Raw genomic sequence first — 57,671 nt, 5'->3', positions numbered from 1 at the left:
TTTCTCGAGCGCCTGAAGTCGCTGGCCAAAGGCGAGATGTCCATCATCGTCTCGACCCACCGGCCTTCGTTGTTGTCGCTGGTCGACCGCATCCTGGTGTTCGACTCCGGCAAGATCGTCGCCGACGGTCCGACCGCGCAGATCCTCACCATGCTGCGTCCGCAGCAGCCCGCGGCGGCGCCGGCCGCGAGCCACGCGGTGAAGCCGGTCCAGGGGACGCGGTGACATGGCGCTCAGCGATTTCGCGTTCTCCAACGACATCAGGGCTGCCGTCGAGCTGCGCACGCCGAAGACGGCGCGGATGCTGCTGCTGGCCTCGCTCGGCCTGTTCTTCACCTTCCTGATCTGGGCGCATTTCGCCGTGCTCGATGAGGTCAAGCGCGGCAATGGCAAGGTCGTGCCGTCGCGCCAGACCCAGGTGGTTCAATCGCTGGAAGGCGGCATCATCGCCGATCTCCTGGTGCAGGAAGGCGCGATCGTCGAAAAGGATCAGCCCCTGGCGCGGATCGAGGACACCAATTTTGCGTCGCAGTTCGGCGAGATCCGCGAGCGCCGCGGCGCGATGGCGGCGCGGGTGATCCGGCTGGCGGCGGAAACCGAGGGCCGCAGCCCGGTCGAGTTTCCCGAGGAGCTCGTCGCGGACGCCCCGCGCGCGGTGCAGACCGAGCGCGCCGTGTTCGACGCCCATGCGCGCAAGCTCGCGCAGGACATCGACGTCGTGCAGCAGCAGGAGCAGCAGAAGAGCAAGGAGATCGACGAGCTCAGGGCCACCGAGAAGCGCTTCTCGGAGACGTTGGCACTGCTCAATCGCGAATTGGGGCTGACCCGCAAGCTGTTCGACCAGAAGGTGGTGCCGGAGATCGAGATGCTCCGCGCCGACCGCCAGGCCACCGACATGCGGGGGCAGCTCGCGGTGGTGCAGGCGAGCATCGTGAAGACCGAGGCCGCCGTGCAGGAGGCGCGCGCTCGCCGGCTCAACATCGTCACGGCGTTTCGCGCCCAGGCCGAGGACGATCTCGCCAAGTCGCGCGGCGATCTCGCCGTGCTCGACGAGAACATCAAGTCGGCCCAGGACCGGGTGCGGCGGACCGAACTGCGCTCGCCCGTGCGCGGCATCGTCAACAGGCTCAACGTCACCACCATCGGCGCCGTGGTCGCGCCAGGCGCCAGCCTGATGGAGATCACGCCGCTCGATGACACGCTGCTGGTCGAAGGCCGCATCCGTCCGCAGGACATCGCCTTCATCCGTCCCAACCACGAGGCGGTGGTCAAGCTCAGCGCCTATGATTCCTCAGTGTACGGCTCCTTGCACGGGCGCGTCGAGCGCATCAGCGCCGATACCATCACCGACGAGAAAGGCGACAAGAACGAGCGTGGCGAGACCTTCTATCGGGTGATGGTGCGCACCGAGAAGAACCACCTCGGCACCGCCCAGCAGCCGCTTCCGATCATCCCGGGCATGGTCGCGACCGTCGAGATCCTGACGGGCAAGAAATCGGTGCTGGACTATCTGGTCAAGCCTGCTCGCATGCTGCGCGACGAGGCGCTGCGGGAGCGCTGACCGCAGGCGCGGGCAGCTCGTGTGAGTGCAGCGATACCCGGTTCTCCGCGAAAAATATGTGAGATCCCAGAAGTCGCTGCGCTGATCCGCAGCTGAGCGAGCCGGCCTGCGTTACCAAATTCTGAATCGTTCAAATGCGACGCGATTTGGTCGGCCGCGATTAGTCGCGTTCGCAGCTTGGCCGCGAACATCACCGCGGTTTAACCGGCCCGAAGCCGCGCCGGCCCTATCCCTGATCCGATAACAACCGGGACAGGGATCGACGCGATGACGTCGGCCGATGCCCCGGAGCATACAGGGCGTCACTGATGTTGCGGATCGATCGGCCGCGGGTTCGCCCGCGCGCGCTGGGGCTTGCGCTTGTGTTGTCGGTCGTGGCCGGTTGTGCCGGCGCTGCGTTTGCCGAGACTTCAAATCGTAGATCTCTGCAGGGCACTGCGGATAGCGCGCTGCCGGTGCCGCCGCCCGTCCGTTTCTTCACCATCAATGCCGTGCTCGCCAAGCACGACGGCCTGCGTCGCGCGGCCTCCGGGCCTGTGGAAGTGGCATCGACCGACCCGGCCGGGCGCGCCGGATCAGTCAGCGACGCCCCGCAGGGGCCGGCGGTCGCTAATCCCAGCGACGAGCCGTTCGGCCTGATGACGTTCCGCGCACCCGAAGGCGTGCTGTGGGTGAAATGGCGCGGCATCCAGGCTGCGATGGCGAGCGAGCGGATGTCGACCGACCGCTGCAACGGCGATGACGCGCGCTGCTCGGCGTCGGAGCGCTTCTTCGTCGCGCTGATGCGGTCGGCCGCTGCCGCCAGCGAAGGTCGTGCACGCGCGGAAATCATCAATCGCGGCGTCAACCAGGCGGTGCGCTACGTCAGCGACGATCAGCAACACGGCCTGCCGGACGTCTGGAGTTCGCCACTGCAGACCTTGCGCAGCGGCCTCGGTGACTGCGAGGACTACGCGATCGCGAAATACGCGTTGTTGCTGGCGGCGGGAACGCCGGAATCCGACCTCAAGCTGCTGCTGGTCCGGGACCTCGCCGTAAGGCAGGATCACGCCGTCGTCGCAGTCCGGCTCGAGGGCAAGTGGTTCGTGCTCGACAATCGGCGGGCCGCTCTGATGGAGGGACGAGATCTGCAGTCCTTGATGCCGCTGTTTGCAATCGATCACCGCGGCGTCAGCCTGTTCGCGGCGCCCTATGCCGAGCGGCCGCACCACGAAAGCGAGAGCGACGTCACGCCGGCGGCCGAAGCCGACATCGGCGGCGGCCGTGATCCGGGCCGGCCGTTGCTGCTCTGAATGTCGCAGCCGAACGACTTGTAGCCGGCGCCGTTTGCGGTCTTAATGCACGCTGGGAAGCTGGCGAGCAGGGGGCCGCGGTGAATATCAAGCAAGTCATGGTTTGCGGGGCAGTGGTCCTGTCGGCGATCGGTGGGATGATCGGCATCGCGCGGGCCGACGCCGTGGTGCTGCCGGGCGCGGCGTTTGCGATCGCCTGCGAGAATGGCGGCAGTTACGTGCTGCGCTCTCGTCCCGTGCTCGCGCCGGGCGAGATCGTCACCGCGCAGCTCTACCTCCATCCTCGCCACGCGATTCCGGTCCGTCTCGTTCCGATGGGCGACGGCTATCGCTACGCAGGCCGCGGCGTGTGGCTCGATGGTATCGGTGACCAGGCGCTGTTGTATTTGCGCAAATATGAACCGGTCGCCTGCGTGGTCAGCCGCATCTGAGGCATTCTGCCGCTGCACAACCTCTTTCAAGAATAGGCTCCGCCTTTCGCAAATAATTCGCGAGAGGCGGAGTTCCATTTCGGCCATTTCATGGCGCTCAGCTCATATTCACGACAGCGTGCGTGGTGTTCCGCAAGTATTGCGCGCGGAACAACTGCGGATCAGTAGTAATTCTCCAGGCCAAAACCCGATTTAATCTTGTCTTTCCGGCTGCGCCATGCGTGGCGCGGAAGCATAGGCGCGGACTAATTTACCTTCATAAATGCCGCTGCACTTGACTGCATTTACCCAAAGTCCCTAAAGTCTGATTAACAAGAACCGGTAATATTGACCCGTATTCTCGTTTAATAATAGTTTAACGATAGAAATGGGAGTGCCACCAAAGCGCCCCATATTTGGAGGTTTTGGCGCATGAATGCTCCTGTCCTGCTGGCCCAGTTGACCGGCACGTCCTCGCAGCCATCCAGCGCCTCTGCAAAGCACCTCAAGATCGGCAAACCGCCGGGCAACCAAGCCATTACGGTTCACCTCGACGGTCAGAGCCAGATCGATTTCAGCGACATCGCCAGCGAGCGGCTGACCTTCGTCAAGATCGGCAACCGCCTCATCATCCTGTTCGACAATCAGTCGACGGTGTCCATCGACCCGGTTTTCGATACCAACGGCGCCCCGCTGAAGGACGTCAGCTTCGAGGTCGGCCCCGACCGAATCATCAATGGCGATCAGTTCGCCGAGCTGTTTCCCATCACCACTGACCAGTCGGTGCTGCCCGCCGCGGGAACGCCCGGTGCGCCGGGCGTGCCTGCCGGAGCGAACTTCGGGACGTTCAAGATCGATGCGCTGATCGGCGGCACGCCGCTTGGGCTGCTGGGAGCCGAGGACACCACCACCAAATTCGGCGACAATCCGGTCACGCCGAATCCGACGCCGATTGCCGGCGTCGCCGACAGCGTGGTGCTCAATGAGGACGGCCTGTCCGAAGGCCGGCCCGGCGGCAGCGGCGACATCGGCGGCGTGGCGACGAGCTTTACCGGTTCGCTGAACGTCGACTTCGGCACCGACGTGATCGGCCGCGCCTTTGCGTTTGCGGCGTCACAGCCTGGTCTTGCCGGGCTGACGTCCGGCGGCCAGGAGGTGCATTTTGCGATCACCACCGTCAACGGCCAGCCGGAGCTGATCGGCTATATCGGCAGTGATCCCTCGATCGTCGCCAACCAGGTCTTCACCGTCACGCTCGACGCCAACGCGACGATCGCGGGGACCTATACGGTCACGCTGCTGCAGCCGCTCGATCATCCGGTCTTCGGCACCGAAGACACGCTGAACCTCACCATCAACGTCATCGCCATCGACGGCAGCGGCGACACCGCGCCGGTGACGATCGTGATCGGCGTCAACGACGATTCGCCGGTCGCCGGCACCGTCGAGGCGATCAATGTCGCCGAGCACACCGGCGGCGGCAGCGAAGGCGGCGGCGAGAGCGAGCTCGTCGCCAAGGTCGTGGGCGGCGACGGCTTCGAGCCGACCACCGCGAGCGTGGATCTCCACATCGGCTGGGGCGCCGACAACGGCAACAGCAAGGTCGATGGCGGCTCCAACGGGACCGTGGTCGACGGCGACCGCTCGCTGGTGTTCGACGCGTCCGAGATCGCGATCTTGCAGGCGCTGGGCCTGACCTCGAACGGCGAGGCCATCTCCTACACGCTGTCGGCTAACGGCACCGAGATCATCGCGACCGCAGGTGAGGGTGAGGGCGCGCGCAACATCTTCACCGTGTCGCTGTCCGACACCGGCTCCGGCAGCGCCACCTTCACCCTGTCCGACAATATCGACCACAACGGCGCCAACGACGCGTCGCTGCCGCTGACCTTCAAGGTGGTCGCGACCGACGCCGACGGCGACCCCGTCAACAGCGCCTTCACCGTCAATGTCGCCGATGACGGCCCGAGCTTCGGCGAGAAGCCGAGCTATTCGGTGGTCGACGAAGACGGTCTCGGCAATGCCGGCAACAGCTACGCCGATGGCAGCGACGCCTATGGCGAAGACCTGACGGTCACCGATACGCTCGGAATCCGCTGGGGCTCCGACGACGCCAACAACAATGTCGACGGCGGCATCAACGCAACGCCGGTCAACGGCGACCGCGCCGTCACCTTCGCCGCAAACGTGGTGGCCTCGCTCGAGGCGCAGGATCTGACCTCCGACGGCTTTGCCCTGCGCTACGAAGTGTCGGGGAACGGCACCGTGCTGACCGCCTATCGCTATGATGCCGCGCACGAGACCTATGTCGATGCCAACGGCAAGCCGCTGGAAGGCGAGGGGCTGTCGGGCGCCGTGGTGTTCACGGTGTCGCTGTCCGACCAGGGCCGTGGCTCCTATACCTTCGCGCTGTCGGGCAACCTGGATCACCCGGTGCACGGCACCGAGGATGACGTCACCCTCAACATCGGTTTCGTCGCCACCGATTCCGATGGCGATGCGATCACCGACACCTTCACGGTGAAGGTCAATGACGACGCCCCGAGCTTCGGCGAGAAGCCGAGCTATTCGGTGGTCGACGAGGACGGCCTCGGCAACGCCGGCAACAGCTACAAGGATGACGGCGACGCCTATGGCGAAGACCTGAAGGTCACCGATACGCTCGGCATTCGCTGGGGCGCCGACAGCGCCAACAGCCATGTCGATGGCGGCATCGATGGCACGCCGGTCAACGGCGACCGCGCCGTGACCTTCGCGGCCGACGTGGTCGCGACGCTCGACGCCCGGAATCTCACCTCGAACGGCTTCGGTCTCGCCTACGTCGTGTCCGACAACGGAACGCTGCTCACGGCCTATCGCTACGACGCCGAGCATGAGACCTATGTCGGCGCCGACGGCAAGCCGACGGACTCGGCCGGCGCGACGGTGTTCACGGTGTCGCTGTCCGATCAGGACCGCGGCTCATACACGTTCGAGCTGAAGGGCAATCTCGATCACCCGGTGCACGGCACCGAGGACGACGTCACGCTCAACATCGGCTTCGTCGCCACGGATTCCGACGGTGACGCGGTGACCGACAGCTTCACCCTGAAAGTCAACGACGACGCGCCGGAGTTCGGCGATGCGCCGAGCGCCGGTGTGGTCGACGAGGACGGTCTCGGCAATGCCGGCGACAGCTACGTGGAAGGCAGCGACGTCGCCGGCGCCGATCTGACGGTGACCAAGACGCTCGCCATCCTGTGGGGCGCCGATAGCGCCAACAGCCATGTCGACGGCGGCATTGATGGCGCGTCGGTCAAGGGCGATCGCGCCGTCACTTTCGCCGCGGACACGGTTCCCTCGCTCGAGGAGCTGGGGCTGACGTCGAACGGGATTGCGCTGAGCTATCAGGTCTCCGAGAACGGCACGCTGCTGACCGCCTATCGCTACGATGCCGCCCACGAGACCTATGTCGACGCGAACGGCAAGCCGACGGAGGACCTCGCCAGCGCCACGGTGTTCACCGTCTCGCTGTCGGATCTGGACAACGGCTCCTACACCTTCAACCTTACCGGCAATCTCGACCATTCGGTCCACGGCAGCGAGGATAATCAAGGGCTGTATTTCGGCTTCGTTGCCACCGATTCCGACGGCGACGCAATCCACGGCAGCTTCAATGTCGAGGTCAATGACGACGCCCCGGTGTTTGGCGAGCGCGTCAGCTACTCCGTGGTCGACGAGGATGGTCTCGGCAATCCCGGCAATTCCTACGCGGATGGCAACGACGCTGCGGGCGCCAATCTGACGGTGACCGACTTCCTCGGCATCCGTTGGGGCGCCGACAGCGCCAACAGCCATGTCGACGGCGGCATCAACGGTGCGCCGGTCAACGGCGACCGCGCCGTCACCTTCGCCGTCGACGTGGTCTCTACGCTTACCGCCCAGCATCTGACGTCGAACGGCGTCGCGCTGACCTACACCGTGTCCGCCGGCGGCACGATGCTGACCGCCTACCGCTACGATGAAGCGCATCACACCTACGTCGACGGCGAGGGCCATGCCACCGGTGATCCGGCCACGGCTGCGGTGTTCACGGTGTCGCTGTCCGACCAGGGGCAGGGGTCCTACAGCTTCACGCTGATCGACAACATCGATCATCCGGCCCACAACACCGAGGACGACGTCACGCTCACCCTCGGCTTCGTCGCCACGGATTCGGATGGCGATGCGGTCTCCGACACCTTCAAGGTCAAGATCAACGACGACGCGCCAGTGCTGAACCGGGAGATGGCCACCGGCGTGGTCGATGAGGACGGGCTAGCCACCGGGCTCGCCGGCGGACCTGGCGACGTCCCCGGCCAGAACACGGTCGCAACGGGCGATCTCGGCATCTCCTGGGGCAGCGACAGCGCCAACAATCTCGGCAATGTCGGGATCACCGGTGCGTCACCGGTGAACGGCGACCGCGCCGTCACCTTCGCATCCGACGCCACTACCACGCTCGCCGCGCAGCACCTGACCTCGAACGGCGTCGCGTTGACCTACGGCGTCAGCGAAGGCGGCACGTTGATCACGGCCTACCGCTTCGACGGACAGCACTACATCGACGGCAACGGCAACTGGACCGGCAACAAGGCCAATGCCGCCGTGTTCACGGTGAAGCTGTCCGACCTCGATTCCGGATCCTACAGCTTCACGCTGCTCGACAATCTCGATCACCCGGTGCCCAACACCGAGGACAGCATCGCCCTGACGCTGAAATACGTCGCCACCGATTCCGACGGCGATCAGGTCAGCGGCACGTTCAAGGTCAGCGTCAACGACGACAGCCCGGAGGCGCATACCGGGGCGGCCAAGAGCATCAGCGAAGCCGGTCTCAACGCCGGTGGCGGCGATTGCGGCCCCGATTTCGGCGGTCACGATTTCGGCGGCCACGATGGCGGCAGCCGCGATCCTCAGGTGACCGGCGCGCTCAACATCAAATGGGGTGCCGACAACAACGACAGCGGCGCCGCCGATCGCTCGGTCCGCTTCGCCAACACGTCCAACGCTGCCGCCGATGTCCATGTGACCAACGGCAGCGATGTCGGCCTCAGCGGCCTGACCTCGGACGGTCAGCAGGTGAAATACGCCTTCGATCATGGCGTGCTGGTCGGCTACACCGGCAACAGCCTCAATTTCGGGCAGCGCGTGTTCGAAGTCTCGCTCGATGACGACGGTACCGGCACCTACACCTTCAAGCTGCTCGGCAATCTCGATCATCCGGCCGGGCAGGGCAGCAACGTCGTCAAGCTGACGTTCGACTACACCGCGACCGATTCCGACGGCGATTCGAGCAGCAGCACGTTCACCGTCACCGTGATCGACGACGTCCCGACGATCGGGCACGCCGAGAGCGAGACCGTCAGCGAAGCCAACCTTCCGACCGATCTCTACGACGTCCTGTTCCCGGATTCGCCGTACTCCACCGTGCAGACCGGCCGCCTCGCGATTTCCTGGGGCGCCGACGACAACGATTCCGGCGCGACCAACAACCGCTCGGTGGCGTTCTTCGACACGACCGCCCCGGACGGGCTGACGTCGAACGGCTATGCGATCAGTTACGTGGTCTCGTCCGACGGCACCACGCTGAGCGCGGTCACCACCGATCATCGCACCGTTTTCACCGTCACGCTGAGCGATGACGGCGACGGCAGCTACAAGTTCACGCTGCTCGACAACCTCGACCATGGCAAGTCGGGCACCGACAGCCTGGCGCTGAGCTTCGGCTTCAAGGCCACCGATTCCGACGGCGACAGCGCCACGAGCAGCTTCACGGTGGCGGTGACGGACGACGTGCCGACCGTCGGCTGCGCCGAGGACGAGACCGTCAGCGAGGCCAGCCTGCCGACCGACGGCTACGACACCAGCCATCCAGACGCGTCGAACTCGACGGTCCAGACCGGCAGCCTCGACATTTCCTGGGGGGCCGACGACAACAATACGGGCGTGGGGCACAACCGCGCGGTGGCCTTCACCACTGCCGCCGGCGCCACGGGCCTGACCTCCGACGGCTCGGCGATCAGCTACACGATCTCCAGCGACGGCACCTTGCTGACGGCCGTCACCGCGGATCACCGCACCGTCTTCACCATCCAGTTGTCCGACAGCGGCGATGGCAGCTACAAGTTCACGCTGTACGACAACATCGACCACCCGGCGTCCGGCCAGAACGACGATAGCCTGCCGCTGACGTTCGGCTTCAAGGCCACGGATTCCGACGGCGACAGCGTCACCAGCAGCTTCAAGGTCACGGTGCTCGACACCGCGCCGGTGGCGGCGGCCGGCGATGCCAGGACCGTCGACGAGGACGATCTGCCGGGCGGCACGGATGTCTCCAAGGCGCCGACCGCGGTCAGCGGCGACCTCAACATCAGCTGGGGCTCCGACGACAGCAACAAGACCTCGGGCGGCGGGCTCGGCGACCGCTCGGTCACCTTCCGCTACACGAGCGCGGGCGCGAATGTCGACGCCGAGGACAGTTCGGGCCGCAATCTGACGCTGACGTCGGATGGCCAGACGGTGAAGTACACCTTCGAGAACGGCGTGCTCGTCGGCTACACCGGCGGCGATCTCGCCCACGGCGCCCGCGTGTTCGAAGTGTCGCTGAGCGACCAGAACGACGGCTCCTACAACTTCAAGCTGCTCGGCACTCTGGACCATCCCGCCGGCAGCGGCGAGAACATCGTCAAGCTGTCGTTCAGCTTCACGGCGACCGATGGCGACGGCGACACGTCCAGCAACAGCTTCACCGTCTCGGTCAAGGACGACGTGCCGGTGCTCGGTTCGCCGACCGCCGCGACGCTGACCGAGAACGCCACCGGCTCTGCTGGCGCGGAGGTGTTTCAGACCCAGACCGCGGCCGATGTCGCGCTCAACATCAATTGGGGTGCCGACGACAGCAATTCGGGCGCGGCCAATCGCAGCGTCGCATTCGATAGCGCGATCCATACCGGCGACGTGGTCAAGACCACCGGCGCAGGCAGTCCGACGCTGACGTCGAACGGCACGGCGGTGCAGTTCATCCGCGTGTCGGACACCGAGATCTGGGGCGTCGCCAACGACAATGGCGGCCAGCTCACGACGAATGACCGCAAGGTGTTCCACATCACGCTGTCCGACGATGGCTCCGGCAGCTACACCTTCGAGCTCCTGGACAATGTCGATCACGTCGGCTCGGGCCAGACCAATGCACTGTCGCTGAAGCTCGGCTTCACCGCGACCGATGCCGATGGCGATACCGCCTCCGGCGGCAACTTCACCGTCACCATCAATGACGACAACGGCCGGCCCGCGATCGGCACGTCTGATGCCGGGACCGTCGACGAGGATGGGCTTTCCGGCGGCAACACCGGAGCGGCCACCGGCGACGTCGCCGGTGCCAATGTCACGGCCAACGGCTCGCTGGCGATCTCCTGGGGCGCCGACGACAACAACAGCGGCGGCGTGAACCGCGCGGTCGCGTTCAGCGGCATCATCAACGGCCAGAACGCCACTTCGGACGCGGGCTCGCTGACGGTCGGGGGCGTCCAGGTCAAGCTCTGGGTCGTCGGCAATACGGTCTATGGCTACACCGGCAGCAATCCTACCAACGGCAACCCGCCGTCGGTGGCCAGCCAGGTGTTCAAGGTCTCGCTCGATGATTCCGGTGCAGGCAGCTACAGCTTCACGCTGCTGAAGCACGTCGATCATCCGGCCGGCCAGAACGAGAACGACGTCAAGCTGACCTTCGGCTTCACCGCCACCGATGCGGATGGCGACAGCGCCAGCTCGTCATTCGCGGTGACGATCGACGACGATACCCCCGTTGCGACCGCGACGGTGTTGAGAGCCGCGGTCTACGAGAGCGAGCTGCCGAACGGAACGGTGGTGACCGCCACCGGCAACCATGGCGGCGACCTCAATGGCGACGGCAACGGCAACGATTCCTACTTCACCGGCAATCTGAGCTCGCTGGTGTCGTTCGGCGCCGACAAGCCCGGCACCTATACGGTCGAGAAGACCAACCTCGCGCCCGAGCTGCTGTCGCTGACGTCGGGCGGCGTGGCGCTGACCTACAGCATGGGGGTCGACAACACGCTGATCGCCAAGGCTGGCAGCGTCACGATCTTCGAATTCCAGGTCGATGCCAACACCGGCCAGTATTCGTTCCGTCTGAAGGGCGCGCTGGACCACGTCGGCACCGGCCATGACAACACGCTGACGCTCGACCTGTCGACGGCGGTGACCGCCACCGATTCCGACGGCGATTCCGTTGCGCTGCACGATCAGATCATCATCACCGTCAACGATGACAGCCCGCAGTCGCAGGACGTCGACACCGTCGCGATCTCGGAGGCAGCCGGCAGCGTCTCGACCGGCGCGGTCGATCTGCGCATCACCTATGGGGCCGATGGCGACAGCCCCGGGCCGTCGGTGACGTTCTTCGGCGCGTCGCCGGTGCGCGTCTACGATGCAGCCGACCACCAGCTCTCCGGACTGACATCGCTCGGCTTCGGCCTGACCTACGTGATGTCGGCGGATCACACGACGCTGACCGCCTATCGCATGAGCGGTGGCAGCTACATCGGCCAGAATGGTCTGGTGACGGGCAACGCGGCTGATGCGGCCGTGTTCACGGTGACGCTGTCGGAGACCGGCACCGGCTCCTACAACTTCACCTCGCTGCAGCCGCTCGATCATCCCGCGCCGATCGGGACCTCGAGCGCCGCCGACCAGTATCTCGACCTCAATTTCGCCTTCGCGGTCGAGGACCGCGATCACGACGTCTTCACCAACAATTTCACCGTCCGGGTCGATGCCGCCGGCACCGTGACCACGACGCGTTATGACGCGCCGAATTCGCCGGTGTTCGTCAATCTCGGCGACAGCGCGGCGACGGTCGTCGGCGAGACCGTCGGGGCTCACAGCGTGACCGACCGCGCCGCGGTGACCGACAAGGTGGTCGGCACCGACAAGCTCGGCAGCGTGACCGAGGCCCACGGCTCAAATGGCGACGACATTCTGGTCGGCGGCAACGGCGTGGGCGGCGATGCCCTGTTTGGCGGCGCCGGCAACGACATCATCATCGGCGGAGGAGGTGGCGACCGGCTGTTCGGCGGCGCTGGCAACGACACCTTCCTCTACACGGTGGGCGATGGCAGCGACGTCATCGACGGCGGCTCGGAGTCTGGCACGACCTTTCCGAACTACGACGTGCTCGCGATCACGGGCGATGGAAATGCGCGCAATTTCACCATCGGTAAGACCTCGACCGGTACCGAGATCAATCCGACGCTGAACGATCCGTCCGCCAGCAACGCCACCGACATTCTGGTGCGCTATGACGGTTCGAACGGCGCGACGATCCGCGCCGACGAGATCGAGCGCATCACCATCGCCGGCGGCACCGCCAGCGACACGGTGACGATCACCGATATCAGCGGCACGGCGATCGCGCCGTCGACCATCGTGTTCAACGGCGGCTCCGGCAACGACACGCTGGATCTCGTCCGGTTTGCCGGCAACACCAGCGTTGTGTCCGACGGCGGCTCTGACACCGACACGGTGAAGTTCGGTTTCAAGTTCGCCGAGGCGACCTACACCAAGGTGTTCGCGACGGACGGCGTGACGCTGATCGGCGTGCAGGTCACCCACAACGGCCTGACCGATACGTTCACGAATTACGAGAGCTTTGCCTTCACCGACGGCACCCGTTCGCTCGCGGGCGTCTTCAACACGCCGCCGGTGGCTCATGACGACGCGGTCCAGGCGAGTGAGGATAGCCCGCTCACCGTCAACGCGCTGCTCAGCCTGCTCAACAACGACACCGACGTCGACAACAACACCTTAACCGTCACCGGCGTGTCGAACGCGACGCACGGCACCGTTTCGCTCTCCAACGGCAATCCGGTGTTCACGCCGGACAAGAACTTCTCGGGCGTCGCCGGCTTCGATTACACGGTCAGCGACGGCGATGGCGGGACCGCGACCGCGCATGTCACGGTCGACGTCGCACCGAAGGCGGACGCGCTGACGCTGGGCTTCGTGGATCTCGGCCCGGCCTCGGGTGCCGAGGACACCACGATCAACCTGAAGCTCATCAGTGCCGCCGTCACCGATACCGACGGCTCCGAAAGCCTGCGGCTGCTGCTTTCGGGCTATCCGGCCGGTGCGACCTTCTCGGTCGGCCATGCCGGAACCGGCGCTGACGCCGGCAAGTGGGTGATCGATAGCGCCGCCGCGATCGCCGCGTTCGACAGCCACCCGCTGCAGATCACGCCGCCCGCGAACTACAACGGCACGTTCTCGTTGTCGGTGGTCGCGGAGGTCACCGACCAGGCTACGTTGTCGGACGGCAACGTCCACACCGACGTCGTCAACACCGCACTGCAGACGATCGATGTCACGGTGACCCCGGTCAACGACGCGCCGCAGATCCATGCGCCGACGCAGGTGACGACGAACGAGGATACGCCATTCGCCTTCACCGGCGCGAACGCGTTCTCCTTCTCCGATGCGGACGGCGATGTCGTCGAGTCCGTGAGGTTCGACATCTCCGGCGGCACGTTCGCGATCCCGTCTCTCGGCGTCTACAACGCCAGCCAGACGCTCGCGATGAGCGGGTTCAAGATCGGCGATCTGAACGCCATTCTGGCGTCGGCGGTGTTCACGCCATCAGCCGATAACGATGCGACGGGATCGGTCACGATCACCATCAACGACAACGGCAATGTCGGCGGTGGCAATCTGAGCGCGACGCAGACGATCACGATCAACATCAACCCGATCGAGGATGCTCCCACGGCCGTGGATGACACGGCCAGTGTGAACGAGGACACGACGTTGACCGTGTCCGATCCGACGCAGGGCGTTCTGCACAACGACCGCGACCCGGACACCGGCGACACGCTGAGCGTGGTGGCGGGCGACTTCACGACGGCCAAGGGCGGCACGATTCACTTCAATGCCGACGGCACCTATGTCTACAAGCCCAAGGCCGACTTCTATGGCGCGGATACCGTGGATTACACGGTGCGTGATGCGGCCGGACAGACGGACATCGGCACGCTGACGATCAACGCGGTGCCGGTCAACGATGCACCGGAGATCCATGCCCCGACGCACGTGACCGCCGATGAAGGCGCGTCGTTCGCTTTCACCGGCGCGAACGCGATCACCTTCTCCGACGCGGACGGCAATGTCGTCGAGTCCGTGAGGTTCGACATCTCCGGCGGCACGCTGTCCATTCCGTTGCTCGGCGTCTTCAACGCCGAGCAGACGCTCGCGATGAGCGGGTTCAAGATCAACGATCTGAATACCTATCTGGCATCGGCGGTGTTCACGCCGAACAGCGACCAGCCGGGGTCGGTCACGATCACCATCAACGACAACGGCAATGTTGGCGGCGGCAATCTGAGTGCCACCCAGACGGTCAGCGTCGAGGTCATCCCCGCCAACCACCCGCCGGTGGCGAACTCCGACACCCATGCGGTGCTCGAGGATGACACGCTCAACATCTCAGTTGCGAATGGCGTCATCCGCGGCTCGACCGGCGGCTCGGTGGCCGACAGCGACGTCGACAACCCCGTCAGCTCGCTCGTCGTGTCCGGCGTCGTGGCCGGCACCGGCAGCGTGACGCAGGGGGCGGGCGTCGGCACCTCGATCGAGGGCGCCTACGGCCATCTGACGCTGAATTCGGACGGCTCCTACACCTATGTCGCCGACAAGGCCGATGCGCTGGCGGCGGGCGTGCCCGCGGTGGACACCTTCACCTATACCGACAAGGATCCGTCGGGCGCGGTGTCGAACACGGCGACGCTCAAGATCACGGTCACCGGCGTCAACGACGCGGCCGTGATCAGCGGCGACGCCACCGGCACCATCGCCGAGGAGGGCGGCATCTCCAACAGCCAGAGCAGCCCGCTCTATGGCATCGCCCGCGGCGACCTCAATGCGACCGACGTCGACGGGCACAACGATGTGTGGCAGGCGACGTCCTCGAACACGGCCAACGGCTACGGCTGGTACGACATCGGCAGCGATGGCAGGTGGACCTACGGCATCTATAACAACGACCCGAGAATCCAGGCGCTGAAGGAAGGTGAGACCACGCTGACCGACAGCTTCACGGTCTACACGGAGGACGGCACCGCCAAGACGGTGACGATCCAGATCCTCGGCAACAATGATGCGCCGGTCCTGCAGAACGCGCTGACCGACCGCAGCTCGGCGGAAGATCAGCCGTTCAGCTTCACCATCCCGTCGAACACGTTTGCCGATGTCGATGGCCGCTTCGATGGCACCGCGAACCTGCTGACGCTGTCGGCGAACCTCAGCGACGGCAGCAACCTGCCGGCGTGGTTGCACTTCGACGCCACGACCGGCACCTTCAGCGGCACCCCGCCGGCCAATTTCGTAGGCACGGTCAACGTCACGGTCTACGCCAGCGACGGCGAATATGCCGTCTCGGACGCCTTCACGCTGACCATCACGCCGGTCAATGACGGCGCTGCGAGCGTGACGGTGTCGGGCACGGCGACGCAGGGCCAGACGCTGACCGCCAATCTCGGCAGCGATCCGGATGGCGCCGCGTCGAACGTCGTCTATCACTGGCTGCGGGACGGCGCCGTCATCAACGGCGCAACCGGCTCGACCTATACGCTGGGGTCCAACGACGTCGGCCACAAGATCTCGGCCAACGTTACCTATACCGACGGCCAGGGCTTTGCCGAGAACGTGACCAGCGGCCAGACCGGCTCGGTCACGGCGCCGAACCACGCGCCGACCTTCGGAGCCGGAACGACCGCGGCAAGCGTCACCGAGGACGCCTCCTATGCGGCGCCGAGCGGCAACCTGATCCAGAACGGCTCGTTCGGCTACTACAACGGCAACTTCTACACGCTGGATGCGTGGACGGTCGGGGGCGCCCATGCCGTCACCGTCGTGGGCGGCCGCACGGATGGCGGCTCGGCCGACTTCTACGGCGCATCGAGCTCGATGAGCCAGACCATCAGCACCGTCGTCGGCGTGACCTATACCGTCGACTTCTACGTGATGACCTACGGTACGGCCGTGACATCATCCGTTGATGGAACACCCCTTCTGACGACGAGCGCCTGGAACTTTGGCTGGACGGAGCAGACCTACCAGTTCACCGCGACCTCGACGTCGACGACGATCAAGTTCGCGAGCGCAGGTGGTGCCGTCATCGACGACATCTCGGTGCAACCCAGCACGGTCGTGACACCGGGCGTGGAGCGGGCGTCCGGCGCGATCGCCTTCACCGACGTAGACGGCGATGCCCAGACCGTGACCTACACGACACCGGCCGGCAGCAACTACTACGGCTCGTTCAACGCCACGGTCGACAATACCGGCCACAAGGTGAACTGGACGTTCACCGTCAACGACGCCGACATCCAGTCGCTGCGCGCCAGCGACCATATCGATCAGACCTACACGGTGAAGATCGACGACGGTCACGGCGGGACGACGACGCAGACCGTCACCGTCACGGTGAACGGCGTCAACGATGCGGCGTCGATCGCGGGCACGGCAAGCGGGACGGTCAAGGAGGACGGCACGCTGACGGCCGGCGGGACCCTGACGGTTACCGACGTCGATAGCGGGGAAGCCCAGTTCCAGACGCCCGCTTCACTGGCGGGGACGTATGGCACCTTCACCTTCAACGCGGTGACCGGGGCCTGGGGCTATACGCTGAACAATTCGGCGGCCAACGTCCAGGCGCTCAACAATGGCGACGTCAAGCACGACACGCTGACCGTGAAGTCGGTCGACGGCACGGCCAGCCAGGTCATCGACGTGACCATCAACGGCACGAACGAGCCGGCGCCGCTGGCCGTCGTGGACACCACGAGCGCCGACGGACGCTATGCGCTGTCGCAGAACACCGACTCGCCGAACGTGATCAGCCTGAATGCGGCAACGCTGTTCTCAGGCGGAACGGGGACGGTCACCTACACCTACAGCCTCGTCTACAGCTCGACCGGCGACGACAGCTGGATCCATCGGACCGGAAACCAGTTCACCGGCGATCCGAACAACAGCGATGCGGGCCTGTACGTTTACAAGGTGACGGCCACCGATTCGGTGTCGTCTGTGTCGACCTATCTCGCCTTCAACGCGCTCGACAATGGTGCGCTCAATCTCACCATCAACTCGCTGTCGGACAAGTCGTGGGTGGTCGGCTCGGCGCCGTGGCTGTCCGGCTACAGTGCCAACGACGGCGACGCGATCACCGCCACGGTCGACAACACGCTCGAGGCCAATGCCAACAACGGCTACGACGTGATGATCGGGTCGAGCGGCGGCAACAACTTCAACGGCGGCGCCGACGATGACGGCATCTACGGCCTCGGCGGCAACGACACGCTGCTCGGCGGCTCCGGCAACGACTATATCAACGGCGGCGCCGGCAACGACTCCATCCGGGGCGGCAGCGGCAACGACGTCACCATCGGCGGCTCCGGCAACGACACCTTCTATTGGGGCGTCAACGACGGCGTCGACACCGTCGACGGCGGCATCGGCACCGACACGTTCGTCATCGAGGGGACGTCGTCGCAGGATCTGATCTACGTCACGGTTGCCGGCGGCGTGATCACCGACGTCAACGGGACCAAGCTCAGCAATATCGAGGCCGTGACCGCCGATCTCGGCAGCAGCAGCAGCGATACGCTGACTTACATCACCAGCGAGGACGTGACGGTCAATCTCGGCGCCGGCACGGCCATCGGCTTCGGCTCGATCGCCAATATCGAGCGCGTGACCGGTGGCTCGGGCGACGACATCCTGATCGGCAGCAGTGCTGCCAACACGATCAATGGCGGCGACGGCGACGACATCATCCGCGGCGGCGGCGGCAACGACACCATCGATGGCGGGGCAGGGATCGACCTGCTCGACTTCTCGGATGCCACGGCCGGTTTTACGTTGACGCTGACTCAAAGCTCGACCGCCACGAATGTGTCCATTCCTGGTCTCGGCACGGACAGCTACAAGAATATGGAAGGCGTGATCGGTTCGAACTACAATGATACGATCAATGGGTCGGGCAGCGCTGACGTTCTCATCGGCGGCGCCGGCTCCGACCAGCTCACGGGCAACGGCGGGTCCGACACGTTCAAGTGGAACGCCGGCGATCTCGCCGGCGGCGGGCTCGACACCATCCTGGATTTCCAGACCGGGACCTCCGGCGACGTCATCGACCTCTCGGGCCTCTTGGCCAGCGTGTCCGGCAACCATGCCGACGCGGTGCGCTTCGTCGACAGCGGCGGGCACACCAGCCTGGCCTCGGCCAACGGCAGTGGCGTTCTGAACAACGGCGACCTGACGCTGCAGATCAACGCCGGCTCCGGCTGGACCAACGTCGCGACGATCAAGGACACCGGCGGCAACCTCACGGCCGGCGACGACGTGATCAAGATGATCATCGACAACAGCCACGCCCAGACGCAGGTCCACGTCTGACCCGGCCGGCTTGGGACAAGCAGAAGCAAAGGGCCGCCCATGAGGTGGCCCTTTTCTCAGGGAGGCGGCGTCGCCGATGCGCTGCGGCTCAGATCTTCTGCCCCGCCGGCCCGACGCCGACGTTGATCATGATCCGCTGCACTTCGGTGCGGCCCTGCGGGAACTTGACCTCGAGCGTCACCGTGTCGGTGCCGGCGAAGTCGGCCCTCGACTGATAGAAGGCGATGGAGCCCGGCACCTCCAGGGCGAGGCACTGCTTGTAGTTGGTCGCGCTGACCTTGCCGCGCTTGATCGTGACGGTGCCGTTGCCCGGCGCCGTCAGCAGACGGATGGAGGGAAGGGGGCCGGACGAGCAGTCGGGCTGGACGTTGAGATAGATCCCGACCTGGATCGGCTTGCCGGCGACGCCCTTGGCGTTGCGTTCGACCGTGGTCTGAGCGGGACCGGGCGCGGGAGCAGGCGTCTGGGCTTGCGCCGCGGCTGCGGTGGCTGCCGCCAGCAGCGCCGAGACGGCTATTCCCGCGAACGCTGCCCGCCATTCTCCTCGCAACAGGTTCATCACCGTCCTCAGCCCCGCATGGTCCCTCAGCGCCGCCAGATTGCCGTATTCGAGCTGATCGTTCAACGGATTGCCGAACTTGCGGCCGACTTCAGCAAACTTCCTTCACGTCCGCCACGGCATCGCCGGCGCGGTGTCATCGGATGGGTCCGATGACGTCATGACTGTTTCCTGCTGTTGCCATTCGTGTCTGCGCAACTCGTCCGCCTCGAGGAATGCGCGGAGTGGACGACATTGGAACGCAGTCATCGGGCTGACATCGATGCCCTTCGGGCGATCGCTGTCGTCATCGTCATTCTCTTCCATCTGAAGATCACGGGTTTCGAGGCCGGCTATGCCGGCGTCGACATCTTCTTCGTCATCTCCGGCTATCTCATCACCGGGCAGATCCTGCGCGACGTCGCCGCGCAGCGGTTCTCGCTGTCGGAGTTCTATCTGCGCAGGGCACGGCGCATCCTGCCGGCGCTGGTCACGACGACAGCGGCGACGTTCGCGGTCGGCTGGCTGTTCCTGTCGCCGGAGGCCCTGCGCCAGCTCGCCAAGGAGGCGACCCACGGGCTGCTCTCCATCGCCAACATCCAATATTGGCGCGAGGCCAGCGCCTATTTCGCGCCGAGCGCGGATCAGTTGCCGCTGCTGCATTTGTGGTCGCTGTCGGCGGAGGTTCAATTCTACGCGCTGGCGCCGCTGCTCCTGATGTGGGCCGGTACGCGTCGGCATGTGTTCCGTGCCATTGCGGCGATCGGGTTGTTGTCCTTTGCCGCGGCCGCACTCTGGTTGCCGCGCGATCCAGAGGCGGTGTTCTTCCTGACGCCGTTCCGGGTGTTCGAATTCGCGCTCGGCGCGCTCGCCATTCCGCTCGAGGCCCGCCTGGCAGCGTCGCCGCGCGCACGCTCTCTCGCCGCCGCCTGCGGCGACGTTCTGTTGTTCGGCAGCCTTCTCCTCATCGGCAGCCATCAGTCCCAGGCAGGCGTCGCCGCGCTGCTGCCCTGCATCGCCACAGCCGTCATCATCGCGGCCAATGCCCCGACGTCGCTGGTGATGGCTCGCCCGGTTCGCGCCGTCGGCGCTGCGTCCTATTCGCTCTATCTCGTGCACTGGCCCGTGATCTTCTTCGTCCGCTTCATCTTCGGCGATGCGGCGCAGACCGCGGCGGGACTGGCGGCGCAGCTCGCGCTGATGGCGGTGCTGACCACGCTGATGTTCGTCATCGTCGAGCGGCCGCTGCGGCGGCTGCCGTGGCCGAGGGTCGCGCAGGTGGCGAGCTTTGCGACCGTGCTCATCGTGGGTGCCGCGCTCACCCATGTGACGTTCCGCGCCAACGGCGTCGTGTCGCGACTGCCCGACGACCAGCTCGCGCTGTTCCAGCTGCAGGGCTTCGGCCTCAACAAATGCGGCCGCACCTTCGGCCGTCTCTGCGCGTTCGGCGATCTCGACGGCACGCGCGGCGTCGAGCTGCTCGGCGATTCCTACGTCCAGCAATATGTCGCCGCGCTCGATGCGACGCTGAAGGCGCGCGGCATGATCGGGCACGTCTCCACCATGAGCGGATGTCCCACGCTCGCGGGGCTCACCGCGGAGGGACCTCGGGCCCAGGTGTGCGCAGAGTTGCGCGACAGCGAGCTGCCGCGGATCCGGCAGTCGCAGGCCGATTTCGTGGTGATCGGGCAGGCGTGGCAGCATTATCTCGATCTCGGCGATGGGCCGGCAGCGCAGGCCCGCAACGCCGCGGTCGCCGCTCATCTTGCCGAGACGATCCGTCTGCTCGACCGGCCGGGCCGGCATTTCCTCGTCGTCGGCGGCCAGGTCCGTCCGGTGAATTGCGCCTTCGATCAGCTACGCATGCTGCCGGGGCCGCGCTGGCATGCGCCCGCCAAGCCGTGCGATGCCGTGCCGAAGGGCGAGGCGGTGGCGACCAACCGCATCATCGATGCCGTCCTGTCGGAGGCGATCAGGCCGTTGGCCAAGGTGACGCTGCTCAGGCCCTCGGAGGTCTATTGCGACCAGGATTGCCCGGTCGTGGAGGGTGGCGTGTGGCTGTTCCAGGATGCCGGCCATTTCACCGTGGCAGGGGCCCAGCGCATGGGCGAGCGCGCCGCGCCGGTGTTCGCGAGGTTCTTGTCGGACGATTAGGTGGCGCTATTCGCTCTTGGGCGCGAAGGGCGCGAGTGTGGGCGAGGCCGCGACGATGCGCGCGGCGGCAAGCTCGGACCCTTGTGCGGTGAAATGGCCGTCGTCCCAGGCAAGCGGTGCGCCGCTGGATGTCTGCAGAACGCAATCCTTGCCGGGGCAGAGAAGAGTGAGCAGCGACACGTAGTCGGTCTGCGGGAAATCCTTTAGCAGGGCTTGCAGAAAGCCGTCGATGCCGCTGAACGTATCCAACATGTGCCCGTCCGGGGAGATGCCGAAGCGTGATGCCGCGATGAGGAGATCCGGCAGTGGACGATCGAATTGCGGGCTCGGCCCGATCACCACCACGCGGCTGCCGGCCCGCGTGATCGCGTTGATCGTGGCGAGCAGGTTCTCGCGTGCGGTGGGCGCCATGGCCGTGCGCGTCCAGTTGCCAGACAGGATCACGATGTCGGGCGCGAGAGCGCGCACCAGTCCGGGCAGCCGGCCATTGAAGTCGGCGCAGGCGGCCGATTGTCCCGGCTCGTCGTGGGGAATGCATTGCGCTAGCGTCGCGCGCAACAGCGTAGCTTGAGGTAGCGCGCGCCTCAGGCCGTGAGCGAGGTGTGCGGCATGGCTGTCGCCCCACAGCAGGATGTTGGGGCGCGTCCCTTCGACGAGGCAGGCAGGCTGCAACATGTCGAACGTCTGGCCCGGGTAGAGGAAGCAGGTCCCCTCCTCATAGACGGTCTTGTGGTCGTAGCTCAGGAAGTCGACCAAGGCCCGCTGCTGCGGCGAGAAGCGCGCGGGGAAACCCGCGGACCAGATCATGATCGCGCAGGCCCCGATCGCGGTCGCGCCGATCGCCATGAGCGCACGTGCGGTGACCGGCCATGCGGCACGTCGGGCGGGCTGCTCGATCAGATAGAAGCTCGTCAGCGCCAGCGTTGCGCAGGCGCCGAGCAGCGCGAGCTTGTCCATGATCGAGCTCGGCGGGCCCCAGATGGCGGCCGCGAACGAGACCACTGGCCAGTGCCAGAGATAGAGCGAGTAGGACCACAGCCCGACCATGATCATCGGCTTGAAGGCCGTCAGCACGGCCTTGCTCGGGGTGGGATTGGCCCAGATCACCGCGGCCGCTCCGAGGCAGGGCAGCAGCGCGGCGACGCCGGGATAGGGCGTGCGCGGCGAGAACACGTTGGCGGAGGCGCCGAGCGCGATCCATCCCAGCGCGGCCACCGCGATCCTCATCCACTGTCCGCGGAGCGCCGGAACGGACTCGACGGCAAGCAGTGCTCCAAGCGCGAGCTGCCAGGCGCGCGCCGGCAGCAGATAGAACGCGGCCGCCGGCTGGATCCGGGTCTGGACCACGCAGAGCAGGAGCGAGACCGCGCAGACGGCGCCGAGGCTCGCCAGCATCAGCGAGCGACGGAGCGCAAAGACGGCCAGCGCCAGCGCCGGAAACAGCAGATAATACTGCTCCTCGACGCCGAGCGACCAGGTGTGGAGCAGCGGCTTGGTGATGGCCGCGGCGTCAAAATAGCCCTGTTGCAACCAGAACAGGATGTTGGAGCAGAAGGTCAGGACGGCCAGCGCCTGATGGGCGGTTGACACCGTCTCGCGCGGCAGCTGGATCAGGCTCGCACCGAGCAGTGTGGCGCAGACCATCGCGAACGCCGCGGGCAGGATGCGCCGGGCGCGGCGCCGGTAGAAGGCAGCGAACGAGAATGTGCCGGCCTGCGCCTCGGCATGAATGATCCGCGTGATGAGGAAGCCCGAGATGACGAAGAACACGTCAACGCCGACATAGCCGCTGCGGAACGGCGAGATGTCGTAATGGAACGCGATCACCGACGTGACCGCGAAGGCACGTAGGCAGTCGATGTCGGGACGATAGTCAGTCGAACTCAAGATGGCCGTCCGCAGGCTCGTATGCGCTGCCGTCGTGAATGGCCGAGCCGCGGCGCGTGCGACGGACCCTGGCACGCTCCAATTGCAACTGCAATGCGGGACGCCAAACACTGTCCGGTCGTGCAAACAGGACACAATGCCATCGAATTGACATCGCAGCGGGAATCCGCGGCTTGCCTTCACAGACTTGCCTCAATGGCGTGATGGCCTTGTCGGAGTTCATGCGTCGAGCGAGCGTGTCATGCGTACATTGGGGCGGAAGGCCGGCCGGGCCGGATTGTTGTGCGGCGTTGTTCTATTTCAGATTGCAGTTGGCGTTTCGCTTGCGCGAAGCGCCGAGCCGGGCGGCTCCTCACCATCCGCAGGCGAGGTGGCCAAGGATCAGGGCAAGGACAGCGGGCCGTTCGGCGGATGCGAGCCGATCGGGTTGACGGCGTCGGGCGAGCTGGTGTTCCCGCTGGAATGCAAGAAGCTGATCAAGAAGCCGGCCGAGGCGCCCGTTGCCGAGGACAAGATCCCTGCAGACGACAAGACCGCGTCGGTCAATCCCGGGCCGTCCGTTCCGAGCCAGGCTGCCAGCGCCGACATTTCGGCCAGTGCCGAGGTCAAGCCTGTCGCGGCTGCGGAGGCGGCTGCGACGACATCCGCCGCCTCGGCTGAGCCGAAGCAGGCCGCAGTTACGGACAAGCAGGATGCGGCTCCGAAGGCCGCCGCAGCAGAGCCAGTCGCCGGCAAGCCGTCCCTGACCAAGCCGTCCGTGAAATCGCCGTCGACGGCGGCAGCAGCGACCAAGCCGTCCTCTGCCAAGCCGTCCTCTGCCAAGACGGCCGCGGCCAATCCGCCCGCGACGACGCCATCCCCAGCCAGGGCCTCATCGGGCAAGCCGTCATCCGGCAAGGCGGCCCAGGCGCAGGCCGTTGTGGTCGCCGTCAGGGATGCAGCGGTCAAGGATGGCGGCAGGACATCGCGCATGGTCGCCAGCCGGCCGATGATCGTGATGGCGAGGCCTGCGGCCGCAACCCCGACCGCGGCCCGGCTGCATCCGGAGGACAAGCCCCGGCTGCGCACAGCGGGTGTGCCGGCCTGCGTCCAGTTCCGCAGCTACAACCCGGCGACGCGCAGCTATCGCGGCTTCGATGGCCACATCTATGCGTGCCGGTGAGGGCTGACGCTCGATCGCCGATTGTGGTCTGGAGGGTGGCGAGTGAAGTGACCGCTGCCGCCCAAGGGCGGCAGCGAGGTCGGGCGGTGCGGCGCCGGAGCTGCTATAGAACGTGAGGCTTCATCTCCGTTCCCCGCCGCGGTCGCTTCCGATTCGACATGACAGAGCCTCAGTCCCACCTGTTCGAGATGCGCCGGCTGGAATCGCTGTCCAACACCATCTTCGGTGTGGCGATGACGCTTCTCGCCTACGACCTGCCGAAGCCCAATTTCGCGCATATGCCCGGCTGGATCGACCTGGCGCATACCTATTCCGGCCGTCTCGCCGGGCTGGTCCTCAGCTTCATCATCGCCGGCGTGTTCTGGATCAGCCACCACCGGCGGCTGGCCCGGCAGCCGTTTGCGGGCCGGCCCGTGGTCATCCTGAATCTGTTCTTCCTGTTGTCGATCGTGCTGCTGCCGGTGACCAACGGGCTCTACGGCGGCTACAGGCTGAGCAGCGCGGTGGCCGTCCTCTATGGCCTGCATCTGACGATCATTGCGTCGCTGAACGCCGCGCTGTGGTGGCTCGCGCTTCCAAGCGGCCGCCATGCCGAGATCGCCGGCGCGATCTTTCCCGTCATCGTGTTCGTGCCGGGCATCGTGATCGCAGCGCTTGCACCGGAGTACGTGCAGTATTTCTGGATGCTCGGCTTCGGCGGCTTCCTGGCGCGGCGGTTCGTCCGCAGTGAGCCGGCGCCCCCGGCACCGTCCGCCGGGGAACGGGCGGAGGTGCCATAAAAAACGCGGCGAGCCGTGAGACCCGCCGCGCTTCCGTTCTTGAACTCGCTGGTCCAGGGCCGAGACCGCCCCATTGCCAAGCCGCGATGGCGCAATCCGCTGACGAATCACGCCCTTAAACGTCGCTCATGAAGAGCCGCTCAGCGGGCGATCCCAGCGAGGTGACAGCGCTTGGTGAAAGACACTGGATCACCTCCTTTCGTTGTTGATGGTCACGCCAATATAGGACGGTCCGGCCGGCGAGGGTAGGGGGCAGATTACGGAACCGGGCCGCCGCCGGCGTGCCGCGGTCTCGGTGTCGCGCGCTGCCATCGCTTCGGGCCGTTCCATCAGGCCAGATCCGGGACCCATCCGCTTCGAAACCCCGCCCCGAAGAGGTTGAGACCCGCCGCGGACCATGTTAGGGAACGCCGAGATGCGGGTGTAGCTCAATGGTAGAGCAGCAGCCTTCCAAGCTGAATACGAGGGTTCGATTCCCTTCACCCGCTCCAGTATTTTCAGCCACTTAGCCAAAGGTAGGTTCTCTTTGGTGGCAAGTATGGTGGCAACCATTTTACCTGACGATTCATTTTCAAATAGAACACTGATCCATGAGAATCATGCTGGACAGTAATGTGCATGATCTGGTTGCGGCCGATCAGGTTGTGATCGGAGCGATTCAGGAGCGCATCGCGGACGGTCAATTGACGCTCGTTAGCACCCACGTTCAGCGCGATGAGCTGTCGCTGGCTCCAGAGCCGAAGCGCGCTGCTTTGTTGGAGATATACGGACTGGCTGGGAAGGTATCGACAACCGGCGCAATTTGGGACGTTTCAGAGTGGGATGAATGCAGTTGGGGCCGCAATGCAGTCAACGCCTCAATCGTCGCGCACATGGCAGGAAATACGAAGCACGCGGAAGACGCGCTGATAGCTGCAACGGCTGCGGACGAGTCTGATGTTTTGGTAACAAACGAAACCCGGCTCGCCGCAAGAATTCATCGCGCCGGGTTTTCGGTCAAGGTTTGGTCGTGGAGTGAATTCGTCGGGTGGTTGACTGTTTGCCGGCCCGAACTGTGACCTCTTACTTGTTAGCCGTCACCACCGCTGCGTCAACGCCAGCCAGCATGACGCCGCACTAGATTTGGCCTGGTCGCTACGAACTCCACGTCAGCCCTTTAGCTGGTAGCCAACCTTCCCAATCCGGAGGCAGTTGGGAATAGCTCGCTTGTCTTCTGTAGCTCCCAACGACGGGTATCAGGTTGTCGCAGGAGCAGAACTTGTCGACGACAGCTTCCTTGATGGCATGAGCGGCTCTCTTTCCCAGTCTGGCTTCTTCGCTGCGGAACCTTGTCCAAAGCAAGACTTCGATGAACTCATGGACGAGAACGCTGTTGAAATCCAATCCCTTCATTTCCGGATAGCTTACGACCAACCGCGGCGCCATCGATGCGCCATTGTGCGACCCGCCCGGACCAAACTTGGTGACATGGACGCGCACGACCTTTGGCAACTGTCGCGTAAGCTGCGCAACGAAATCGGAAGCAAATCGATCCTCCACCCGCCGCCATGGCTGCACGACGCGCTCCAAACTGGCGCCCGGCAAGTCGTGACGCACGATCGCGTCGCGCAGTCTCTCATCTGAAAACTGAGCTATACCTTGCTCGATCTCCGCTTTGAGTGCATCTGGCCAGGTCACATCATATTTCTCGGTTCGAAAGAATTCGAGATTTCCAAGTTGGAAGCGGACGTGTGAGGCCTCGTCTTCGATCGTTGAAGAAAAGCGGAACTCCATGATGGCTACCTTCGTGAAACGCCAGTTGAACGACCGTCGACCGGAGCCGACGTGCCCCGATGCAAGGGTTCAATTCCCTTTATTTCAAATATTTCCAGCTCCGAGAAGCCGTTGCAGCGTCGGTCACATTGGCCGAATCGCCTAGTCGCAAGAGACGCGGTTGCCCATCCGTCGGCACGTCCTGCCGTCGCTGAAATAGGTCGTGTTTCCGATCGTATGCGCCGACGTGCCGTCGCTGTAGTAGGTGTGGTTGCCGATCTGCTGCGAGCTACTGCCGTCGTTGTTGTAGGTGAAGCGCCCGATCTGCTGTGACGAGGAGCCGTCGTTCCAATAGGTGTTGTTGCCGATCCGCTGCCCCGAGGTCCCGTCGTCGCACAGGATCTGGTTGCCGATGAACCGGCAGGTCTCGGCCTGGGCCGCTGTCGCCGCCCACAGGCCGAACGCGATCGCGAGAACGTTGCGCATGAGGTCGATTCCCGAGGTTGCAACATCCAATCGCAACCCACGTGCGAGCGCAACGGAAAACGATCCGCGGTGATCTGCGCGGATCAACGTCCGGCGCCGCGCGTCCTGGTCTTGCCGGCGGCTCCGCCGACCCGGAACGCCCGCATCTGGCCACTCAGGAAGCGCAGCAGGTGACCGGCGGCATGCGGCAGCTCGCGGCCGCGCCGGGTGATGACGCAGGCTTCGCTCGAGGCCAGCAGGCGGTTGTCGACCGGCACGGCAGCGAGTGAGCCGTCGGCAAGATCGGCGGCGATCGAGAAGGCGGGCAAGAGCGTCAGGCCGAGGCCGCTCTTGACGAAGTGGCGGAGCACGTTGATCGAGCTGGTGGTCAGCTTCGGCGACAGAGCGATACGTTCGGCGGCCTCCGCCATCGCCACGATCTGGCGCGTGCCGTAGCTCGGATGCATCAGTCCGAGCGGGTGGTCGGCGAGCTCGCGCAGGCGCAAGGGACGGCCGAGCCGCGCCAGCGCGTGATCCGGCGGCATGATCGCGCACAGCGGCTGCCGGCTCGCGGTGGCGATCCGGATGCGGGGATCGGCGCCCGGATTGAACACCAGCCCGATGTGATGGCGATCCTCGGCAACGGCATTGACGACCTCGTTGGTGCCGGCGAGATCGAACGCCATGGTGAGGTCGGGATGGCGCTGCCAGAACCGGCCGAGCGGGCCGGACATCAGGTCGCTGACGAAACCCTCACCGAGCACGATGTCGACATGGCCGCGCTTGAGGCCCTGCAGTTCGCGCAACTTCGCGACGGTGTCGGCCTGGTCGGCCTGCCATTGTCGGAAGCGCTCGACCAGCAGCGCGCCGGCCTCGGTGGCGCGGATGCCGCGGCTGAGCCGCTCGAGCAGGGTCAGGCCGAGCTCCTTCTCCAGCAGTGCGATCTGCCGGCTGATCACCGACGCGTTGACGTCGAGCGCTTCCGCGGCGGCGCGTACCGAGCCGAGGCGGATCGCCTCGTGCAGATAGTGCAGGCGGTGGTGATCGAGCAGGGCGGACATGGCTTCGGAAACTGTTGACCTCAGGGCAACACTAGCGGCGGAGGGCGCTGATGTCTGCTCCGGATTGGTGCGGCTACGCTGCCGAGGCAAATCCTGGCAGGAGGCCACGTGACGGCGATCGGCATCATCGGACTTGGCAAGATGGGGCGCGGCATGGCGCTGACGCTGAAGGGCGCCGGCTTTGCCGTCACCGGCTATGACGCGCTCGCCGCGACGCGCGCGGCGCTGGCGGCCGAGGGCATCGCGATTGCCGACGGCATTGGCGGCGTGATCGCCGCCGCCGACATCGTCATCCTGTCGCTGCCGACCGCCGGCATCGTCGCCGATGTCGTGGAGGGCGCCGGCGGCATCCTCGCGCAGGCCAGGGCCGGTGTCATCATCGTCGACACCTCGACCTCGCATCCCGAGACCTCGCGCCGGCTCGCAGCCCTTCTCAAGGCGCGCGGCATGGGCTTCGTCGATGCGCCCGTCAGCGGCGGACCGAAGGGCGCGGCGAGCGGCACGATGACCATGGTGATCGGCGCCGACGACGCGGATCTGGCGCGTGTGATGCCGGTGCTGGATCGCATGAGCGCCAAGCGCGTCCATGTCGGCGGCGTCGGCGCCGGCAACGTCGCCAAGATCGTCAACAATCTCCTCTGCGCCGCGCACCTGCTCACCGCCGCGGAGGCGCTGCGCATCGCCGATGCGGCGGGCGTCGATGCCGAGCGGCTGCTGGAAGGTCTGAATGCCGGCTCGGGCCGCTCCGGCGTCACGCTCGTCAACGTGCCCAATTGGATTCTCAACGGCGCCTTCGATTCCGGCTTCACCATGCAGCTGATGCGCAAGGACGTCAGGCTCGCGGCGCAGCTCATCGGTGAGCTCGGACTGTCGCTGCCGATGGCCGCCGACACCGCGCGCATCTGGGCGGACAGCGCCGCCAGCATTGCCGACACTGATGATTTCAACCGCATCGTCGAGCTGCGGCTCGGTTCGATGGCGAAGCCGTGAGCCTGCCGCCATGACCCATTTCATCGATCCCCGCCTGCGCGCCGCGACGCTGCCGTTCTGGCCTGACTTGGAGGCCGTCGGCTCCCATGTCGGCGGTGACCTCATCGTCGGCGATGGCGCGACAGTCTCGGTGAATGATCCCGCCACCGGCAGATTGCTGTTCAGCTACGCCGATGCCGGCGCCGACGTGGCGGCCAAGGCAGCGGCAGCTGCTGTGGCGGGGCAGGCGGAGTGGGCGAATCTGACCGCCGCGGGCCGCGGCCGCGTGATGCAGGCGGTGGCACGGGCGATCCTCGCCGCGGCCGAGCCGCTGGCGCATTTGGAATCGCTGTCCGCCGGCAAGCCGATCCGCGACACCAGGGGCGAGGTCGCCAAGGTCGCGGAGATGTTCGAGTACTATGCCGGCTGGGCCGACAAATTCCACGGCGACGTCATCCCGGTGCCTTCAGGCCATCTCAACTACACGCGTCGCGAACCGATGGGCGTGGTGCTGCAGATCACGCCGTGGAACGCGCCAATCTTCACCGCGGGCTGGCAGATCGCGCCCGCCATCAGCATGGGCAATGCGGTGCTGCTGAAGCCGTCGGAGCTGACGCCGCTGACGTCGCTGGCGCTGGCAAGCATCGCCGAACGCGCGGGCCTGCCGAAGGGCGTCGTCAACGTGCTCGCGGGTTTCGGCCACACCACGGGGCAGGCCGCGCTGGGCCAGCCTGCGGTCAGGAAGGTCGTGTTCGTCGGTTCGGTACCGATCGGGCGGCTGATCGGCGAGGCTGCGGCGCGCAGGCTGTTGCCGTCGGTGCTCGAGCTCGGCGGCAAGTCCGCCAACATCGTGTTCGCCGATGCCGATCTCGAACGCGCCGCCGTCGGCGCGCAGGCCGCGATCTTCGGCGGCGCCGGACAGAGCTGCGTCGCCGGCTCCAGGCTGCTGGTGCAGGGCGCGGTCTATGACCGCTTCGTCGATCTGGTCGCGAAAGGCGCGGCGAAGATCAGATGCGGCGATCCGCTGTCGGCGGACACCGAGATCGGTCCGATCAACAACGCCAAGCAATATGATCACGTGCTGTCGATGATCCGTGAAGGCGCGGCGGAGGGGGCCGAGGTCGTCGCTGGCGCAACTGGCGTGGCGCAGGACGGCGGATATTTCGTCAAGCCGACCGTGCTCAAGAACGTCACCAACGCCATGGGCATCGCGCGCAAGGAGGTGTTCGGTCCGGTCGTCGCCGCGATCCGCTTCGACACCGAGGCGGAGGCGATCGCGATCGCCAATGATAGCGAGTTCGGCCTCGCGGGCGCGGTGTGGACCAGGGATGTCGCGCGCGCGCATCGCGTCGCAGCACAGGTCAAGGCCGGGACGTTCTGGATCAACGCCTACAAGACCATCAACGTCGCCTCGCCGTTCGGCGGCTACAACAACAGCGGCCATGGCCGCTCCTCCGGCGTCGAGGCGCTCTACGAATACACGCAGGTGAAGAGCGTGTGGGTCGAGACCGCGGCCGAGCCGGCCGTGGCGTTCGGCTACGCGCCGGGCTTGCGCGATTGAGCCGGCATGGCATGATCGGTGCAAGAGCTGCGCGCCACGGAACGATCACTTAGTTCCGAAATAAGGAACGGAAACATGCCGCGCTTCGTCAACGTTGCCATTGGTCAGCTCGGCCCGATTGCCAAGAACGAAACACGCACCGCGGTGGTTGCGCGACTGATGGCGTTGATGCGGCAGGCGCACGCCAATGGCTGCGACCTGATCGTCTATCCCGAGCTGGCGCTGACGACGTTCTTCCCGCGCTGGTACATGGCCGATCAGGCCGAGATCGACCTCTATTTCGAGCGCGAGATGCCGGGGCCGGAGACGCAGGCCTTGTTCGCGCTCGCAAAGGATCTGCGCATCGGCTTCTGCCTGGGTTACGCCGAGCTGACGGTCGAAGACGACATCGTGCACCGCTACAACACGGCCATTCTCGTCGACAAGACCGGCGCGATCGTCTCGAAATACCGCAAGGTGCATCTGCCGGGACATGCCGAGCACGAGCCGTGGCGCAAGTTCCAACATCTGGAAAAGCGGTATTTCGAGCCGGGCAAAAGTTTCGGCGTCGCCAGCGCCTTTGGCGGCGTCATCGGCATGGCGATCTGCAACGACCGCCGCTGGCCCGAGACCTATCGCGTGATGGGGCTGCAGGGCGTCGAGATGGTGCTGATCGGCTACAACACGCCGGTGCACAATCCGCCCGCACCGGAGCATGACGACCTTTCGCTGTTCCACAACCGCCTGGTGATGCAGTCCGGTGCCTATCAGAACGGCACCTGGGTGATCGGCGTCGCCAAGGGCGGCATCGAGGAGGGCATCGACCACATCGCCGGCAGCTGCATCATCGCACCCTCGGGCGAGATCGTGGCGGCCTGCGCCACCAAGGGCGACGAGATCGCGCTGGCGCGCTGTGACCTCGATTTGTGCAGATCCTATAAGCAGACGATCTTCAATTTCGACGTCCACCGCCAGCCGCAAGCCTATGGCATGATCGTCGAACGCAAGGGCGAGCGGCTGATGGCGGATGGCTCGCCGGTGCGCAAGCCGTGATGCGGCCAGCTGGCACACTGCGTAGGGTGGGCAAAGGCGCAGCCGTGCTGTTTCCAAATGTGAGACCGCAATGGCGCCGTGTGCACCGTCTTGCGGCGGAGTGTGCGGCGCGATGGTGGGCACGGCGCCACGGTGACCTCGGACGTGGAGGGATTATCGCATCGCCTTTGCCCACCCTACGGCACCTGCGCCCTTGCGCCTCATGCCTCATTTGCGTTCAAATGAATCCCCTTCGCGCGCATGGCATGGGCCTTGCTTACAATTTCGGCAATTGAACTCAGGCAAGTTGCATCAGGAGAGAACATGGATCGCAGAACGGTATTGAAGGGATTGGCGGGCGCGAGTGGCCTGGCGCTGACGGGGTTCGCGGCGCCGGCGATCGCGCAAGGCGCGTCCGCACGGACGCTGCGTTTCGTGCCGCAGGCCAATCTCGCCAATTTCGATCCGATCTGGGGCACGCAATATGTCGTGCGCAACGCGGCCGCGATGGTGTGGGATACGCTGTACGGCATCGACGACCAGTTCGTGCCGCAGCGCCAGATGGTGGAATCCGAGCAGGTGTCCGACGACGGCCTGACCTGGACCTTCAAGCTGCGTCCCGGCCTGAAATTCCACGACGGCGAGCCGGTGCTCGCCAAGGACGTCGTCGCCAGCCTCACGCGCTGGTCGGCGCGCGATCCGATGGGTCTGATGCTGAAGGCGCTGCAGAACGAACTCACGGCCGTCGACGACAAGACCTTCAAATGGGTGTTGAAGCAGCCCTATCCGAAGATGCTGTTCGCGCTCGGCAAGGGCAATGCGCCCTGCGCCTTCATCATGCCCGAGCGCATTGCGCAGACCGACCCGTTCAAGCAGATGGCGGAATATGTCGGCTCTGGCCCGTTCAAGTTCGTCAAGGGCGAGTGGGTGCCGGGCGCCAAGGCCGTGTTCGAGAAGTTCACCGACTACGTGCCGCGCCAGGAGAAGCCGGTGTGGCTCGCCGGCGGCAAGCAGGTGCTGGTCGATCGCGTCGAATGGGTGATCATGCCGGATCCCGCGACCGCGGCCGCCGCGTTGCAGAACGGCGAGGTCGACTGGTGGGAGAACCCGATCACCGATCTCGTGCCGGTGCTGAAGGGCAACAAGAACATCGGCGTCGACATCGGCGATCCCCTGGGCAATGTCGGCTCGTTCCGCATGAACCACCTGCATGCGCCGTTCAACAACGTGAAGGCGCGCCAGGCGATCCTGATGGCGATGAGCCAGGAAGATTATATGCGCGCGCTGGTCGGCGACGACAACGCGCTGTGGAAGCCGCTGCCCGGCTTCTTCACGCCGGACACGCCGCTCTATACCGAGGCGGGCGGCGACATCCTCAAAGGCAAACGCGATTTCGCGGCGGCCAAGAAGCTGCTCGAGGAGGCCGGCTACAAGGGTGAGCCGATCACCTGCGTCGTCGCGCAGGACCAGCCGATCACCAAGGCGTTCGGCGACGTTACCGCTGATCTCCTGAAGAAGCTCGGCATGACCGTCGACTTCGTCGCCACCGATTGGGGCACCGTCGGCGCCCGCCGCGCGCAGAAGACGCCGCCTTCGCAAGGCGGCTGGCACATGTTCCACACCTGGCACGCAGGCGCCGACTGCATCAACCCGGCCGCCTACACCGCGCTGCGCGCCAATGGCGACAAGGCCTGGTTCGGCTGGCCGACCAGCGAGCCCGTGGAAAAGGAGATCACCAACTGGTTCGCCGCCAAGTCGCTCGACGAGGAGAAGGCGGTTGCCGCGCGCATCAACAAGGCCGCGCTCGACGACGTCGTGTTCGCGCCGACCGGCTTCTTCCTCGGCTACACCGCGTGGCGCAAGAACGTCTCCGGCGTGACCAAGGGGCCGATCCCGCTGTTCTGGGGCGTGTCGAAGACGGCGTAAAGCGAAAGACGTCTCATGCTCGCTTATGCGCTCCGACGAGTCCTGTCGACGCTGCCGGTGATGGCGATCGTCGCGCTGTTCGTCTTCAGCCTGCTGTACATCGCGCCGGGCGATCCGGCCGTTGTCATTGCAGGCGACCAGGCGAGTCCGGCCGACGTCGAGCGCATCCGCGCCAATCTCGGACTGGACCAGCCATTTCTGGTCCAGTTCGGCAGCTGGGTATGGCGTCTGCTGCACTTCGATCTGGGCACCTCGATCTTCACCAACCTGCCGGTGTCGGCCCTGATCGCCCAGCGGATCGAGCCGACCTTGTCACTGATGATGGTGACTTTGGTCCTCACCATCATCGTCGCGGTGCCGCTCGGCGTCATCGCTGCGTGGAAGGCAGGGACCTGGATCGACCGCATCATCATGGCCTTTGCCGTGTTCGGCTTCTCGGTGCCGGTGTTCGTGGTCGGCTACATCCTGGCCTACGTGTTCGCGCTGAAGTTCGACTGGCTTCCGGTGCAGGGCTACACGCCGCTGGCCCAAGGCGTCTGGCCGTGGCTGCAGAACCTGATCCTGCCCGCGATCGCGCTCGGCTGCGTCTACATCGCGTTGATCGCGCGCATCACCCGCGCCGCCATGCTCGAGGTGCTGCAGCAGGACTATATCCGCACCGCCCGCGCCAAGGGGCTGGGGCAGGGCGGCATCCTGTTCATTCATGCGCTGAAGAATGCCGCGGTGCCGATCGTCACCGTGGTCGGCATCGGCATCGCGCTTCTGATCGGCGGCGCCGTCGTCACCGAGAGCGTGTTCGCGATCCCTGGTCTCGGCCGGCTCACCATCGATGCCATCCTGCGCCGTGACTATCCGGTGATCCAGGGCATCGTGCTGCTGTTCAGCTTCGTCTACGTGCTCGTCAATCTCCTGATCGACATCACCTACACCCTGGTCGACCCGAGGATCCGCTATTGACCGCCACGACATCCACATCGCCGCCGCCGGGCCTCGTCCTCGCGCCTGTTCTGCCCGACCTGATGGTTGCGCCGAAGATCCGGCGCGGCGCCATCGGCTTCCTGCGCAACCATCCGACGGTGGCGATCGGCGGCGCACTGCTGCTTCTGCTCGTCATCATCGGCGTGTTCGCGCCATTCCTCTTCACCGTCGATCCCACCGCGATCGCGCCGGCCAAGCGCACGCGGCTGCCGTCGGCGGATTTCTGGTTCGGCACCGATGCGCTCGGCCGCGACATCTATTCCCGCGTGCTCTATGGCACCCGTGTCTCGCTCACGGTTGGCCTCGCGGTGGCGCTTGGCGCCTCCTTGATCGGGCTGACCATCGGCCTCGTCGCCGGCTTCGTGCGCTGGGCCGACGGCGTGCTGATGCGCTGCATGGACGGGCTGATGTCGATCCCGCCGATCTTGCTGGCGGTGGCGCTGATGGCGCTGACGCGCGGCAGCGTCGGCAACGTCATCCTCGCCATCACCATCGCCGAGATCCCGCGCGTGGCGCGGCTGGTGCGCGGCGTCGTGCTGTCGTTGCGAGAGCAGCCCTATGTCGATGGCGCCGTCGCCTCGGGCACGCGCACGCCGATGGTCATCCTGCGCCACATCCTGCCGAACACGACCGCGCCGATGCTGGTGCAGGCGACCTACATCTGCGCCAGCGCCATGATCACCGAGGCGATCCTCTCCTTCATCGGCGCCGGCACGCCGCCGACCATCCCGTCCTGGGGCAACATCATGGCCGAAGGCCGCGCGCTGTGGCAGGTCAAGCCCTACATCGTGTTCTTCCCGGCGGCGTTCCTGTCGGTGACGGTGCTCGCGGTAAATCTCGTCGGCGACGGCCTCCGCGACGCGCTCGACCCGCGCATGGCGAAGAACCCATGAGCAGCGCAGTTAGAGATCGCCGGGAGCTCAAATGATGCCATTGCTCGAGGTCGAGAATCTGCAGGTTCATTTCCGCACCCCCACCGGCATCAACCGCGCCGTCGACGGCGTGTCGTTCCACGTCAATCCCGGCGAGACGCTCGCCATCGTCGGTGAATCCGGCTGCGGCAAGTCGGTCACGTCGATGTCGATGATGCGCCTGATCCCGGAGCCGCCCGGCAAGATCGCCGGCTCCATCCGCCTCGAGGGCAGGGAGATCCTGACGCTCTCCGACCGCGAGATGCGCGCGCTTCGCGGCAACGACATCTCGATGATCTTCCAGGAGCCGATGACCAGCCTCAACCCGGTGCTGACGGTTGGCCGCCAGATCGGCGAGACCTTGCGGCTGCATCAGGGGCTCGACCAGGCGCAGGCGGAGGCGCGCGCGGTGGAGATGCTGACCCTGGTCGGCATCCCCGAGCCGGCACGGCGCGTGCGCGAATATCCGCATCAGCTCTCCGGCGGCATGCGCCAGCGCGTGATGATCGCGATGGCGCTCGCCTGCAATCCAAAGCTCCTGATCGCCGACGAGCCGACCACCGCGCTCGACGTCACCATCCAGGCGCAGATCCTCAAGCTGATGCTGGAACTGAAGCAGCGCGTCGGCGCTGCGATCATCCTGATCACCCATGATCTCGGCGTCGTTGCCGAGGTCGCCGAGCGGGTGATGGTGATGTATGCGGGCCGCAAGGTCGAAGAAGCGCCGGTGAGGGAACTGTTCCGCAGCCCCCGCCATCCCTACACGCAGGGCCTGCTCGGCGCGCTGCCGAAGCTCGGCTCGTCGCTGTCGGGCGAGATCAAGCGGCTCGCGGAGATTCCCGGCCAGGTGCCGGACCTCAAGCAGCGCATCGAGGGCTGCGTGTTCGCCGGCCGCTGCGCGCTCGCCACCGATGTGTGCCGGCAATATGCGCCGGGGCTGGAGCAGAAGGCGCCGCACCACATCGCTGCCTGTCACTTCGCCGCCAAGGAGCAGGCCGCCGCATGAGCGCTCCCTTGCTGCAGGTCAACGACCTCAAGAAGCATTTTCCGATCCGCAGCGGCCTGTTCGGCCGAGCCAAGAGCCGGGTGCACGCCGTCGACGGCGTGTCGTTCGAGATCGCGCGCGGCGAGACCCTGTCGCTGGTCGGCGAATCCGGCTGCGGCAAGTCGACCGTCGGCCGCGCCATCCTGCGGCTGTTCGACATCACGGCCGGACAGATCGTGCTCGACGGCCTGCGCATCGACGATCTCGGCCCGCACCGCCTGCGCGAGATGCGCCGCCGCGTGCAGGTCGTGTTCCAGGATCCGTTCTCCAGCCTCAATCCGCGGATGCGCATCCGCGACATCCTCGCCGAGCCGATCAACAATTTCGGCCTCGCCAAGACTGCGGCCGAGCGCGATGCGCGCATTGCCGAGCTGATGGAGATCGTCCGGCTGCCGCGCGACGCCGTGAACCGCCGCCCGCACGAATTCTCCGGCGGCCAGCGCCAGCGCATCGGCATTGCGCGCGCGCTCGCCGCCAAGCCCGACCTGATCGTTTGTGACGAGGCGGTGTCGGCGCTCGACGTCTCCGTCAAGGCGCAGATCGTCAACCTGCTGCAGGATTTGCAGCGCGAGTTCGGCCTCGCGCTCCTCTTCATCAGCCACGACCTCGCCATCGTCGAGCACATGACGCACCGCGTCGCCGTGATGTATCTCGGCCGCATCGTCGAGCTCGCCCCGCGCCGCCAGATCTTCGCGTCCCCCGGCCATCCCTACACCAGGGCGCTTCTCTCAGCCGTCCCAATTCCCGAGCCCGGCGCCGAGCGCACCCCGATCATTCTCAAGGGCGATGTTCCCAGCCCCGTCAACCCGCCCAAGGGCTGCCGCTTCAACACCCGCTGCCCGCTCGCATTCGACCGCTGCCGAGTGGAGGCGCCCGAGCTGCGTCTGAAGGGCGAGGACCAGTGGGTGGCGTGCCATCTGGAGAATGTGTAGTTGTAGTCGTGTAGGCGCTACGCGGCGAAAGCCGCGCAGCGACGTGCCCACCGCCCGGTGCGAATGACAGCTTGACGCACGAGACCGTCGCGCCAATCGTCGTTGCAAGCGCAGCGAAGCAATCCAGAATCGTCCCGCGGCGGCAGTCTGGATTGCTTCATTGCGCGCGCCATGACGGGGGAGAGATGGTGCGCTTCTCGCGCGGATCTGGCGGATCTGTCTGGGTGCGGCGCGTAGCCCGCATGAGCGATAGCCGGCGCGCGGGACGCGCGTCGGCGCCAGCGACATGCGGGGTCTCACGTGCCGTGTCGGTGAACCCGGATGTCGCTGCGCTCATCCGGGCTACGTGACGACTGATCCGCGTCTCCGCTCTCCCGCCAACCTCCGTTGTCGTCCCGAGCAAGCCACGACGGCGCGAAGCGGCGGCGGGGCGCCGACCCGGGACCTATCCTCCGTAAAGGCCGTTGGGCTGCGGACGTCGGGCCATCTCATGTCACCAATCCCCCGTGGTTATGGGTCCCTGCGTACGCCGGGAAGACAGCGGAGTTTTGGGAGGCTGCGAGACTCTGCGGCGAGCGGCCGCGATGCGCGTGGGGGACCCTGGGACCCATCGGCCGCACCGGCCTCGTCAATCGACGGCACGCGGCCCCGTCTCCAGCGGTGGAAGGCGGCATCGCTGCGCCGCGTGCCGGCGCTGCACCCCATGTTTGAGGAACGGTACCACAGCCGTGCCCGGTTCCGACCAGCCGTCGGCTCACCGGGGTACGGCCTCGGCCGCTTTAGGCTGCAAGCGATCGACTGAATTTCGTCCAATAGAACGTCGCAAAGCGCGATCTGCGACAACAGGGTGGCCTCTGTCGATTGGAGCGACGTCGGCCGATCGAGGCGCAGCTTTGCTGCGCGGAGTCTACTTAGCGATTTCAATACAGCCTGATTGGACAGGTCGCCGCTTCGAATATCGGTCATTTTTTTCTGCACCACGACTACACCAGACCCGTCGCATCAGGACCGATTTGGTTCAAAGCAATCGGTATGCCACGAAGGGGGTCGGGAGCGGACAACGCGACCTTGCGGATCCCTTCGGCGTCTGCAAAGCAGCGCCCAGGGACATCAATTGGCGGTTTGCAGTCGGTTCCGAATTTAGAACCTGGCACGTTGAGTTGACGATTTGCGTGCCTGATTGGCAACTTATCGCTTTTGGTCGAGCGATTGGCGACCTGCTGATAACGTATTGCAGTCGTGCCAGACTGGAAGATGATCGCTGTGCCCGGCGAGGGGATGACCTGGTGCACTGCCACTGAACTGGTAATCCCTACAAGATAAGTAATAGAATGCAACGTGACCGTCTTGATAAGCATGATAAGGACTCACTTCATATCGCCTCATATCGACAGGCGTGTGGACGTTGCCAGGCTCGCGTTGTGACAAGGTCATAAGTTCATCGCTTCGGTGACCTGCTTCGCAATATCGAGTATCTCAAGCGCCCAGCGTCGACGGTTGGGGGCGCTTGTCTTGATCACCTGATCCCCATTCCCTCAAAGCCGTCGAGCGGCACGCGAACGACGCCCGCTCAGGCTTGAGAGCCAATCATGAGGACTGTGTCCCATAGGAAACGTGAGACACTGGCGGTGTGTCAGTGGGCAGGATGATCACCGCCTCGTCCAGCACGGACCTCATGAGTTCCACGTCGTCGGGCTGAAATACTGGTCCCGTGCCGCCACGTTCGTCTCCTCTCTTGCGGCCGCAGAGAAGACCTGCGGCCTGTTCATCTCAACGAGATTGAAGCGCGTCGCGCAGCGATTTTGAAGTCATTCTCAAGTCCAGTCTCTGCAAACTTTGCTCAGAATTAGCTGCATCACTAGCCAATTACCCTTTCGAATTAACATGTGAGAAACGGGAACCTGATGGAACTGAGGCGCCTGCCGCCTGACGAAAGTGTTCGGAGGTTGACTTGGATCAGCCCGGAAGACGTACGCTCCAATATTTTGGCAAAAGCCATATAAGAGTGGGGACCGATCCTCCGATGAACCTCGACCGATCCGTGAGCCTGCTGAGCCGCGCTCCCGTCATTCGTACAGACGATCCGGAGGCGATGGAGCACGCGTTGCGTACGGTGTACGGGGCAACTGGATTCGCAGTCTCCAACGCAGATGGCTTCCAGGGGGTGGGCAACTACCTTCAGCTTGCGAGCATCGGCCTCGGCTTTTGTGCATATGGCGGCGCAAGGTCAGTCGTCGAGTTCCCGGAGAGCGACTTCGCGCGCCTGCAAATTGCCCTCAAAGGCAGCGCTGTGACCATTCTAAATGGCACGGCGATCGCGGTAACCGAGCGGCAGTCCTGCATAGTTGCGCCGGGCGAGCCCAACAAGATTGTGTTCGAGCCAGGTTATGAGCAGCTCATTCTTCGAATAAGCGCGAGGGCGTTGGAGCAGACATTGACGACGCTGCTCGGCGCAAAGCCAGCCGGTGTCCTCAAGTTTGATCCCATAGCGGCTGCGGTGCAGCCGAACGCTCTGGTTTTGCGCGATCTGGCGATGTTTCTCGCTCATCAGTTGGATGCGACGGCGACAGAGCTGCCACGCACGGTGCTCGTCGAACTGGAGCAGGCTCTCATCGTTTCCTTCCTGTCGGCTCACCGCCACAATTTCAGCGAGCTGTTGGAGCGAGCCGAAAAGGACGTCGCGCCGCAGATCGTTCGGCTGACCGAAGAGTATATCGAGGCCTCTTGGGGGCGCGCCATCACGATCGAGGAGCTGGCATCGCAGACAGGCGTCAGCATCCGCGCGCTCTCTGCTGCGTTTAAGAAGAGCCGCGGATACTCGCCGACGGCGTTTGCAAAAACGGTGCGATTGCGACAGGCAAAACAGATGCTCTCGGGGCCAGATCAGCGCACCTCCGTCTCTGCAGTCGCCTTCAATTGCGGCTTCGGAAATCTCGGACACTTCGCAAGAGACTATCGCGACATGTTCGGTGAGCTTCCATCCGAAACTCTGTCGCGCGGGCGGCGCGCCGCCTAGCTCGCCTGATAGAAGCGTCGGCCAGGACCATTCCCAAGAGCGCTGGGGCAGCAGCAAAGGTCGCTCAGAAACTGGAACCTCAAGCTATATCGGCGATGAAGGGAGCTGCGGCACCTCGCCGCTGACCGGGTTTTTCCCAGGTTTGAGTCCGGTCAAACCTGAGATACCATCCTTCGATGAACTTGGACCGATCCGTAAGCCTCCTGAGCCGCGCTCCCGTCATTCGTACAGACGATCCGGAGGCGATGGAGCACGCGTTGCGTACGGTCTACGGGGCAACTGGCTTCGCAGTCACCAAGGCAGATGGCTTCCTGGGGGTGGGCAACTACCTTCAGCTTACGAATATCGGCCTGGGCTTTTGTGCATATGGCGGGGCGAGGGCGGTCGTCAAGTTCCCGGAGAGCGACTTCGCGCGCCTGCAAATTGGCCTCAAAGGCAGCGCTTTGACCATTCTGAATCGCACGGCGATCGCGATAACCGAGCGGCAGTCCTGCATAGTTGCGCCTGGCGAACCCAACAGGATTGTGTTCGAGCCAGGTTATGAGCAGCTCATTCTTCGAATAAGCGCGAGGGCGTTGGAGCAGACATTGACGACGCTGCTCGGTGCAAAGCCAGCCGGTGTCCTCAAGTTTGATCCCATAGCGGCTGCGGTGCAGCCGAACGCTCTGGTCTTGCGCGATCTGGCGATGTTCCTCGCTCATCAGTTGGATGCGGCGGCGACAGAGCTGCCACGCACGGTGCTCGTTGAACTGGAGCAGGCTCTCATCGTTTCCTTCCTGTCGGCTCACCGCCACAATTTCAGCGAGCTGTTGGAGAGAGCCGAAAAGGACGTCGTGCCGCGGATCGTCCGGCTGGCCGAAGAGTATATCGAGGCCTCTTGGGACCGCGCCATCACGATCGAGGCGCTGGCATCACAGACAGGCGTCAGCATCCGCGCGCTCTATACAGCTTTCAAGAAGAGCCGCGGATACTCGCCGATGGCGTTTGCGAAAACGGTGCGATTGCGACGGGCAAAGCAGATGCTCTCGGGGGCAGATCAGCGCACCTCCGTCTCTGCAGTCGCCTTCAATTGCGGCTTCGGAAATCTCGGACACTTCGCAAGAGACTATCGCGACATGTTCGGTGAGCTTCCATCCGAAACTCTGTCGCGCGGGCGGCGCGCCGCCTAGCTCGCCTGACAGAAGCGCCGGCCAGGACCATTCCCAAGAGCGCCGGGGCCGGCAACGCGCGGTGGGCAGGTTGTGCCCGGCGAAGCTTGCTGATGATGTCCAGTAGTCGCAGCCAGGCTGGGCCTCCGTGCTGTGTCTGGAGGCAAAGCGACCGAACTGCGACAATACGGGCGACGTGTCATAATCATTGCGCTCGGCGGCGGACATGCTGCAGGGCGGGTCAAGGCGTGCACGCGACGATTCGCCGGATAGCGACATTCCATGGCGATTCACGCACCTCCCGCTCGGCGATGCGGGGCAGCGGCACCCCCGCTTGCCCAGCCTGCGATTGAAGGCTTCGCACCCTGCGACCGGCCTGCCACACCAATACAGCCAATCGTCCATATGCCGTGCCGTCGCCGGGCGGGTGCATTGTCAGGAGCCCTTATGGCGATTAAAGATTCCGACCCAGACCGCGTCGGCACCGCAAGCCTTCCCGCGCGGTCATGCGTTCGATGAGGCCGCCATGCATCTTGCCCATGATCCCACAGCGCCGGCGGCAGCAGGGATCAGCTTCGACCAGTTCTTGGTCGTCGACATCCGCGTCGGCACCATCGTCGCGGCCGAGCCCTATCCGGAGGCGCGCAAACCGTCGCTGAAGCTGACGATCGATTTCGGGCCCGGCATCGGCACCAGGCGCTCCAGCGCCCAGATCGCCACGCTCTACGATCCAGCCACCCTGATCGGCCGCCAGGTCGCCGGCGTCGTCAATTTCCCGCCGCGCCAGATCGGCAAGTTCATGTCCGAGGTGCTGACGCTCGGCTTCCCGGACGAGGCCGGCAACGTCGTGCTGTTCCAGCCGGACAAGCCCGTGCCGAATGGCGCGCGGCTGTTCTGAGCGCCGGGGAGAGCCGACCATCATGGATATGCTGCTCGAACCTGTTACGCTGCCGCCATTCCCCGAAGGATTGAGGATTTCGCTGCGGCAGATGCATCTTCTCCAGGCTCCCATGGGCGGCACCCTGGTGACCGGCGGCGCTACCTTCCGCGTGTTCGCGCCGCATGCCAAGGCGGTCTACGTCTCCGGCCCGTTCAACGACTGGGCGCAGGACGCGAGCTGCCGCCTGGCGCCGATCGGCAACGGCCATTGGGCGATCTTCATCCCCGGCCTGAAGGACGGCGACGCCTACATGTACTTCGTCGAAGGCGAGGGCACCTCGGGTTACAAGCGCGATCCGCATGCGCGGCTCTTGACCGTCGATCCGCCGTTCCCGCAATCGCATTCGGTGCTGCGTAATCCCAACGCGTTTCCCTGGCACGACACCGCGTTCACACCGCCGCCTTATAGCGAGCTCGTGATCTACCAGCTCCACGTCGGCACCTTCGACATGAAGGCGGGCAATCCCGACGGCTGCTTCTTCGACGTGATCGAGCGCGTGCCGCACCTGGCGAAGCTCGGCATCAACGCCATCGAGCTGCTGCCGGTGCAGGAATTCCCGACCATGTTCAGCATGGGCTACAACGGCACCGACCTGTTCAGCCCGGAAACCGACTATGGCGAGGCCGAGGAGGCGCATCTCGCCGCCTATGTCGCCCGCACCAATGAGATCCTGGTCGCGGCTGGCGCGGCGCCTTACGCCGGCGTCGACACCGTGCGTCATTGCGACGACCAACTGCGCGCCTTGATCGACGTCTGTCATGTCCATGGCATCGCGGTGCTGTTCGACGTCGTCTACAACCACGCCGGCGGCGGTTTTGACGAGAACAGCATCTGGTTCTTCGACCGTCAGGCCTATGGCGATCCCAACCGCAGCCTGTACTTCACCGACCAGGGCTGGGCCGGCGGCCAGGTGTTCGCCTATTGGAACGCCGACGTTCGGCAGTACCTCGTCGACAATGCCGTGATGCTGTACCGCGAGTACCACGCCGACGGCCTGCGCTTCGACGAGGTCAGCGTGATGGACCGCTTCGGCGGCTGGGCGACCTGCCAGCAGCTCACCGAGGCGCTGCGCGCCGAGAAGCCCGACGCGTTCCAGATCGCCGAATATTGGCCGGTGAACCCGTGGGTGGTGCGGGACATCGCACAAGGTGGCGCCGGCTTCGACGCGACCTGGAGCGACGGCCTGCGCCTTGCTGTGCGCGGCGCCATCGCCAGCGCGGCCGGAGGCGCCGGCGCTGCCGTTGCGATGCAGCCGATCGCCGCGGCGATCGCCGATCTCAGCCTCGACAAGCGCTGGCGCGCGGTGAACTCGATCGAGAACCACGACATCGTCTATGCCGGCCGCGAGCCGCGCATCCCGCGCCTCGCCGATCCCGTCGACAGCCGCTGCTGGTATGCGCGCAGCCGCAGCCGCGTCGCCACGGGCCTGTTGCTGACCGCGCCGGGCATCCCGATGCTGTTCATGGGCCAGGAACTGTTCGAGGACAGACCATGGAGCGACACGCCGAACCCCGACACAACGATCAGTTGGGCGCTGCTTGACGGCGAGGACAAGATCACCGCCGATGCGATGCGCTTTACCAGCGAACTGATCGCGATCCGCCGCACCCATCCGGCGCTGACCGCCGAAGGCTGCGCCATCGTCCACGTCCATGACGGCAACCGCGTGCTCGCCTTTCACCGCTGGGATGGCCAGGGCGACGACGTCGTCGTAATCGTGAGCCTGAGCGAGACGCCATGGCGCGACTACGCCATCGGCTTTCCGGCGGCCGGGCAGTGGAAAGAGGTGTTCAACAGCGACGTCTACGACAATTGGGTCAATCCGGGCGTGGTCGGCAACAATGGCGCTGTGATCGCAGGCGGCCCGGCGCTGCACAGCCAGCCGTGCTCGGCGATGGTGACGATCCCGGCGAACGGCGTGCTGGTGTTTGCGCGGGCGTAACGGCCGTAGGGTGGGCAAGGGCGCAGCCGTGTTCTGTCCACGACCCAGATCGGGATTGCGCCGTGCGCACCATCTTCGCCGTAGAGCTCGCCGATCCACGATGGGCACGCTGCCGCCTTCGGCGGCCGCTTTGCTCACCCTACGGCCGCGCGCCCGCAGCGACGACATGTGGAAGATGGACGCTTGGTCTTTCCTCCGTCATTGCGAGCGAAGCGACGCAATCCAGAATCTTTCCGCAGAGACAGTCTGGATTGCTTCGCTGCGCTCGCAATGACGCGGCAAGAGCACGTTACGCTGCCAACCACGCGACCTGCGGGACCGAACTACACGATCAGCCGGCCGTGCCGCTCCGCGATTCCGATCACCGCCTCGGTCCCGGCATTGAAGTCGAGATGGTCGGCCTCGATGCCGTCGGAGAAGATGACGCCGTTCTCGGGCATCAGCGAGCGCAGCCGCAAGGTCTCCGCGCCCACGAGGCCGCCGCAGACCAGCGAGGTCTGTGAGGTCTTGCTCGGGAACGGCTCGCGCACGGCGAAACGCAAGCTTCGGGCGTCCCAGGGCAGGGGGGTGTAGTCGCCGCCCGTCGTGCGGCCACCGAAGCTGCCGGCGATGGCGAGCGCGCCGGTGACGATGCTCTTGAACCAGGCGGTCGAGCCGAGCCCCGTTGCCACGATCAGACCGCTGGAGGACTGCCGCTCATGGCTGTCGCGCGTCGCGATCTCGTAACGGGCCGAGACATGGGTGCGCGCGCCGATGAAGAGGTCGTTGACGGCGTGCAGCACCTGGCCGTCGGCGAGGCTTGCGCGTGCCATGGTCACCGCCTTGGCGGCGCGCTTGTCGGCGGCGACCTCGGGCAGCAGGCTCGCGAGGTTCTCCGGCGCGAACGGCAGCAGCACGCCGTCATGCCGGGCCGCGTCCGGGTTGAGGCCGAGCAACGGCTGGCCGTCGAGATATTTCATCGTGTTGGCGACGAGGCCGTCCGGGCCGAGCGCCGCGACGATGTCGGCCGGGCCGAACAGGAAGTTCGGCAGGAAGCTGCGGTCGACGATCTGGTAGCGGCCCCAGCGTTCCAGCGTCTGGACGCTGGTCAAGCGCGCGGCCTGGTAGGCCGCGTGCTCGCGCTCATAGTCGGAGAAGTCGGCGCCGAGATGCTCGACATAGAAGCGGGCCTGGTCCGCGGTGAGGAACCTTGCGATCAGCTCCTCGAGCCGCGTCCTTCGCGTGACCAGCACCACCTTGCGGTCATTGCCGGACACGGGCAGCCTCCGCGGGTTTCTGCATCAGGCTGTTCAGCAGCTCGGGCGAGACGTTGAGCTGCCCGATCTTCTCGGCCTTCTCGGCGAGACCCGAAAACGCCTGTGCGATCAACTGGCCCGGCTGCATGCCGGTGGCGGCCAGCGCCTGGATCACGCGGGTGTCGACGCCCTCGAAGATCTTCATCAGCGCGCCGACGCGATAGGCCTCGGCATCGGCCAAGGTGCGGGTATTGGCCGCGTTCAGCGCCACGAAATCCTTGCGCCTCGCCTCCAGCCCGATGTCGGCGACCATGCCGGCCTCGCGCAGCTCGTTCTTCTTCGCCGCGACGCTGGCCTCCGCGTCCATCTGCGTCTCGCGGATCGAGCGCTTCTTCTGTTCGACCGCAATCTCGGTGTCGAGTTCGCTCTCGCGGATCGCCCGCTCGCGCTCCACGGCAAAGTTGCGCCGCGCGAAGATCGCTTCATCGGCGGTCTTCAGAATCGCCTCGCGCGCTTCGGCCTCGAGCGCCTTGGCGGTCTCCGGCGTCGGCTTCACCGCGCGCACGGCGACGCCGAGGATCTCCAGCCCCAGCGCATCGATGTCGGCGCGGCTCTTCAGTCCCTCCGCAATCGCCTCGGCAATGCGGTCGGAGGCGCGCAGTGCCTCCTTCAGGGTCATGTCCTTGACCGCCTGCTGTGCCAGCACCTCGACCGCGCCGAGCACGCGCTGCGGCAGCTCCTCCGGGTCGTCCGACTCGTACGTCTTGCCGTCGCGCTTGAGGGTGAAGTTCAGCATCGCCGCTGCCTTCCTCGGCTCGCCGATGCGGTAGGTGACCTGGCCCTGGATCGTCAGCGTCTGAAAGTCGCGGGCGATCTGCTGGAAGATGAAGGGGGCGTCGCGGCTGCCGATGGGGATCGCGACCAGCGAGGTCGCGGGCCCGTAATAGAAGGTGGAGAGCCCGGCGCCTTCCTCGACCACGGCGCCGGCGCGGTATTTGAGGAGGTAGGTGGTGGGTTGGGCCTTGATGAAGCGAATGCCGAACATGGCGGCCTCCTGACGTCTGATGGCGTAAGTGTGTTACGCCAACTAAGTAAGTTGGACAGTACAACTAAGCGTGCTAGTGTCAAGGGGCAAAATTCGGCAAGGCGGTCAGGGGGCGGCATGGCGGGACGGCAAGAACCAGGCGGCGGCGCGGGCGAGATCGGGCGAGGCAGGGCCGGGCTTAATTTCCCACGCCCGTTGACGACGGTCGACGTCGTCATCTTCACGATCCGCCTGGAGGCGCTGCACGTGCTGCTGGTGCGCCGCGGTCACGGCGAGGGTGAGCCGTTCCCGGACGCTTTCGCGCTGCCGGGCGGCTTCGTCGATGTCGACACGGATCGCGATCTCGAAGCCTGCGCCCGGCGCAAGCTCGTCGAGAAGACCGGCGTCGTCAGCCCGTATCTGGAGCAACTCGGCAGCTGGGGCAGCGCGAACCGCGATCCCCGCGGCTGGTCGGCGACCCACGCGTATTTTGCGCTGGTCCCGACGTCAGCGGCGGAGACGGCGCTCGCCGCGGACGCGCAATGGTTTCCGCTCGACGGGACCGGCGTGAAGCCGAAGCTCGCTTTCGATCATACGGAGATCCTGCGCGCTGCGGTGCAGCGACTGCGCAACAAGGTCGAGTACACCTCGCTGCCGGCCTATCTGATGCCCGAGGAATTCACCTTGCCCGAACTGCAGCGGACCTACGAGGTCGTGCTGGATCGTGCGCTGGAAAAGAGCGCCTTCCGGACCCGCATGCTGTCGGCCGACCTCATCGAACCGATCGCCAAGATGCGCAAGGGGCCGAACCGGCCGGCGCAGCTCTACCGCCTGAAAAAGACGGCTGCGCCGGTGTATTTCGCGCGGACGTTCAATGCGCCGGAGTGACGCCGCCGGTTTCTCCACGTAGCCCGCATGAGCGCTGCGATAGACCGCGGGCACAATGGTGAGACCGCCGGATCATGCCGAGAAGTCGACCACCAGCGACTTGCTGGACGAGCTCGACGAGCTGGTGCCGCTGGCGCTGTAGGACGAGGTCTTGCTGCTGTTCGAGCTCTGCAGCGCCTCGAGCAGCTTCTTCAACAGCTCCTCGACTTGAGACGATGAGCTCGACGAGGACGACGACGAGGTGCTCGACGTGGTGTCGCTGCTGGCATCGTCGCTCGGTGCGGGCGGCGGACCGCCGGCGCCTCTGCCGGAGAACGCATTGGCGAATACGTTCTTCAATTCGGTCGCCTGGTCGGAGGTGAGCTTGCCGCTGTCGACCTCGCTCTGGATGAGATCGTCGATCTTCGACTGCATCTCCTCGGGCGAGGGCGGCGTGCTGGAGGTCGACGACGAGGACGAGCTGTTGCCGCCGCTCTTCAATGCGGAGTCGATGTCGTCGAGCGCCGACGACAAGGCGGTCTGGTCGGTCGAGCTGACCTTGCCGGCCGAGACTTCCTTGGTGAGCTCCTGCTTGAGCAGGTCGAGCGGCGAAAAGCCGCTCATCGAGGAGGCAGAGATCGACGTCATGGTGTGCTCCGGGTAAGACATCAAACCTGTCTCCAGCTGTGGTTGTAACGCTTAACGGCTCCTTGTTCCCTGTGTCCGGATGTGTCTGGACTCCCGTCGCACACAAAACGAAGCAAGAAAGTCGGCGCGTGCCCCGGTGATTGCGGGCGCATTCCCAATGGGTGCTACCGGTTCGGTGAGCCTCGCGAATCCGGGTGACATCCTGTGCCGGGCAAGGCCGCATGCCGCCAGCGCAGTGCTCCGGGGCACGAAATGGTGTATCCGCGGGTGACAGGCGGTGCCTCGCAGAGCAAATCCGCCACAAGGAATAAATCTCCCGGAGGAACTCCATGTCGGCCCTGCCGCTTTCTGGCATCAAGATTCTCGATCTGACGCGCGTGCTCGCCGGACCCTTGTCCGCGCAGATGCTGGCCGATCTCGGCGCCGAGGTGATCAAGATCGAGCGGCCCGGCACGGGAGACGACGCGCGCGCCTTCGGCCCGCCTTACCTCCGGGATCCCGACGGCAAGGCGAACAACAACAACTCGTTCTACATCTGCGCCAACCGCAACAAGAAGTCGGTGACCGTCAACATCGCGAGCCCGGAGGGGCAGGAGATCATCCGCGCGCTCGCCAAGGATTGCGACGTCTTCATGGAGAACTACAAGGTCGGCGATCTCAAGCGCTATGGCCTCGACTATGAGGCGATCCGCGCGGTCAACCCGGACGTGATCTATTGTTCGGTCACCGGCTTCGGCCAGACCGGGCCGTATGCCCCGCGCGCCGGCTATGACGCGATCTTCCAGGCCATGGGCGGGCTGATGAGTGTCACCGGCCACATGGACGGCGAGCCGGGGGCGGGGCCGATGAAGGTCGGGCCGTCGATCGTCGATTACATGACCGGCATGAACACCTCGATCGGCATTCTCGCGGCGCTGTATCACCGCGACGTCAATGGCGGCGGCGGCCAGCACGTCGACGTCTGCCTGTTCGACACCGTGATCGCCTCGCTGTCGCACTACGCCCAGATCTTCCTGGTCAACGGCAAGTCGCCGCCGCGCCGCGGCACCTGGGGGAATGGCGGCATGCCGGCCGGCGTGTTCCGCTGCACCGACGGCGAATTGATGCTGGTGGTCGGCAACGATGCGCAATTCGCGCGCACCTGCGCCGTGTTAGGGGCGCCCGAGCTCGCCACCGATCCGAAATTCGTCAAGAACAACGACCGCGTCGTCAACGGCAAGGAGATCATGGCGATCTTTGCCGGCCTGTTCCTGAAGAACTCGGTGGCGCATTGGCTGGAAGAGCTCGAAAAAGCGGGCGTGCCTTGCGGACCCGTGAACGATTTCGCCCACGTGTTCGCCGATCCGCATGTGCGCTCGCGCGGCATGCAGGTGAAGGTCGAGCACCCGTTCGAGCCGCAGTTGTCCTTGATCCGCAATGCGCTCACCTTCTCGGGCACGCCGATCACGGAGTACCGCGCGCCGCCGCTGCTCGGTGAGCACACCCGGGACGTGCTGGCGCAACTCGGCTATGACGATGCGAAAATCGCAGCGTTGAAGCAGCAGGGCGTGGTGTAGCCGCGTAGCCCGCATGAACGAAAGCGACATGCGGGATCGTCACTACCGCCGGTGAGGACCCCGGATGTCGCTGCGCTCATCCGGGCTGCAGTTTGAAGCAGAGGACGTGGTGTAGCGTACGATCAGTGGGCGTGGCGGTGATGCCGGTGCCGCTTCGCCTTCCACGGAGAATAAGAGTGCGGCGCTTCGAACAACGGGGCCCGCGGCGGCGCGCCCAGCTGCTGCCGCGATTCCTGCAGGCGGCGCTGATAGCCCGGCGAGTTCATGATGCTGGCGGCGGCGCCGCGGGCCAGCACCGGCTCGCTGGCGGTCACCATCGCGAGCGCCGTGGCGGCGACGGCCATGATCAATCGCAGGCGCTGCGTCATCAGGCGAGCTTCCTTCTCATCCAGCGGAGCACGAGGTCTAGCGCGCCTCGCGCGCTGCGACCTTGGCCTGTGACTTTGCCGCCGGCACGCGCGTCGTCAAGCCGAGCACGGCACCGCGCACCACCCGCGCGATCACATCCTCGACATCGTCGAGGTCGCATCGGCCGTCGGAGAGCTTGGTCAGCCGCTCGCTCTCGCGGATGGTGTGATGCGCCATGGCGAGCGCAAAATGCAGGCCCCAGAACAGGTCGACCTCGGAGCTGTCGGGCAAAGCGCGCTTCATCGCCGCGGCGAACTTCCGCAGATGGTCGATTTCCTTGTTCTTGATGCGGCGGATTGGCGGCACCGATTCGATCGAGGCGCGGATCATGAATTGCGCCACCGCCGAACGCTGGTTCTCCGGCCCCAGGCAGCCGCGCAGGATCGGGCCGACCAGCGCGCGCAGGATGTCGCTGATGTCGGCGCGGCCGCCGCCGGCATCCTCCGCCGCGCGCAATTCGCGCAGCCGCTCGCGGTTGAGCGCGATCGAGCGCGTCACGAACAGTTCGGCGATCAGCTCGTCCTTGGAGCCGAAATGATAGTTCACCGCGGCGAGATTGACGTTCGCCTCCGCCACGATGTCGCGCAAGGTCACGTCGGAGAAGCCGCGCTCGGCATAGAGCCGCTCGGCGGCGATCAGGATCGCAGTCCGGGTCTGGTCGGTCGCCATGCTGGTCCTCCCGAACGACGAAGCAGGGTGGGGAGTTGCGTTTCAAACAATTGTATGAAACTATTGTTTGAGACGGCCGGAATGTCAATCGCGGTGCTTCCGCGAGACGACATTTTGGCACTGCAGCGACGGTTCGCGCGGTCGTGCCGCGCAAGATCACACTTGCAAGAACGCGACGTGCGGACCGACACTGCGGTCAAAACAATCTCGAGGAAACCCTGAGGAGAGTCCCATGGACTTCACGATGTCGGCGAAGCAGCAGGAATGGCTGGAGCGCGTGCGCAGCTTCATGACCAAGCATGTCCGCCCGGCGGTGCCGATCTACAAGCAGCAGGACGCCGAGGGCGATCGCTGGAAGGTGATCCCGATCCTGGAGGACCTCAAGGCCAAGGCGAAAGCCGAAGGCCTCTGGAACATGTTCATGCCGCCGTCGGAGCACGAGGATGACGAGTTCCGTGGCGCCGGCCTGACCAATCTCGAATATGCGCTGCTGTCCGAGGAGATGGGCCGCATCTCCTGGGCCTCGGAGGTGTTCAACTGCTCGGCGCCGGACACCGGCAACATGGAGGTGTTCATCCGCTACGGCTCCAAGGAGCAGAAGCGCAAATGGCTGCGCCCGCTGATGGACGGCGAGATCCGCTCGGCCTTCCTGATGACGGAGCCCGCGGTGGCCTCGTCCGATGCCACCAACATCGAAACCCGCATTACGCGTGACGGCGATCATTATGTCATCAACGGCCGCAAATGGTGGTCGTCGGGCGTCGGCGATCCCCGCTGCAAGATCGCGATCCTGATGGGTAAGACCGATCCGTCGGCCGCCAAGCATCAGCAGCAGTCGCAGATCCTGGTGCCGCTCGACACACCCGGCATCAAGGTCGAGAAGATGCTGCCGGTCTTCGGCTTCGACGACGCGCCGCATGGCCACGCCCAGGTGCTGCTCGAGAACGTCCGGGTGCCCAAAGAGAACATCCTGCTCGGCGAGGGCCGCGGCTTCGAGATTGCGCAAGGGAGGCTCGGTCCGGGCCGCATCCATCACTGCATGCGCACCATCGGCAAGGCCGAGGAGTCGCTGGAGAAGATGGTGCGCCGGCTGATGACGCGCCAGGCCTTCGGCAAGAAGATCATCGAGCATTCGGTGTGGGAGCAGCGCATCGGCGAGGCCCGCACCAACATCGAGATGACGCGCCTGCTGTGCCTCAAGGCCGCCGACATGATGGACAAGGTCGGCAACAAGACCGCGCAGGGCGAGATCGCGATGATCAAGGTCGCTGCCCCCAACATGGCGCTGAAGATCATCGACGACGCCATCCAGGCGTTCGGCGGCGCCGGCGTGTCAGATGATGCGGGTCTCGCCAAGGACTACGCCAACATCCGCACGCTCCGTCTTGCCGACGGCCCGGACGAGGTGCACAACCGCGCCATCGCCCGGCTCGAGATGAAGAAGTACGCCAACGAGCCGCGGCATTGACGCAGACCTTGTAGGGTGGGCAAAGCGTCGGCTCGGGCGCGAAAGCGCGCGGGCAGGCGCGTGCCCACCATTCCAGTCTCCGAGAAAAGCGGTGGGCACGCTTCGCTTTGCCCACCCTACGTTCAATATGACCCAAGGGAGTTCGTCGTGGCCGACGGCGTCAAGAAGGACGAAGAATTCTCCGGCACCAAGCCGGTCGAGGAGCGGCACCGCTTCGACGAAGCCAAGCTCGCGGCGTGGATGGCCGAGCATGTCGAGGGCTATGCCGGCCCGCTCACCGTCGAGCAGTTCAAGGGCGGCCAGTCCAATCCGACCTATCGGCTCAACACGCCGGCGCGCTCCTACGTGCTCAGGCGCAAGCCGTTCGGCAAGCTCCTGCCGTCGGCGCATGCGGTCGATCGCGAATTCCGCGTCATCGCCGCGCTCGGCAAGCAGGGCTTTCCCGTCGCCAAGGCCTACGCGCTGTGCAACGACGACAGCGTCATTGGCGCTGCCTTCTACATCATGTCGATGGAGGAGGGCCGGGTGTTCTGGGATCCGACCCTGCCGCATGTCGACGCGCCGCAGCGCCGCGCGATCTTCACCAGCAAGATCGAGACGCTGGCGAAGTTGCACACCTACGATCCCGCCGCAATCGGCCTCGCCGATTTTGGCAAGCCCGGCAACTATTTTGCCCGTCAGGTCGACCGCTGGACCAAGCAGTATCGTGCGTCCGAGACCGAGCACCTTCCCGAAATGGAGAAGCTGATCGAATGGCTGCCGCGCACCTTGCCGGCGCAGCAGCGCGTCTCGATCGTGCATGGCGACTACCGGCTCGACAACATGATCTTCCACGCGACCGAGCCGCGCGTCATCGCGGTGCTCGACTGGGAGCTGTCGACGCTCGGCGATCCCATGGCGGACTTCACCTATCTGCTGATGCAGTGGATCATGCCGGGCCTCGACGGCGTCGACCTGAAGGCCAAGAACATCCCGACCATGGAGGAGGCGGCCGCGATCTATCGCGGCGTCACCGGCACCGAGCTGCCGGACCTCAACTGGTACTTCGCCTACAACCTGTTCCGGCTCGCCGGCATTCTGCAGGGCATCATCGGCCGCATCCGCGACGGCACCGCTGCCAACGACAAGGCGATCGAGTCGGTCAAGCGCATGGTGCCGATGACCAAGCAGGCCTGGGCCTACGCGCAGAAGGCGGGCGCAGCGTAAGGCGCGGGCGGTTCGGCAGCCCGCATGAGCTGACGCCGAAGCTCGGAGAGCGACGGCGGAAGCGACATGCGGGGGCCTCTCGCGCCGGAATGCTGCGTGGAGCGAGCGACCCCGTGGTCGCTGCGTTCGCCCGGGCTTCGAGGCCGCATTCGTCAGCGGCCGCCGCCCCCACCGCCACCGCCTCCACCGCCCCCACCAGCCGTGATCATCGCGCTGCTGTAGCGCGGATCGGTCTGCTTCATGTAGGTCGGCGAGGTGTCGCGGCTGCGCGACCGGGAGGCCTGTTGAATCGTCGTTTCGGGAGTGCCGCAGGCGCCCCAGGAGACAAGCTCGCAGCGGGGCAGCTGGACCTCGCGCGCGCTGGCGCTCGTTGCAGCCGCGCCGGCCGCCATGGCAGCGATCAAGGCAAGCGCGGGCAGTTTCGATATCCTCGACATGTGATCCATCCTTCGGTTCGGCGAAGCCGGAATGGTCCGCTTGCGAGGTTCGACGGCGCGCAAGAGAGGGCGGTTCGAGACGCGAAGCAAAAATTGGTGGCAGGCACGCCTGTCGTGGTTTGAACCAGACGGTCGCTCGTTACGACATGGCGCGACCCTGAGCCCGGCGCCTCGCGATGACGGAAGACATGCCGCGCCACGCTCGTCATTCCGGGGCGATGCGGAGCATCGAGCCCGGGCTCCCTCTGGCGCTGAACTCCGCCGTCAAATGGAGTCCGGGCTCGCGCCTCGCCCCGGAATGACGTGTGTGAAGGGATCGAATGTCCAATCGACGTTTTCAACGTCGCAACTCGTCGGTCGATCCCGGAATGTGACACCGGGGATGACCGGCAAGCTGCCGCGCTCAATTCTTCCCCGTTGCCGCACCTTTCCTGGCCGGCGTCGGTGACGCCGCGGGGGCGGGCTCCGGCGCCTGCGGCGTCGCCACCGAGAGGCCGAAGATGCGCCAGTGATTGTCGACGTTCTGGAAGGTCAGGTCGAAATTGATCTGCAGCGGCCGCGTCGGGAAGAAGCCGGTCAGGCGCAGCATCTTGCCGGGATCGAGATAGGGCGGGGTGGAGAGCTGCGGCGCGGCCAACGCCACGGGATAGAGATCGACGTTGCGCCGGCGCAGGTCGATGAAGGCGATCGCGAGATCGGCGGCGGCGTTCCGGGCCTGGAAGTCGGGCGCGGCGAGATCGCGCAGCACCGAGTAGTTGCCACTGCGGTTGGCATCGTTGAGCGACAGCAGCGTCGAGCGGATCAGATAGAGCGCCTGCTCCGGGCTGACCGGCAAGGATGCTTGCGCCGGCGCCTGGGTCGGCGTCGGCGAGGCCGCGGGGCGCGGGTCCTGTGCCTCGGCCGCCGTTGCGGCGACAACGCACAGGATCAGGCCGGCCAGGAGCTTGCGGACGGGCTTGCCAACGAGCTTGCGCAACACCATCGCGAGGCGATCTACCAGCCCACCCGCACGCCGACGCGCGCGCCCAGCAGGTTCTCGTTGGCGCCATAGCCGAGGCCGGCATTGAGCTGCACCCGATCGGTGATCCGCGCCGCGGCGTTGACGGCAACGCCGTTGGTGCTCTGGAAATTGCCCCAGTTCATGGTCACGGCGAAGCGTTCCTGCGGCATTAGGGTCGGCACGCCGGCCATCGCGAACGCCATCGAGACGCCGTTCATCGCCTTGTTGTTGCGGCTCGACAGATCGTTCAGCCGCGTGTTGATGCGGTCGAGGTCGCCGGCCGAGGCAAGCCCCAGGCTGGCGAGCGTCGTGGTGGCGAGATTGCCCGAGGCGTCCGAGGTGACGAGCTGCACCGATCCCGACTGCGCGCTTCTGCTGGCGGCCGAGGTGATGCCGGCGAGCGTGTAGGTGCTGGCGGCGGTCCCAACGGCGACCTGGTTGGCGCGCGTGGTCGCGGCGCCGGTGCCGATCGCGGTGGAGTTGGCGAAGTTCGCGCTCGAGCCCGCGCCGAGCGCGGCCGCATTGTCGCCGGCGGCCGCCGTGCCCGCGCCGATCGCCACCGCATTGGTGCCCGCGACCGCGGTGCCGGAGCCGAGCGCCACGGCGCCTGCGCCGCTGACCGTGCTGTTGTTGCCCATCACCAGCGCACCGACGCCGCTCACCGTGTTGGCATTGCCGACCACCATCGCGTTGGCGGCATTGACGGTGTTGCCGCTGCCCAGGATCGAGGCGCTGTTGGCGCTCGCGGTCGCCGCCACGGTGTTGTTGGAGCCGATCACCTGGATGTTGTCGCCGAAGCCTGCGGCGGCGGTCGTGTTGATCGTGTTGTTGTCGCCATAGACGAAGCTGTTGTTGCCGTTCATCACGTTGGGATCGCCGATGGCGAAGCTGCCATTGCCGTTGACGTGCTGCCCGGTGCCGAAGGCGCCGCTGCTGTTGCCGGTGACGATGTTGCCGCTGCCATAGGCGCTGCTGTCGGTGCCGATGACGCTGCTGTTGGCGCCGACGGTGACGGCGCGGTCGCCGCTCGCCGTCGCCGCATGGCCGATCGCGGTGGCGGCGACGCCGGTGCCGCTGGCAACGGCATTGGTGCCGATCGCGATATTGTTGGACACCGACCCGCTGGCATTGGCGTTGGTGCCGATCGCGATGTTGCGGGAGTCGAGCCCGCTGCTGGCATCGGCGCCGCCGATGGCGATATTGGTCGAGTTGAGGCCGGAGGCGTTGGGGGCGCTGAAGCTCAATGCGCCGCCGCCGACCGCGACGTTGGCGGAGGCCGAGCCGCTGGCGTTGGCACTGACGCCGAGGCCGGTGTTGGCCGAGTTCACGCCGGTGGCGTCGACGCTGATGCCGCAGGCCACGTTGTTTGGCAGAGTCGAGCCGAAGGCGTTGCTGCCCTGGCCGCTGCCGGAGGTGCTCTGGCAGACGAACTGCGCCGCCGCCGGCGCCGGGTGAAGCAGGGCGGCACAAGAGAGCAGGACGGCAGCCGCGATCCATCGCAGGCGACCATGATCGGTACGGCGCGCGCGCATTCCAAACCTGCCGCCAGCCGCACGGCCTGTGCCCCGGATCACCTGCATCGAGAGTCCCCCAACCCCATCTGCTTCGGCCCACGAGTCGCCCTGCAAGACCGACCTGCCTGACCGAGAGCCCGGGCGCATCAACGTCGGCAACCCGACATCCGCGCCGCAAGCGCGAACAGTTTAGCGGGTTCCATCGCGCGCAGCTGTGGCCGGCAGGCCACATGGAATATTTTGAAATGCGAGGACGACAGGCAATGGGGGTGCGGCGCTCGCCGGGCCGGCCACGGGGGCGGGCGGAGGCGTCGCGTGCGTTTCTCCCAGTCATTCCGGGGGCGTGCCCTTTGGCGCGAACCGGGAATCCATCGGGCCGCGCGTGCTGTCATGAGATGGAGCCCAGGGCCGACGCCCCGGAAAATGAAATGGGAGGACATGATGGCGGCTTCGCTCCTGTCGCAATCGGCCTGAACATATCCTTCCAAGCGCGCATGGTCGAAGTCGGACGAACAGATAGTGTTGTCCGGTTTCGATGTGGCTGCGCATGTTGGAGGCGCACCATTCGGGCGTGCAAATCACGAAGTCGAACGACTCGTAGCGCTGTTCTCCGGGCGGTCCGATCATTGCGCTGACTGAAATGCCGAAGGCGCCATCAGGTGCAAAACGCTGCAGCGGATCGGCATCGCTGCTGGACAGGAAATTCAGCT

The 57,671-nt window shown here is 65.5% G+C and carries 40 protein-coding genes and 1 tRNA gene (2 of these 41 only partly in view); 26 read left to right on the top strand and 15 right to left on the bottom strand.

What is annotated here, in order from left to right; translation table 11 throughout:
- The 5 genes from QX039_RS15970 to QX039_RS15950 all read left to right on the top strand — a co-directional run.
- Positions 1 to 225, top strand: partial view of a type I secretion system permease/ATPase gene (locus tag QX039_RS15970; RefSeq protein ID WP_315771199.1) — the 3' end only. It extends 1,959 nt beyond the left edge of the window; the window shows 225 of its 2,184 coding nt (coding positions 1,960-2,184); its start codon lies off the left edge, out of view; its stop codon occupies positions 223 to 225.
- Position 226: 1 nt separating this feature from the next.
- Positions 227 to 1,561, top strand: coding sequence for an HlyD family type I secretion periplasmic adaptor subunit (locus QX039_RS15965; protein ID WP_315737542.1), 1,335 nt, complete (start codon positions 227 to 229; stop codon positions 1,559 to 1,561).
- Between the two features lie 455 nt (positions 1,562 to 2,016).
- Positions 2,017 to 2,853, top strand: a complete 837-nt coding sequence (locus tag QX039_RS15960; protein ID WP_315771131.1) for a transglutaminase-like cysteine peptidase — start codon at positions 2,017 to 2,019, stop codon at positions 2,851 to 2,853.
- A gap of 80 nt (positions 2,854 to 2,933) precedes the next feature.
- Positions 2,934 to 3,284 (top strand): hypothetical protein, encoded by a 351-nt coding sequence (locus QX039_RS15955; RefSeq protein ID WP_315737544.1) that lies wholly within the window; start codon positions 2,934 to 2,936, stop codon positions 3,282 to 3,284.
- Between the two features lie 411 nt (positions 3,285 to 3,695).
- Positions 3,696 to 18,752 carry a VCBS domain-containing protein gene (locus tag QX039_RS15950; protein ID WP_315771132.1) on the top strand — a complete coding sequence of 5,019 codons (15,057 nt, stop codon included), beginning with the start codon at positions 3,696 to 3,698 and terminating at the stop codon, positions 18,750 to 18,752.
- An 88-nt stretch (positions 18,753 to 18,840) separates the two neighbouring features.
- On the opposite strand, the gene QX039_RS15945 is transcribed toward QX039_RS15950, so the two are convergent.
- Positions 18,841 to 19,377 (bottom strand): hypothetical protein, encoded by a 537-nt coding sequence (locus QX039_RS15945; protein WP_409998842.1) that lies wholly within the window; start codon positions 19,375 to 19,377, stop codon positions 18,841 to 18,843.
- Between the two features lie 168 nt (positions 19,378 to 19,545).
- Here QX039_RS15945 and QX039_RS15940 point away from each other — a divergent pair, with 168 nt between their 5' ends.
- Positions 19,546 to 21,444, top strand: coding sequence for an acyltransferase family protein (locus QX039_RS15940; RefSeq protein WP_315737546.1), 1,899 nt, complete (start codon positions 19,546 to 19,548; stop codon positions 21,442 to 21,444).
- 6 nt (positions 21,445 to 21,450) lie between these two features.
- On the opposite strand, the gene QX039_RS15935 is transcribed toward QX039_RS15940, so the two are convergent.
- Entirely contained in the window at positions 21,451 to 23,331 is a 1,881-nt protein-coding gene (locus tag QX039_RS15935) for an acyltransferase family protein (protein WP_315737547.1), read from the bottom strand.
- Positions 23,332 to 23,701: 370 nt separating this feature from the next.
- Between QX039_RS15935 and QX039_RS15930 the strand changes: the two genes are divergently transcribed.
- From QX039_RS15930 to QX039_RS15915, 4 genes are all read left to right on the top strand, one after another.
- Complete coding sequence (locus tag QX039_RS15930; protein WP_315737548.1) at positions 23,702 to 24,493, top strand: hypothetical protein; 792 nt, start codon at positions 23,702 to 23,704, stop codon at positions 24,491 to 24,493.
- A gap of 158 nt (positions 24,494 to 24,651) precedes the next feature.
- A complete protein-coding gene (locus QX039_RS15925; RefSeq protein WP_315737549.1) occupies positions 24,652 to 25,272 on the top strand; it encodes a TMEM175 family protein in 621 nt (206 codons plus the stop codon).
- 417 nt (positions 25,273 to 25,689) lie between these two features.
- A tRNA-Gly gene (locus tag QX039_RS15920) sits at positions 25,690 to 25,763 on the top strand.
- 99 nt (positions 25,764 to 25,862) lie between these two features.
- Positions 25,863 to 26,330 carry a hypothetical protein gene (locus tag QX039_RS15915; RefSeq protein WP_315737550.1) on the top strand — a complete coding sequence of 156 codons (468 nt, stop codon included), beginning with the start codon at positions 25,863 to 25,865 and terminating at the stop codon, positions 26,328 to 26,330.
- A gap of 76 nt (positions 26,331 to 26,406) precedes the next feature.
- Here QX039_RS15915 and QX039_RS15910 read toward each other — a convergent pair whose 3' ends face one another.
- The 3 genes from QX039_RS15910 to QX039_RS15900 form a co-directional block, all read right to left on the bottom strand.
- Positions 26,407 to 27,045: a hypothetical protein gene (locus QX039_RS15910; RefSeq protein ID WP_315737551.1), complete on the bottom strand. Its 639-nt coding sequence runs from the start codon at positions 27,043 to 27,045 to the stop codon at positions 26,407 to 26,409.
- A 141-nt stretch (positions 27,046 to 27,186) separates the two neighbouring features.
- Positions 27,187 to 27,510: a hypothetical protein gene (locus tag QX039_RS15905; RefSeq protein ID WP_315737552.1), complete on the bottom strand. Its 324-nt coding sequence runs from the start codon at positions 27,508 to 27,510 to the stop codon at positions 27,187 to 27,189.
- 83 nt (positions 27,511 to 27,593) lie between these two features.
- Complete coding sequence (locus tag QX039_RS15900) at positions 27,594 to 28,550, bottom strand: LysR family transcriptional regulator (RefSeq protein ID WP_315737553.1); 957 nt, start codon at positions 28,548 to 28,550, stop codon at positions 27,594 to 27,596.
- 108 nt (positions 28,551 to 28,658) lie between these two features.
- Between QX039_RS15900 and QX039_RS15895 the strand changes: the two genes are divergently transcribed.
- From QX039_RS15895 to QX039_RS15860, 8 genes are all read left to right on the top strand, one after another.
- The gene (locus QX039_RS15895) at positions 28,659 to 29,540 is read left to right on the top strand and encodes an NAD(P)-dependent oxidoreductase (RefSeq protein WP_315737554.1); all 882 of its coding nucleotides are present in this window, start codon (positions 28,659 to 28,661) and stop codon (positions 29,538 to 29,540) included.
- Between the two features lie 10 nt (positions 29,541 to 29,550).
- Positions 29,551 to 31,080, top strand: a complete 1,530-nt coding sequence (locus QX039_RS15890; protein WP_315737555.1) for an aldehyde dehydrogenase family protein — start codon at positions 29,551 to 29,553, stop codon at positions 31,078 to 31,080.
- Between the two features lie 75 nt (positions 31,081 to 31,155).
- Positions 31,156 to 32,112, top strand: a complete 957-nt coding sequence (locus QX039_RS15885; RefSeq protein ID WP_315737556.1) for an N-carbamoyl-D-amino-acid hydrolase — start codon at positions 31,156 to 31,158, stop codon at positions 32,110 to 32,112.
- A 303-nt stretch (positions 32,113 to 32,415) separates the two neighbouring features.
- Complete coding sequence (locus tag QX039_RS15880; RefSeq protein WP_315737557.1) at positions 32,416 to 34,017, top strand: ABC transporter substrate-binding protein; 1,602 nt, start codon at positions 32,416 to 32,418, stop codon at positions 34,015 to 34,017.
- 15 nt (positions 34,018 to 34,032) lie between these two features.
- Positions 34,033 to 34,974, top strand: coding sequence for an ABC transporter permease (locus QX039_RS15875; RefSeq protein WP_315737558.1), 942 nt, complete (start codon positions 34,033 to 34,035; stop codon positions 34,972 to 34,974).
- Positions 34,971 to 35,888 carry an ABC transporter permease gene (locus QX039_RS15870; protein ID WP_315737559.1) on the top strand — a complete coding sequence of 306 codons (918 nt, stop codon included), beginning with the start codon at positions 34,971 to 34,973 and terminating at the stop codon, positions 35,886 to 35,888. The genes QX039_RS15875 and QX039_RS15870 overlap by 4 nt, the downstream gene beginning before the upstream one ends.
- 34 nt (positions 35,889 to 35,922) lie before the next feature.
- Positions 35,923 to 36,912 carry an ABC transporter ATP-binding protein gene (locus QX039_RS15865; RefSeq protein ID WP_315737732.1) on the top strand — a complete coding sequence of 330 codons (990 nt, stop codon included), beginning with the start codon at positions 35,923 to 35,925 and terminating at the stop codon, positions 36,910 to 36,912.
- On the top strand, positions 36,909 to 37,883 hold the full coding sequence (locus tag QX039_RS15860) for an oligopeptide/dipeptide ABC transporter ATP-binding protein (RefSeq protein ID WP_315737560.1): 975 nt from the start codon (positions 36,909 to 36,911) through the stop codon (positions 37,881 to 37,883). Before QX039_RS15865 ends, QX039_RS15860 begins: the two co-directional genes overlap by 4 nt.
- Positions 37,884 to 38,866: 983 nt before the next feature.
- On the opposite strand, the gene QX039_RS15855 is transcribed toward QX039_RS15860, so the two are convergent.
- Complete coding sequence (locus QX039_RS15855) at positions 38,867 to 39,241, bottom strand: hypothetical protein (protein WP_315771133.1); 375 nt, start codon at positions 39,239 to 39,241, stop codon at positions 38,867 to 38,869.
- A gap of 665 nt (positions 39,242 to 39,906) precedes the next feature.
- Here QX039_RS15855 and QX039_RS15850 point away from each other — a divergent pair.
- From QX039_RS15850 to QX039_RS15835, 4 genes are all read left to right on the top strand, one after another.
- Positions 39,907 to 40,899, top strand: coding sequence for an AraC family transcriptional regulator (locus tag QX039_RS15850; RefSeq protein WP_315771134.1), 993 nt, complete (start codon positions 39,907 to 39,909; stop codon positions 40,897 to 40,899).
- Positions 40,900 to 41,156: 257 nt separating this feature from the next.
- Positions 41,157 to 42,068 (top strand): AraC family transcriptional regulator, encoded by a 912-nt coding sequence (locus QX039_RS15845; protein ID WP_315771135.1) that lies wholly within the window; start codon positions 41,157 to 41,159, stop codon positions 42,066 to 42,068.
- A 505-nt stretch (positions 42,069 to 42,573) separates the two neighbouring features.
- The gene (locus QX039_RS15840) at positions 42,574 to 42,945 is read left to right on the top strand and encodes a tRNA-binding protein (RefSeq protein WP_315737564.1); all 372 of its coding nucleotides are present in this window, start codon (positions 42,574 to 42,576) and stop codon (positions 42,943 to 42,945) included.
- Between the two features lie 22 nt (positions 42,946 to 42,967).
- Entirely contained in the window at positions 42,968 to 44,929 is a 1,962-nt protein-coding gene (locus QX039_RS15835) for an alpha amylase C-terminal domain-containing protein (RefSeq protein ID WP_315771137.1), read from the top strand.
- 323 nt (positions 44,930 to 45,252) lie between these two features.
- Here QX039_RS15835 and QX039_RS15830 read toward each other — a convergent pair whose 3' ends face one another.
- Positions 45,253 to 46,185 carry a sugar kinase gene (locus QX039_RS15830; protein ID WP_315771138.1) on the bottom strand — a complete coding sequence of 311 codons (933 nt, stop codon included), beginning with the start codon at positions 46,183 to 46,185 and terminating at the stop codon, positions 45,253 to 45,255.
- Complete coding sequence (locus QX039_RS15825; RefSeq protein ID WP_315771140.1) at positions 46,172 to 47,209, bottom strand: SPFH domain-containing protein; 1,038 nt, start codon at positions 47,207 to 47,209, stop codon at positions 46,172 to 46,174. Before QX039_RS15825 ends, QX039_RS15830 begins: the two co-directional genes overlap by 14 nt.
- A 117-nt stretch (positions 47,210 to 47,326) precedes the next feature.
- Here QX039_RS15825 and QX039_RS15820 point away from each other — a divergent pair, with 117 nt between their 5' ends.
- A complete protein-coding gene (locus QX039_RS15820) occupies positions 47,327 to 48,076 on the top strand; it encodes an NUDIX hydrolase (RefSeq protein ID WP_315771142.1) in 750 nt (249 codons plus the stop codon).
- 72 nt (positions 48,077 to 48,148) lie between these two features.
- Here QX039_RS15820 and QX039_RS15815 read toward each other — a convergent pair whose 3' ends face one another.
- The gene (locus QX039_RS15815) at positions 48,149 to 48,703 is read right to left on the bottom strand and encodes a hypothetical protein (RefSeq protein WP_315771144.1); all 555 of its coding nucleotides are present in this window, start codon (positions 48,701 to 48,703) and stop codon (positions 48,149 to 48,151) included.
- A 329-nt stretch (positions 48,704 to 49,032) separates the two neighbouring features.
- On the opposite strand from QX039_RS15815, the gene QX039_RS15810 reads away from it, so the two are divergent.
- Positions 49,033 to 50,259, top strand: a complete 1,227-nt coding sequence (locus QX039_RS15810; RefSeq protein ID WP_315771145.1) for a CaiB/BaiF CoA-transferase family protein — start codon at positions 49,033 to 49,035, stop codon at positions 50,257 to 50,259.
- Between the two features lie 122 nt (positions 50,260 to 50,381).
- On the opposite strand, the gene QX039_RS15805 is transcribed toward QX039_RS15810, so the two are convergent.
- Together QX039_RS15805 and QX039_RS15800 are read right to left on the bottom strand one after the other, a co-directional pair.
- Positions 50,382 to 50,627, bottom strand: a complete 246-nt coding sequence (locus QX039_RS15805; RefSeq protein WP_315737571.1) for a hypothetical protein — start codon at positions 50,625 to 50,627, stop codon at positions 50,382 to 50,384.
- A 37-nt stretch (positions 50,628 to 50,664) separates the two neighbouring features.
- Complete coding sequence (locus QX039_RS15800; RefSeq protein WP_315737572.1) at positions 50,665 to 51,336, bottom strand: TetR/AcrR family transcriptional regulator; 672 nt, start codon at positions 51,334 to 51,336, stop codon at positions 50,665 to 50,667.
- A 232-nt stretch (positions 51,337 to 51,568) separates the two neighbouring features.
- Between QX039_RS15800 and QX039_RS15795 the strand changes: the two genes are divergently transcribed.
- Both QX039_RS15795 and QX039_RS15790 read left to right on the top strand, forming a co-directional pair.
- Positions 51,569 to 52,804 (top strand): acyl-CoA dehydrogenase family protein, encoded by a 1,236-nt coding sequence (locus tag QX039_RS15795; protein ID WP_315737573.1) that lies wholly within the window; start codon positions 51,569 to 51,571, stop codon positions 52,802 to 52,804.
- A 147-nt stretch (positions 52,805 to 52,951) separates the two neighbouring features.
- Complete coding sequence (locus tag QX039_RS15790; protein WP_315737574.1) at positions 52,952 to 54,010, top strand: phosphotransferase family protein; 1,059 nt, start codon at positions 52,952 to 52,954, stop codon at positions 54,008 to 54,010.
- 152 nt (positions 54,011 to 54,162) lie between these two features.
- Here the strand turns inward: QX039_RS15790 and QX039_RS15785 are convergent, their stop codons facing one another.
- From QX039_RS15785 to QX039_RS15770, 4 genes are all read right to left on the bottom strand, one after another.
- Positions 54,163 to 54,447: a hypothetical protein gene (locus QX039_RS15785; protein WP_315737575.1), complete on the bottom strand. Its 285-nt coding sequence runs from the start codon at positions 54,445 to 54,447 to the stop codon at positions 54,163 to 54,165.
- Positions 54,448 to 54,850: 403 nt separating this feature from the next.
- Positions 54,851 to 55,423, bottom strand: a complete 573-nt coding sequence (locus tag QX039_RS15780; RefSeq protein ID WP_409998843.1) for a hypothetical protein — start codon at positions 55,421 to 55,423, stop codon at positions 54,851 to 54,853.
- 17 nt (positions 55,424 to 55,440) lie between these two features.
- Positions 55,441 to 56,979, bottom strand: a complete 1,539-nt coding sequence (locus QX039_RS15775; RefSeq protein WP_315737577.1) for a YadA-like family protein — start codon at positions 56,977 to 56,979, stop codon at positions 55,441 to 55,443.
- A 312-nt stretch (positions 56,980 to 57,291) separates the two neighbouring features.
- A protein-coding gene (locus tag QX039_RS15770; protein ID WP_315737578.1) for an Imm8 family immunity protein crosses the window boundary here: on the bottom strand, positions 57,292 to 57,671 show its 3' portion. 10 nt of this gene lie beyond the right edge of the window; the window shows 380 of its 390 coding nt (coding positions 11-390); its start codon lies off the right edge, out of view; it ends in the stop codon at positions 57,292 to 57,294.

The sequence above is a fragment of the Bradyrhizobium sp. SZCCHNR1043 genome, assembly GCF_032489675.1.
Lineage (GTDB): Bacteria > Pseudomonadota > Alphaproteobacteria > Rhizobiales > Xanthobacteraceae > Bradyrhizobium.
This window is presented reverse-complemented; position numbering and strand designations above follow the sequence as displayed.

What these genes read in the sequence shown, in the direction of transcription:
- QX039_RS15785 (WP_315737575.1), bottom strand. Translation starts at nt 54,447, where the DNA reads ATGTCGAGGATATCGAAACTGCCCGCGCTTGCCTTGATCGCTGCCATG.
- QX039_RS15925 (WP_315737549.1), top strand. Translation starts at nt 24,652, where the DNA reads ATGACAGAGCCTCAGTCCCACCTGTTCGAGATGCGCCGGCTGGAATCG.
- QX039_RS15910 (WP_315737551.1), bottom strand. Translation starts at nt 27,045, where the DNA reads ATGGAGTTCCGCTTTTCTTCAACGATCGAAGACGAGGCCTCACACGTC.
- QX039_RS15775 (WP_315737577.1), bottom strand. Translation starts at nt 56,979, where the DNA reads ATGCGCGCGCGCCGTACCGATCATGGTCGCCTGCGATGGATCGCGGCT.
- QX039_RS15805 (WP_315737571.1), bottom strand. Translation starts at nt 50,627, where the DNA reads ATGACGCAGCGCCTGCGATTGATCATGGCCGTCGCCGCCACGGCGCTC.
- QX039_RS15835 (WP_315771137.1), top strand. Translation starts at nt 42,968, where the DNA reads ATGGATATGCTGCTCGAACCTGTTACGCTGCCGCCATTCCCCGAAGGA.
- QX039_RS15965 (WP_315737542.1), top strand. Translation starts at nt 227, where the DNA reads ATGGCGCTCAGCGATTTCGCGTTCTCCAACGACATCAGGGCTGCCGTC.
- QX039_RS15815 (WP_315771144.1), bottom strand. Translation starts at nt 48,703, where the DNA reads ATGACGTCGATCTCTGCCTCCTCGATGAGCGGCTTTTCGCCGCTCGAC.
- QX039_RS15795 (WP_315737573.1), top strand. Translation starts at nt 51,569, where the DNA reads ATGGACTTCACGATGTCGGCGAAGCAGCAGGAATGGCTGGAGCGCGTG.
- QX039_RS15900 (WP_315737553.1), bottom strand. Translation starts at nt 28,550, where the DNA reads ATGTCCGCCCTGCTCGATCACCACCGCCTGCACTATCTGCACGAGGCG.
- QX039_RS15875 (WP_315737558.1), top strand. Translation starts at nt 34,033, where the DNA reads ATGCTCGCTTATGCGCTCCGACGAGTCCTGTCGACGCTGCCGGTGATG.
- QX039_RS15820 (WP_315771142.1), top strand. Translation starts at nt 47,327, where the DNA reads ATGGCGGGACGGCAAGAACCAGGCGGCGGCGCGGGCGAGATCGGGCGA.
- QX039_RS15905 (WP_315737552.1), bottom strand. Translation starts at nt 27,510, where the DNA reads ATGCGCAACGTTCTCGCGATCGCGTTCGGCCTGTGGGCGGCGACAGCG.
- QX039_RS15950 (WP_315771132.1), top strand. Translation starts at nt 3,696, where the DNA reads ATGAATGCTCCTGTCCTGCTGGCCCAGTTGACCGGCACGTCCTCGCAG.
- QX039_RS15850 (WP_315771134.1), top strand. Translation starts at nt 39,907, where the DNA reads ATGAACCTCGACCGATCCGTGAGCCTGCTGAGCCGCGCTCCCGTCATT.
- QX039_RS15810 (WP_315771145.1), top strand. Translation starts at nt 49,033, where the DNA reads ATGTCGGCCCTGCCGCTTTCTGGCATCAAGATTCTCGATCTGACGCGC.
- QX039_RS15860 (WP_315737560.1), top strand. Translation starts at nt 36,909, where the DNA reads ATGAGCGCTCCCTTGCTGCAGGTCAACGACCTCAAGAAGCATTTTCCG.
- QX039_RS15880 (WP_315737557.1), top strand. Translation starts at nt 32,416, where the DNA reads ATGGATCGCAGAACGGTATTGAAGGGATTGGCGGGCGCGAGTGGCCTG.
- QX039_RS15825 (WP_315771140.1), bottom strand. Translation starts at nt 47,209, where the DNA reads ATGTTCGGCATTCGCTTCATCAAGGCCCAACCCACCACCTACCTCCTC.
- QX039_RS15855 (WP_315771133.1), bottom strand. Translation starts at nt 39,241, where the DNA reads ATGCTTATCAAGACGGTCACGTTGCATTCTATTACTTATCTTGTAGGG.
- QX039_RS15865 (WP_315737732.1), top strand. Translation starts at nt 35,923, where the DNA reads ATGCCATTGCTCGAGGTCGAGAATCTGCAGGTTCATTTCCGCACCCCC.
- QX039_RS15885 (WP_315737556.1), top strand. Translation starts at nt 31,156, where the DNA reads ATGCCGCGCTTCGTCAACGTTGCCATTGGTCAGCTCGGCCCGATTGCC.
- QX039_RS15840 (WP_315737564.1), top strand. Translation starts at nt 42,574, where the DNA reads ATGCATCTTGCCCATGATCCCACAGCGCCGGCGGCAGCAGGGATCAGC.
- QX039_RS15800 (WP_315737572.1), bottom strand. Translation starts at nt 51,336, where the DNA reads ATGGCGACCGACCAGACCCGGACTGCGATCCTGATCGCCGCCGAGCGG.
- QX039_RS15915 (WP_315737550.1), top strand. Translation starts at nt 25,863, where the DNA reads ATGAGAATCATGCTGGACAGTAATGTGCATGATCTGGTTGCGGCCGAT.
- QX039_RS15890 (WP_315737555.1), top strand. Translation starts at nt 29,551, where the DNA reads ATGACCCATTTCATCGATCCCCGCCTGCGCGCCGCGACGCTGCCGTTC.